At 75.1% G+C, this 57,671-nt stretch carries 7 protein-coding genes and 1 pseudogene (1 of these 8 running past the window's edge); all 8 read left to right on the plus strand.

The features are described from left to right. Window positions 1–729: pseudogene (locus ACFRQN_RS04755) on the plus strand (hypothetical protein); the annotation flags it as partial. Window positions 730–1,175: 446 nt separating this feature from the next. After that, window positions 1,176–1,715: a hypothetical protein gene (locus ACFRQN_RS04760; RefSeq protein WP_143204652.1), complete on the plus strand. Its 540-nt coding sequence runs from the start codon at window positions 1,176–1,178 to the stop codon at window positions 1,713–1,715. Between the two features lie 190 nt (window positions 1,716–1,905). Continuing rightward, window positions 1,906–2,181 (plus strand): hypothetical protein, encoded by a 276-nt coding sequence (locus ACFRQN_RS04765; RefSeq protein ID WP_198959456.1) that lies wholly within the window; start codon window positions 1,906–1,908, stop codon window positions 2,179–2,181. Window positions 2,182–2,500: 319 nt separating this feature from the next. After that, window positions 2,501–16,417 (plus strand): SDR family NAD(P)-dependent oxidoreductase, encoded by a 13,917-nt coding sequence (locus ACFRQN_RS04770; RefSeq protein WP_380738245.1) that lies wholly within the window; start codon window positions 2,501–2,503, stop codon window positions 16,415–16,417. Between the two features lie 82 nt (window positions 16,418–16,499). Continuing rightward, on the plus strand, window positions 16,500–25,907 hold the full coding sequence (locus ACFRQN_RS04775) for a type I polyketide synthase (RefSeq protein ID WP_380738247.1): 9,408 nt from the start codon (window positions 16,500–16,502) through the stop codon (window positions 25,905–25,907). After that, window positions 25,907–44,182, plus strand: a complete 18,276-nt coding sequence (locus ACFRQN_RS04780; protein WP_380738259.1) for a type I polyketide synthase — start codon at window positions 25,907–25,909, stop codon at window positions 44,180–44,182. The genes ACFRQN_RS04775 and ACFRQN_RS04780 overlap by 1 nt, the downstream gene beginning before the upstream one ends. A 28-nt stretch (window positions 44,183–44,210) precedes the next feature. Beyond that, a complete protein-coding gene (locus ACFRQN_RS04785; RefSeq protein WP_380738249.1) occupies window positions 44,211–53,492 on the plus strand; it encodes a type I polyketide synthase in 9,282 nt (3,093 codons plus the stop codon). A 159-nt stretch (window positions 53,493–53,651) separates the two neighbouring features. Next, window positions 53,652–57,671, plus strand: the 5' portion of a protein-coding gene (locus ACFRQN_RS04790; RefSeq protein WP_380738261.1) for a type I polyketide synthase. Its footprint extends 9,558 nt past the window's final position; only the first 4,020 of its 13,578 coding nucleotides appear in the window; the start codon lies at window positions 53,652–53,654; its stop codon lies beyond the right edge, outside the window.

A 57,671-nucleotide genomic window follows, 5' to 3' on the forward strand; every position in this document is an offset into this window, starting at 1 on the left:
GAGGACCTCTCCTACCGGGCGACCACCGAGTTGCTCTGTCACCTGCACCGGGGCCGGGGGCACCGGAACGCCGAGGCGGCGGCCGCACTCTGCACGGAGGTCCTGCGCCAGCGGCTCTACCTCTTCCGCGAGGGGCCCGACCAGGGCGGTGGCTCCCGCGCCGACGACGGCGAACTCTCCCGGCGCTCCGTCTGGGTGTTCGCCTGGGCCGTCTCGCCGTACGTCCGGGAGGAGCGCCACGCCGCGGCGCTCGACCGCTGGCTCACGGGACTCCTCGTCTCCAGCTCCGCCCTGGAGACCGAACTGCTCCGCGGCCTGATGCCCCCGCCGGGCGGGCCGTCCCCGGAGGGCCTCCCGCCCGACCTGCCGCCCGTGCTCTGGCAGCGGCTGCTCCACGGACTCCCACCGGTCGCGCCGGTGCGGGCGCACACGCCTCCGGCCCCGCCCCCGCCGAGCCCGCCGCCCCGGCCGGCCCCGCCGGAGGAGGCGGCCGTGGAAGGACCGGCCGAGGCCCCGGCCCTCCCGGTGCCGACCCGACCGGAGGACCCGCCCCCACCGCAACCCCCGCCGGCCCCGGCACCGGCGGGCCCACCGCTCCTCCCCGCGCGCGGCCGGCGGCACCCCGGAAAGCCCGACCAGGGCGACGACAGGGACCTGATCGCCATCGTCCTCTTCTTCCTGCTGGCCGCGCTCGTGGCCATCGGCACGATCTGGATCGTCCGGAGCTGACGCGCCGGCCGCCCGCCGGCACCGGGTGGCCGGGTCTGCCACGAAGCGGAATCCGACATGTCGGATTCCGCTTCTGTTACTTCTGTGACTTGCGTGACTCTTGTGATGGATGTGAGTGCAGGGAATGGCGTGAACTGGTGGGTCAGGAAAGTGTTGCGTTTCCGTGACAGCCGAGCCTATGATCAACGGAAAGCTTCGATATTGATCGAACCCCGGGGGGGTGTTTGGACAGCGGGGGCCAGTCGGGTGTTCAACTGATGTCGCGTCGCAGTTGAACACCGGTCGGCCGCGGAGGGGTGGGCGGGGGTAGGGGCGGAAGGATTGGGCTCTGAATCCCGCTTCCGGGTTCCGCGAATGAACTAATCAATTTGCCGGTGATTCCGCGGGTGGTGTTGTACCGGCGCGATGGGGACTTGGGTCGGCGTGTTCTGAAGGGGGAGTTCAGCATGGGGGAGCGCCTGCGCACCGCTCCGACTCCGGTCGGTGCGGATGGCGGCCGGGGCCCGGGAGGTCCGGTCGGAGCATCCGAAACGGCCTCCGGGGGCGGCCGGCCGGCGGAGCGGGCCGCGCGCGCCGAGGCGGCGTTGCGGATCCTCCAGGCCCATCCCTCGTTGTCCGACCGGGCGGTCGCGGAGTCGACCGGCCTTGGCGCGCGAACCGTTGCCGAGCTGCGGCGCCTGTCGGAATCCGTGGCGGAATCCGGATTCCGGATCGGCCGGGACGGCAAGTCCCGCCCGTTGAACGGCGCGGCCGGGCGGCTGCGCGTGGCGGAGCTCCTCGGGGAGAACCCGAAGGCCTCGCTGCGCCAGTTGGCCAGGACGGCCGGGGTGTCGCCCGCGACGGCGCTCGATGTGCGGCGGCGGCTGGAGCGCGGTGAGGAGCCCGTCCCGGTGAAGCGGGCCGCCATTGCGCCGGGGGTTTCCCCGAAGGGTGCCGCGCCGGCCGGGGGGAATGGCTTCGCGGGGGGTTTCGGCCGGACCGGCTGATTTCCCGTCGGCGTTAATCGATTTCTAATCCCCGCCGTAATTCCGGTCGGATCTTGTGCCTTTGTCGGACCGCCGATAAAGTCGAAGTCGGCCTGCAGTATTCCTGCGCCTTGCCTGAAATATAATCTCGCATCCACCAGAGGAGCGGCCAATCATGACGCACCGATTCTCGCTTGTCCTGAACCGAGAAGTGAACGATCAGGAGAAGGTCACCCTGAAGGAGGCGAGCCGCGCCGACATCGCGTTCGTCGACGACACCCTCCCGACGAACGCCGACGTCCCGGTCACCCGGATCGAATTCGAGGACGGGGTCACGGCCACGCTCGCCGAGGCCATCGAGGCCGGCTTCGAGGCCGTCAAGGCCGTCCCGGACCTGTCCGTCCCGGGCCTGAGCGTGCCCGCCCAGCCGGCCGCGGCCGAGGGCGGCGAGGAGGCCGTCAACGAGGCGGCCGAGGCCGTCTCCTGACGGCACGCACGTCCCCGCCCCGCGGGGACTGAGGCCGACTCCTGCGCGGGCGCCGAGCAGCAACCGCGCGGGAGCCGGGCGCCGTTCCCGCGGCAACCGCGCGGGATCCGCGCCGCAGCACCGCCGGGCACCGGGGGAGGAGCGCGGCCGCCGCGAGGAGCGGTCGGCCGCGGTCTTCCGCGTGCCCGCCCGCCCGGCGGGAGCGGTGCGGTGGCAGCACCGTGAAGAACACGTACTCCAGTGGCAGGGCCGCGCTCGTCGTGCACGCGCGCGGTCAGCACGTCGACTCGCAGTTCACTACGGGGGGAGCAGGGCCGCCATGGCCGACGAACAGCAGCTTCGCGACTACCTCAAGGTCGTGACGGCCAAACTGCGCAGCACCCGGACGGAACTGGACCGGCTCAGGCACGAGCCCATCGCCGTCGTCGGCATGGGCTGCCGCTACGCCGGCGGCGTCGACAGCCCCGAGGCGCTGTGGCGGCTGGTCGCGGACGGCGCCGATGCCGTCGCCGGCTTCCCCGCCGACCGGGGCTGGGACACCGCGGGGCTCTACGACTCGCCCGACCTGCCGGGCTCCACCACCCGTGAGGGCGCCTTCCTGTACGAGGCGGCCGAGTTCGACGCGGCCTTCTTCGGGATCAGCCCGCGCGAGGCGCTCGCCATGGACCCGCAGCAGCGGCTGCTGCTGGAGACCTCCTGGGAGGCCGTCGAGCGCGCCGGCATCGATCCGGCCACCCTGCACGGCTCCCGCACCGGCGTGTTCACGGGCGTCTACTCCTCCGCCGCGGCCTACGGGAGCGACGCCGGACTGGACTTCGCGGAGGCCACCGGCCACCTGCTGACCGGCACCGCCAACAGCGTGCTCTCCGGCCGGATCTCCTTCACCCTCGGCCTGGTCGGCCCCGCCGTGACGGTGGACACCGCCTGCTCCTCCTCCCTGGTCGCCCTGCACCTGGCGGTGCAGGCGCTGCGCGCCGAGGAGTGCGACCTGGCCCTGGCGGGCGGCGCGACCCTGATGTCCTCCCCGGTGCTGTTCCGCGAGTTCTCCCGCCAGCAGGGCCTGGCCGCCGACGGCCGCTGCAAGCCCTTCTCGGCGGACGCCGACGGCACGGGCTGGGGCGAGGGCGCCGGCATGGTCGTCCTGGAGCGGCTGTCGGACGCACGCCGCAACGGGCACCCCGTCCTGGCGGTGATCAGCGGCAGCGCGGTCAACCAGGACGGCGCCTCCAACGGGCTGACCGCGCCCAACGGCAGCTCGCAGCGCGTCGTCATCCGGGCCGCCCTGGACAACGCCCAGCTGACGGCGGCCGACGTGGACGCCGTGGAGGCGCACGGGACGGGCACCCGGCTCGGCGACCCGATCGAGGCCCAGGCCCTGCTGGAGACCTACGGGCAGGCGGCGGGCCGCGCCGACGACCGGCCGCTGTGGCTGGGCTCGGTGAAGTCCAACATCGGCCACACCCAGGCCGCGGCCGGTGTCGCCGGTGTGATCAAGATGGTGATGGCGCTGCGGCACGGCGTGCTGCCCCGCACCCTGCACTCCGAGCGGCCCTCGGAGTACGTCGACTGGACGGCCGGCCGGATGCGGCTGCTGCAGCGGCCGGTGGACTGGCCCCGGCCCGCGGACGACACCCCCCGGCGCGCGGCCGTCTCGGCGTTCGGCATCAGCGGCACCAACGCCCACCTGGTGCTGGAGGACGCGCCCGAGCCGCAGGCCCCGGCCGCGGAGCCGGCGCGGGCCGCCGCCCCGGCCGTCCTGCCCGGGTCGAGCGCCTGGGTGCTGTCCGGGCGCACCCCGCAGGCGCTGGCCGCGCAGGCCCGCAAGCTCTCCGCCCATCTCGCCACCCGCCCAGGGGCGCGGGCCGCCGAGGTGGCCTGGTCGCTCGCCACCACCCGGACCGCCTTCGAGCACCGCGCCGTGCTGCTGGACCCGGAGTCGGCCGGGGGCCTGGCCGCGCTCGCCGCCGGGGAGCCCGCCGCGGACGTCGTGACCGGGCAGACCCGCGCCGAGGGCACCGGCCGGACGGTCTTCGTCCTGCCGGGCCAGGGCAGCCAGTGGGTCGGGATGGGCCGCGAGCTGGCCGGGGCCTCGCCGGTGTTCGCGGCCCGGCTGGCCGAGTGCGCCGAGGCCCTCGCGCCGTACGTGGACTGGCAGTTGGACGATGTGCTGGCGGGCCTTCACGGCTTCGAGGCCGCCGACGTCGTGCAGCCCGCGCTGTGGGCCGTGATGGTCTCGCTGGCCGCGGTCTGGGAGGCGGCCGGCGTCGTCCCCGACGCGGTGGTGGGCCACTCCCAGGGCGAGATCGCCGCCGCCGTCGTCGCCGGGAGCCTGTCCCTGGCGGACGCCGCCAAGGTCGTCGCCCTGCGCAGCCGGACCCTGACCGCCCTCGCCGGGCGCGGCGGGATGATGGCCGTCGACGGCGCGGCCGACACCGTCCGCGGCTGGCTGGAGCCGTTCGGGGAGCGCCTGTCGGTCGCGGCCGTCAACGGCCCGTCCGCCACGGTGGTCGCCGGGGACCCGGACGCGCTGCACGAGCTGGCCGCGCTCCACCCCGACGTGCGCACCCGCGTCCTGCCGGTGGACTACGCCTCGCACAGCGCCCACGTCGAGGAGCTGCGCGAGGACGTCACCGCCGCCCTGGAGGGGATCGAGCCCCGCACGGCCCGGATCCCGATGGTCTCCGCGATGGACGGCCGCCGGCTCGCCGGGCCGGAGCTCGACCCCGCCTACTGGTACGCCAGCCTGCGCGAGACCGTCGAGTTCGCCCGTGCCGTGCGCACGCTCGGCGACGACGGCTACGACACCTTCGTCGAGGTGTCCCCGCACCCCGTGCTGGCCATGGCCGTCGGCGAGGAACTGGCGGACCGCGACCCCGTGGTCGTCGGCACGCTGCGCCGCGACGACGGCGGCGCCGCGCGGCTGCTCGCCTCCCTCGGCGAGGCGTACGCCCACGGCGCGCCCGTGGACTGGACCGCCGTCCTGCCCCGCGCCGAGCGGGCCGACCTGCCCACCTACGCCTTCCAGCGCGGCCGCTACTGGCCCCGCCGGGTCGAGGCCGCGCCGCAGGCGGCGGTCACCGCCGCCGAGGACGGCTGGCGCTACCGCACGGCCTGGGAGCCGCTCGGCCCCACCGCCCCCGCCCTGGCCGGGACCTGGCTGGTCGTCGCCCGCGAGGACGGCGACCCGGCCCGGCACGTCGAGGCCCTGACCGCGCACGGCGCCGAGGCCGTCGTGCTGCGCACCGACGCGGTGCTGCGCGAGGCGCTCGCCGCCGAGCTCACGGCCGCGCTCGCCGCCCTCCCCGGGGCGCCCGCGAAGCCGGCCGGCGTGCTGTCGCTGCTCGCGCTGGACCCCAGGCCGCTGCCCGGCGCACCCGCTGCCCCGCCCGCAACCGCCGCCGTCCCGCACGGCACCGCCGCCACCCTGGCCCTGGTGCAGGCCCTCGGCGACGCCGGGATCGACGCCCCGCTCTGGGCGCTCACCCGCGGCGCCGTCCGGGTCGCCGCCGACGACGCCCCGCCCGCCCCCGTCCAGGCCCAGGTCTGGGGGCTCGGCCGGGTCGCCGCGCTGGAGCACCCCGACCGCTGGGGCGGACTGGTCGACCTGCCCGAGCAGTGGGACGAGCGGGCCGCCGCCCGGCTGGCCGCCGTGCTCGCCGACGGCGCCGAGGACCAGCTGGCGCTGCGCCGCGCCGGGGCCTTCGCCCGGCGGCTCGTCCACGCACCCCGCACCGCCCCCGGCCCGGCCGGGCCGGACGGCGGCTGGTCCCCGCGCGGCACGGTGCTCGTCACCGGCGCCACCGGCTCCATCGGCCCGCACCTGACCGCCTGGCTGGCCGGCCGCGGCGCCGCGCGCCTCGTGCTGCCCACCCGCTCCGGGCCGGGCCCGCGGCTCGCGGCCCACGCCGCCGCCCTCGCCGAGGCCGGCACCGCCGTCGACGTGCTCGCCTGCGACCTCGCCGACCGCTCCGCGCTCGCCGCCCTGCTCGACCGCGTCGCCGCCACCGGCCCGCGGCTGTCCACCGTGCTGCACGCGGCCAACGCCTTCCACCTCACCCGCCTCGACGACACCGACCCCGAGGGCCTGGCCGCCTCCCTGGCCGGCAAGGCGGCCGGCGCCGACCACCTCGACGAACTGGTCACCGACGCCGACGAGTTCCTCCTCTTCTCGTCGATCGCCGCCGCCTGGGGCAGCGCCGAGCACGGCGCCTACGCCGCCGCCAACGCCCACCTCGACGCGCTCGCCGAGCGGCGCGCGGCACGCGGCGCCGGCGCGCTCTCGCTCGGCTGGGGCGTGTGGGACACCCGCGACTGGACCGCACCGGACGCCTTCGGCCCGCACGGGCCGGCCACCATCACCGGCGACGTGCTGCGCCGCCAGGGCACCCGGTTCCTGGACCCGGACCGCGCGCTGGACGTGCTCGGCCGCCTCCTCGCCGACGGAGCCGGCGCCACCGGCCCCTACCTCGCCCTCGCCGACATGGCCTGGGACGACTTCGCGCCGGTGTTCACCGCGGCCCGCCGCAGCGCCCTGCTGGACCGCATCCCCGCCGCCCGCCGGGCCCTCGACGGCGGCGCGGCCGCCACCGGGGCGCCCACGGCCGCCGCCGACGGCGCGGACACCACCGGGAACGACTTCGCCCGCGCCCTGGCCGGCGCCGCCGGCACCCCCGAGCAGGAGCGCCTGGCCACCGACCTGGTCCGCTCCCACGCGGCGGCCGTCCTCGGCCACCGCGACGCGGGCGACATCGCCGGCCAGCGCGCCTTCCGCGACCTGGGCTTCGACTCGCTGACCGCCGTCGAACTGCGCAAGCGGCTGGCCACGGCCACCGGCCTGCGGCTGCCGTCCACGATCGTCTTCGACCACCCCACCCCGGCCTCGCTCGGCGCCCACCTCGCCGCGACGGCCCTCGGCACCGGCGCCGGCACCGACGCCGCCGCGCCCGCCCGGGACGGCGCCGCCGCCGACCCCGACGAGCCGCTCGCCATCGTCGGCATCGGCTGCCGGTTCCCCGGCGGCGTCACCACCCCCGACCAGTACTGGGACCTGCTGGCCTCCGGCGCCGACGTGATCGGCGGCCTGCCCACCGACCGCGGCTGGGACCCGGACCTCTACGACCCCGACCCCGCCCGCCAGGGCAAGTCCGTCACCCACCGCGGCGGCTTCCTGCACGACGCCCCCGACTTCGACGCCGCCTTCTTCGGCATCAACCCGCGCGAGGCCCTCGCCATGGACCCCCAGCAGCGCCTGCTGCTGGAGACCTCCTGGGAAGCCCTCGAACGCGCCGGCATCGCCCCCGAATCGCTGCGCGGCACCCCCGTCGGCGTCTTCGCCGGCGCCACCCTGACCGGCTACGGCGACGGCCTGGCCGACGGCGACCCGGCCGCCGAGGGGTACCTCGTCACCGGCCACTCCAGCAGCATCATCTCCGGCCGCGTCGCCTACGCCCTCGGCCTGGAGGGCCCCGCCCTCACCATCGACACCGCCTGCTCCTCCGGCCTGGTCGCCCTGCACCTGGCCGGCCGGGCGCTGCGCGCGGGCGAGTGCGAACTCGCCCTGGTCGGCGGCGTGATGGTGATGTCCACCCCCAGCCAGCTGGTCGGCTTCTCCCGGCAGCGCGGCCTCGCCCCCGACGGCCGCTGCAAGCCCTTCGCCGCCGGAGCCGACGGCATGGGCCTGTCCGAGGGCGCCGCGACCATCGCCGTCGAACGGCTCTCCGACGCACGGCGCCTCGGCCACCCCGTGCTGGCCGTCGTACGGGGCACCGCCATCAACCAGGACGGCGCCTCCAACGGCCTCACCGCCCCCAGCGGACTCTCCCAGCAGCGCGTGATCCGCGCCGCCCTGGACGCCTCGGGCCTCACCCCCGACCAGATCGACGCGGTCGAGGCGCACGGCACCGGCACCCCCCTCGGCGACCCCGTCGAGGCCCACGCCCTGCTGGCCACCTACGGCCGGGACCGCCCCGCCGACCGGCCGCTGTGGCTCGGCTCCGCCAAGTCCAACATCGGCCACACCCAGACCGCCGCCGGCCTCGCGGGCCTCGTCAAGATGGTCCTCGGCATGCGGCACGGCACGCTGCCGCGCACCCTGCACGCGGACGAGCCGTCCCGGGAGATCGACTGGGAGTCCGGCGCCGTACGGCTGCTGACCGAGCAGCGGCCCTGGACGACCCCGCAGGACGCGCCGCGCCGCGCCGGCGTCTCCGCGTTCGGCATGAGCGGCACCAACGTGCACGTCCTCATCGAACAGGCCCCCGAACACCTCCCCGCCCCCGCCGACCCGCCGCAGGACGACCCGGCCGCCCCGGCCGGACCGCCGCTGCTCGCCGCCGGTACGGACGTCACCGCCTGGCCGGTCAGCGCCCGCGGCCGGGACGCCCTGGCCGCGCAGGCCGGCCGCCTGCACGCGTACGCCCTCGCCGCCGACACCCCGCCGCCCGCCGCCGTGGCCCGGGCGCTCGCCACCACCCGCAGCCCCTTCGAGCACCGTGCCGTCGTCGTCGGCGCCGACCCCGCCGGACTCGGCCGGGGCCTGGCCGCCCTGATGACCGGCCAGGACACCGAGCACGCCCTCACCGGCGAGAGCGCCGCCCGCGAGGACCGGAGGGTGTTCGTCTTCCCCGGCCAGGGCAGCCAGTGGGAGGGCATGGGCCGACGGCTGTCCGCGCAGTCGCCGGTGTTCGCCGCCCGGTTCGCCGAGTGCGCGCGGGCCCTGCGCCCGTACGTCGACTGGGACCCGCACGCCGTGCTCGCGGGCGAGCCCGACGCCCCCGCGCCCGACGGCGCCGCCGTCATGCAGCCGCTGCTCTGGGCCGTGATGGTCTCGCTCGCCGCCGTCTGGGAGGCGGCCGGCGTCGTCCCCGACGCGGTGGTGGGCCACTCCCAGGGCGAGATCGCCGCCGCCACCGTCGCCGGCGCGCTCACCCTGGAGGACGCCGCCCGGATCGTCGCCGTCCGCGCCGCCGCGCTGACCGGCCTCGGCGTCGAGGGCGGCATGCTCTCCGTGGTGCTGCCCGTCGAGCTGGTGCGCGAACTCCTGGAACCCTTCGGCGACCGGCTCGCCGTCGCGGCCGTCAACGCCCCCGCCACGACCGTCGTCTCCGGCGAACCCGACGCGCTCGTCGAGTTCGAACGCGTGCTGCGCAAGCGCAAGGCGATGCGCTGGCGCGTGCCCGTCACCGACTTCGTGGCGCACTCCCGGCTGTGCGAGCCGCTGGCGGAGACCCTGCCGCGGCTGCTGGCCGACATCCGGCCGCGCCCCGCCGCCGTCCCGCTGTTCTCCACCGTCCACGGACGGCTGGTGGACGGCGAGGAGCTGGGGCCGCGGTACTGGTACGCCAACGTCCGGCAGACCGTCCGCTTCGCCGAGGCCGTCGAAGCCCTCGCCGCCACCGGCCACCGCACCTTCGTCGAGGTCTCCGCCCACCCGGTGCTGCTGCCCGCCGTCCAGGAGACGCTGGCCGCCCGCACCGACCTGCCCGACCCGCTGGTGATCGACACGCTGCGCCGCGACGACGACGGCGCCGACCGGCTGCTGCGCTCGATCGGCACCGCCTACGTCCACGGCCTGCCCGTCGACTGGACCGCCGTGCTGCCCGCCCCCGCCGACGTCCGGGACGCCGCGCGGCGCGTCGAACTGCCGACCTACGCCTTCCAGCACCGCCGCTTCTGGCCGCCGGCCCGCCCGGCCGCGGCCGCCCCCGCCGCCCACGGCCCGGCCGCCGACCCCACCGACGACTGGCGCTTCCTCGCCGAGTGGGCCCACGCCCCCGAGCCCGCCCCCGCGCTGCTCACCGGCACCTGGCTGGTGCTCACCCCCGCCGGACACCCCGTCCACCCCTGCGCCGCGGCCCTCGCCGAGCGCGGCGCCCGGACCGTCACCGTCGAGCTGGACACCGCCGAGGCCGACCGCGCCGACTACGCGCGCCGGCTCACCGCCGCACTGGACGGCGCCCGGCCCGCCGGCGTGCTCTCCCTGCTCGCCCTCGACACCGCCCCGCTCGCCGCCCACCCCGCCGTGGCCCGCGGCCTCGCCGCCACCCTGGCCCTGGTCCAGGCCCTCGGCGACGCCGCCGTCCCCGCCCCGCTGTGGCTGCTGACCGCCGGCGCCGTCACCACCGACCCCGGCACCGGCGCCGCCGACCCGCAGCAGGCCCCCGTCTGGGCCCTGGGCCGCACCGTCGCCGCCGAACACCCCGACCGCTGGGGCGGGTTGGTCGACCTGCCCGGGCAGTGGGACGAGCGGGCCGCCGCCCGCCTGGCCGCCGTCCTCGCCGCCCGCGACGAGAACGAGGTCGCGCTGCGCGCCGACGGCCTGCGGCCCCGCCGCCTCGCCCACGCCCCCAGGCCGCCCCGCCCCGCCGACCGACGGCCGCTCGCCCCCCGCGGCACCGTCCTCGTCACCGGCGGCACCGGCCACATCGGCGGCCACGCCGCCCGCTGGCTCGCCCGCGAGTGCGGCGCCCGCCGCCTCGTCCTCACCAGCCGCTCCGGCCCCGCCGCCGCCGGCACCGCCGCGCTCGCCGCCGAACTCGCCGCCGCCGGCGCCGCCGTGGACGTCCTCGCCTGCGACACCGCCGAACGCCCCGCGCTCGCCGCCGTGCTCGACCGCGTCGCCGCCACCGGACCGGCCCTGTCCACCGTGCTGCACGCCGCCGGCGCCCTGGACGACGGCGTCCTGGACCGCCTGGACGCCGCCCGCCTGGCCCGCACCTTCGACGGCAAGGCCGGCGGAGCCGCCCACCTCGACGAGCTGACCGCCCACCTGGACCTCGACGCCTTCGTCCTCTGCTCCTCCATCTCCGCCACCTTCGGCAACGGCGGCCAGGGCAACTACGCCGCCGCCAACGCCTACCTGGACGCCCTCGCCGAGCAGCGCCGCGCCCGCGGCCTGCCCGCCACCTCGCTGGCCTGGGGCCCGTGGGCGGGCGGCGGCGTCGGCCAGGCCAGCGAAGGCGCCCGCCGGCGGCTCGCCCGCAACAAGTGGGAGGTCCTGATGGAGCCCGAGGACGCGGTCCGCGCCCTCGCCGCCGCCGTCGAGGACCCCGACCCCCGGCTGGCCGTACTGTCGCTGATGGCCGTCGACTTCGCCGCGATGGCCACCGCCCGCGGCCCCGAACAGCTGCGCCGCGCCCCGCTGATGCGCGACCTGCCCGAGATCCGGGCCGCCGACGCGGCCGACGCCGCGGACCCGGCGCCGCGCGCCGCCGAGCCGGAGCACCCGCTGGCCGTCCGGCTGTCGGCGCTGACCTCCGCCGAGGCGCAGGACCGGCTGCTCTGCGACCTGGTCCGGGACGAGGCCGCCACCGTGATGGGGTACGCCTCGGCCGCCGACGTCGAGCCCGGCCGCGCCTTCAGCGAACTCGGCCTGGACTCCCTCACCTCCGTCGAACTGCGCAACCGGCTCAGCACCGCCGCTGGCCTGCCGCTGCCCGCCACCCTGCTGTACGACTACCCGGACCCGCAGGTGCTCGCCGCGCACCTGCGCACCCGGCTGGTCGGCGACGGCGCGGACACCGCCGCCCCGGCCGCACCGCGCGCCACCGGCCCGGACCCGCTCGCCGACCCGGTCGCGATCGTCGCCATGGGCTGCCGCCTGCCCGGCGGCATCCACACCCCCGAGCAGCTGTGGCAGCTGCTCGATGCCGGACAGGACGCCGTCACCGGCCTGCCCACCGACCGGGGCTGGGACCTCGCCGCCCTCTACGACCCCACCGCCGAACGGCCCGGCACCTTCTACGCCCGCGAGGGCGGGTTCCTGCACGAGGCCGCCGAGTTCGACGCCGCCTTCTTCGGCGTCAGCCCGCGCGAGGCGGTCACCATGGACCCGCAGCAGCGCCTGCTGCTGGAGGTCGTCTGGGAGACCCTGGAACGCGGCGGCATCGACCCCACCGGCCTGCGTGGCAGCCGTACCGGTGTGTTCGTCGGCGGCTTCGGCTCCGGCTACGACCACCTCACCGCCCGCGCCGCCGGCCACGCCGACCACCGCCTGGAGGGCCAGGCCATGATCGGCACCGCCACCAGCGTGCTGTCCGGCCGGGTCTCCTACCTCCTCGGCCTGGAGGGCCCGGCGTTCACCGTCGACACGGCCTGCTCCTCCTCGCTGGTCGCCCTGCACTCCGCCGCCCAGGCGCTGCGGGCCGGCGAGTGCGACCTCGCCCTGGTCGGCGGCGTCACCGTGATGCCCACCCCGCGCGACCTGGTCGGCTTCTCCCAGCAGCGCGGCCTGGCCGCCGACGGCCGGTGCAAGGCCTTCGGCGAGGGCGCCGACGGCATGGGCATGGCCGAGGGCGTCGGCGTCCTCGCGGTCGAACGGCTCTCCGACGCCCACCGCAACGGCCACCAGGTGCTCGGCGTGGTCCGCGGCAGCGCCGTCAACCAGGACGGCGCCTCCAACGGGCTCACCGCCCCCAGCGGCCCCTCCCAGCAGCGGGTGATCCGCGCCGCGCTGGCCGGCGCCGGCCTCACCGCCGCCGACGTGGACGCCGTCGAGGCGCACGGCACCGGCACCGAACTCGGCGACCCGATCGAGGCCCAGGCCCTGCTCGCCACCTACGGCCAGGACCGGCCCGCCGACCGGCCGCTGTGGCTGGGCTCGGTGAAGTCCAACATCGGCCACACCCAGGCCGCCGCCGGCGTCGCCGGGATCATGAAGATCGTCCTGGCCCTGCGGCACGGACAGCTGCCGCGCACCCTGCACGCCGACACCCCGACCCCGCACGTCGACTGGACCGCCGGGCACGTCGCCCTGCTGCACCGGCCCGTCGCCTGGGCGCCGGACGGCGAGCGGCCCCGCCGGGCCGGCGTCTCCAGCTTCGGCGTCAGCGGCACCAACGCCCACGTCATCATCGAGGAGGCCCCCGCCCGGCCCGCGCCCGTGACGCCGGACGCCGGCCCCGCCCCGGTGCTGACCGGTGGACCGGTCGCCTGGCCGGTCGGCGCCCGCGACCCGCGCGCCCTCGCCGCCCAGGCGGGCCGGCTGCGCGAGTCCGCGCTGGCCCGCCCCGACCTGCCGGTCGGCGACGTGGCCTGGTCGCTCGCCACCACCCGCCCGCCGCACGACCACCGCGCCGTGCTGCTGGGCGCCGACCACGCCGAACTGCTGCCCGCCGCCGCGGCGGTGGCCACCGGACAGTCCTCGCCCGACGCCGTCACCGGCTCCGTCGCGCCCGGCGGCACCGGCCGCACCGTGTTCGTCTTCCCCGGCCACGGCAGCCAGTGGATCGGCATGGGCCGCGAACTCGCCGAGGTCTCACCGGTCTTCCGCGACCGGCTGGACGAGTGCGCGCGGGCCCTGAGCCCGTACGTCGACTGGGACCTCGCGGATGTCCTGGCCGGCGAGCACGACTTCCTCGCCGCCGACGTGCTCCAACCCGCCGTCTGGGCGGTCTCGGTGGCGCTGGCGGCCGTCTGGCAGGCCGCCGGGGTCTCCCCGGACGCGGTCGTCGGCCACTCCCTGGGCGAGATCGCCGCGGCGACCGTCGCCGGCGCCCTCACCCTGGAGGACGGCGCGAAGGTCGCCGCCCTGCGCAGCCGGGCCCTGCGCACCCTGGACGGACGCGGCGGCCTGCTCTCCGTCGCCGAGCCCGCCGACACGGTGCGCGAACGGCTCGCCGGCTTCGAGGGACGGCTCGCGCTCGCCACCGTCAACGGCCCCCGCTCCTGCGTGGTCTCCGGCGACCCCGACGCGCTCGACGAGTTCGCCGCCGCCTGCCCGCCCACCTGCCGCACCACCCGCGTCCCGATCGCCTACGCCTCGCACAGCCCCCAGGTGGAGGAGCTGCGCGAGGAGATCCTCGCCGCGCTCGCCGGCATCGAGCCCCGCGCGGCCGACGTCCCGCTGGTCTCCGCGTACACCGGGCAGTGGCAGGACGGCCGGGAGCTGGACGCCCACTACTGGTACGCGAGCCTGCGCGGCACCGTCGAGTTCGAACGGGCCGTACGGACCCTCGGCGACAGCGGGCACCGGGTGTTCGTCGAGGTGTCCGGGCACCCCGCGCTGACCGGCGCCGTCCGGGACACCCTCGGCGAGGCCGCGGTCGTCACCGGCACGCTGCGGCGCCAGGACGGCGGCGCCCGCCGCCTGCTCACCTCGCTCGCCACCGCCTACGTGGCCGGCGCACCCGTCGACTGGGCGGCCGTGCACGGCCCCGGCACCCTCGTCGACCTGCCCACCTACGCCTTCCAGCGCAGCCGCTACTGGCCCGAACCGGCCCGGCCCGCCGCCCCCGCGCCCGACGACGCGCTGACCGGCCTGCGCTACCGGATCACCTGGACCCGGACCGCCGAGCACCCCGCGCCCCCGCAACTGACCGGCAGCTGGCTGCTGGTCGGCGCGGCCGCCGACCCGGAGACCGCCCGGAAGGTCGCCCGCGCCCTGGCCGAGCACGGCGCCACCGACGTCCGCACCCTGCCGGACGCCGACCGCACCGCTCTCGCCGCCCACCCGGCGCCCGCCGGCGTGGTCTCCCTGCTCGCCCTGGACGAGTCCCCGGACCAGGGGCACCCGACCATGACCCGGGGCGTGGCCGCCACCCTCGACCTCATCCAGCAGCTCGGCGCCGGCGCCCCCGGCACCCCGCTGTGGGTGCTCACCTCCGGCGCCGTGGCCACCGGCCCCGGCGAGAGCGGCAGCCCCGCCCAGGCCCAGGTCTGGGGACTGGGCCGGGTCGCCGGCCTCGAACACCCCGGGCACTGGGGCGGACTGGTCGACCTGCCGCCCGCCGGCGCCTGGGACGACCGCACCGGCACCCGGCTCGCCGCCCTGCTGTCCGGCGCCGTCGCCGAGGACCAGACGGCCCTGCGCCCGCAGGGCATCCTGGCCCGCCGCCTGGTCCGCGCCGCCGCGGCCGCCGCCACCCCCCGGCCCGGGCGCGGCACCGTCCTGGTCACCGGCGGCACCGGCGCCATCGGCGCCGAGGTCGGCCGCTGGCTCGCCGGGCGCGGCGCCGAACGCGTCGTCCTCGCCGCCGGCGAACCGCTGACCGCCGACGTCGCCCGGCTCGCCGCCGACGTCGCCGCCTCCGGCGCCGCCCTGTCCATCGCCGCCTGCGACACCACCCGGCGCGCCGAACTCGGCGGCCTGCTAGGGCAGATCACCGCCGACGGCGGCCCCGCCCTGCGCGGCGTCGTGCACGCCGTCGGCGCCGGACAGGCCACCGCCGTCGCCGACACCACGGCACGGGAACTCGCCGACGTCGCCGGCGCCCGGTCGGCCGGCGCCCGCTGGCTCGACGAACTGACCGCCGACCTCGACCTGGACGACTTCGTCCTGTTCTCCTCCGTCGCCGCGACCTGGGGCAGCGCCCTGGTGCCCGGCTACGCCACGGGCAGCGCCTTCGTCGACGCCCTCGCCGAGCAGCGCCGGGCCCGCGGACAGGTCGCCACCTCGGTCGCCTGGGGCCCCTGGGCCGACGGCGGCGCCGGCGCCCGGTCCTCCGTCCGGCACGGCCTGGGCGTCCTGGACCCGGGCACCGCCGTCCGGGCGCTCGGCCAGGCCATGGACGGACGCGACGCGCTCGTCACCATCGCCGACGTGGACTGGCGGACCTTCGCGCCCGCCTTCACCCTGCACCGCCCGAGCCCGCTCCTCGCCGACCTGCCGGAAGCGGCCGCCCCGGCGGCCGAACCGGCCGGCCCGGCCGACGGCGGCACGGCACCCGAGTTCGCCCGCACCGTCCTCGCCCTGCCCGCCGCCCGCCGGCCGGCCGCGGTGACGGACCTGGTGCGCGCCCAGGCGGCCCTGGTGCTGTCGCACGGGAGCACCGCCGACATCGACGCCGAACGCGCCTTCCGGGACCTCGGCTTCGACTCCCTGACCGCCATCGAACTGCGCGACCGGCTCGCCGCCGCCACCGGCGTCACCCTGCCCTCCACCGTCGTCTTCGAGTACCCGACGTCCGCCGCCCTCGCCGCGCACCTGCTGCGCGAGCTCGGCGCCGGCCCGGACTCCGTACGCACCCAACTCGACCGGCTGGAGGCCTCGTTGTCGGGCCTGCTGGACCGGCTCGGCGAGGACGGCGACGGGACGGACGGGGACGAGGAGGCCGTCGCGGCGCAGCTCGCCGCACTGAGCGCCAAGTGGCAACGACTCCAGCGCCGCGCCGGCGGCCCCGCCACCGGCGGCGGCAACGGCGCCGGCACCGCCGCCGGCCAGGACGTCTCCGAGCGCCTCGCCGCCGCGGACGACGACGAGGTCTTCGACCTCCTGGGCAAGGAGTTCGGCATCGAATGACCGTACCGCCGACCCTCCCGCGGGCCGCCCGAGCGCTGCCCAGACCGAGTACCCACAGCCCGAGCACCCCGAGGTGGAACGCGTGAGCGAGGACAAGCTCCGGTACTTCCTGAAGCGCGTCACGGCCGAGCTGCACGAGAGCCGCGAGCGCGTCCGCGAGTTGGAGACCGTGACCGGCGAGCCCATCGCCGTCGTCGGCATGGGCTGCCGCTACCCGGGCGGCGTGCGCACGCCGGACGAGCTCTGGAACCTGGTCGCCACCGGCACCGACGCGGTCGGCGACTTCCCCGCCGACCGCGGCTGGGACCCGGGCGAGGCGGCCGCCCACGGCTACGAGACCCGCGGCGGCTTCCTCCCCGACGCGGCCGAGTTCGACCCCGGCTTCTTCGGCATCAGCCCGCGCGAGGCCCTCGCGATGGACCCCCAGCAGCGCCTCGTGATGGAGGTCGCCTGGGAGACCCTGGAGCACGCCGGACTCGACCCGCGCGCCCTGCGCGGCTCGCACACCGGCGTGTTCGTCGGCGCCAGCGCGTCCGGCTACGACTGGTACGCGCGCGAACACGGCCACGACGAGGGCCACCTGGTCACCGGCAGCGCGATCAGCGTGCTCTCCGGCCGGGTCTCCTACACCCTGGGCCTGAACGGGCCCGCCGTGACCGTCGACACGGCCTGCTCCTCCTCGCTGGCCGCCGTCCACCTGGCGGCCCGCTCGCTGCGCACGGGCGAATGCTCGCTCGCCCTCGCCGGCGGCGTGATGGTGATGTCCACCCCGGTGATGTTCGCCGACTTCGCCCGCCAGCAGGGCCTCGCCTCCGACGGGCGCTGCAAGCCGTTCTCGGAGGACGCCGACGGCACCGGCTGGGGCGAGGGCGCCGGACTCGTCCTGCTGGAGCGCCTGTCCGACGCCCGCCGCAACGGCCACCGCGTCCTGGCGGTCATCCGCGGCAGCGCGATGAACCAGGACGGCGCGTCGAACGGCCTGACGGCGCCCAGCGCGCCCGCACAGCGCCGGGTCATCCGGGCCGCCCTCGCCGACGCCCGCCTGACGGCCGCCGAGGTCGACGCGGTCGAGGCGCACGGGACGGGCACGGAGCTGGGCGACCCGATCGAGGCCGGCGCTCTGCTGGCCACCTACGGGCAGGGCCGCGACGAGGACCGGCCGCTGTGGCTCGGCTCGCTCAAGTCCAACATCGGCCACGCCCAGCAGGCCGCCGGGGTCGGCGGCGTGATGAAGATGGTGCTCGCCCTGCGGCACGGCACCCTGCCCAGGACCCTGCACGCCGGGGAGCCGACCTCGCACGTCGACTGGGCCTCGGGGAACGTCCGGCTGCTCCAGGAACCGGTGGAGTGGCCGGCGGGCGAGCGGGTGCGCCGAGTAGGTGTGTCGGCGTTCGGCGCGAGCGGGACGAACGTCCACGTGATCCTGGAGGAGGCGCCCGCGCCGACGGCCGGGGAGCCGGCGGTGAACGAGGAGCCGACGCCGGACGAGGAGCGCCCCGCGCCCGTCCTGCCGACGGCGGCGTCGGCCTGGGTGGTGTCGGGCCGCAACGCGACCGCGCTGGCCGGTCAGGCGGGCCGGCTGCGCGAGCACGTGCTGGCGCGGCCGGAGCTGCCGGTGGGCGACGTCGCGTGGTCGCTGGCCACGACGCGGTCGGCCTTCGAGCGGCGCGCGGTGGTGCTGGGCGGCGAGCGGGGTGAGCTCGCGGCGGGTCTCGCGGCGGTGGCCACGGGACAGCCCGCGGCGGGTGTGGTGACCGGGTCGGTGGCCTCCGGCGGCGCCGGGCGGACGGTCTTCGTCTTCCCGGGGCAGGGGAGCCAGTGGGTCGGGATGGGGCGTGAGCTGGCCGCTTCGTCGCCGGTGTTCGCGGCGCGGCTGGCCGAGTGTGCCGAGGCTCTGGCGCCGTATGTGGACTGGCAGTTGGACGATGTGCTGGCGGGCCTTCACGGTTTCGAGGCCGCCGATGTGGTGCAGCCGGCGCTGTGGGCCGTGATGGTCTCGCTCGCCGCTGTGTGGGAGGCGGCCGGTGTCGCACCGGACGCTGTGGTGGGTCACTCGCAGGGTGAGATTGCCGCTGCGGCCGTCGCGGGGATCCTGTCCCTCGATGACGCCGCCAAGGTGGTGGCTCTGCGGAGCAAGACCCTGAAGGTGCTGGCTGGTCGTGGCGGGATGCTGTCGATCGCGGAGCCGGTGGAGGGCGTCCGGGCGCGGATCGCTCCGTACGGCACCCGCCTTTCCGTCGCGGCCGTGAACGGCCCGTCGGCGACGGTCGTCTCCGGTGACGCCGACGCGCTGCGTGAACTCGCCGAGGCGTGCGGGGAGTCCCCGCGTGCCCGGATGATCCCGGTGGACTACGCCTCGCACAGCGCCCACGTGGACGAGCTGCGCGAGGAGATCCTCGCCGTGCTCCAGGGCATCGCCCCCCGCGAGGTGCAGGTCCCGATGATCTCCGCGCTGACCGGCGAGTGGCTGTCCGGCCCGGAGCTGGATCCGGCGTACTGGTACGCCTCCCTGCGCGAGACGGTCGAGTTCGACCGTGCCGTGCGGATCCTCGGCGAGGCCGGACACGGCGTGTTCCTGGAGGTCTCCCCGCACCCGGTGCTGACCCCGGCGATCGCCGACAGCCTGGAGGACCGCTCCCCGACCGTGGTGGGCACCCTGCGCCGCGACGAGGGCGGCGCCGAGCGCCTGCTGACCTCGCTCGCCGAGGCGTACACGGGCGGCGCGGCCGTCGACTGGGCGGCGGTGCTCGGCGGCGGGACGGCGGTCGAGCTGCCGACCTACGCCTTCCAGCGCCAGCGGTACTGGCCGGCGGCCCTGGCCCGGCCGGCGGGCGCGGCGGGCGTCGACGACTGGCGCTACCGGATCCGCTGGCAGCCCGCGGACGCGGACCCGGCCGCCGTACCGGCCCTGTCCGGCAGCTGGCTGCTCGTCGGCGAGGGGGACGTGGCCGACGCGTGCGCCCGCACCCTGGCCGACCACGGCGCGCAGGTCGTCCGGACCGGCGTCGAGACCCTCGACCAGGCCGTCACCGGCCCCGTGTCCGGCGTGGTGTCCCTGCTGGCGCTGGAGGAGGGCCACGACCCGGCGTACCCGTGGATCCCGCGCGGCACCGCCGCGACGGTCGACCTCGTCCAGGCGCTGCGCCGGACCGGCGTCGACGCCCCGCTGTGGCTGCTGACCCGGGGCGCGGTGCAGACCGGACCGGACGAGGTGACGACCGCTCCCGTGCAGACCCAGCTGTGGGGCATGGGCCGCGTCATCGGCATGGAACTCCCGGACAGCTGGGGCGGGTTGGTCGACCTCCCGCCGGAGTTCGACGCGCGGACCGGCGCCCGGCTGGTCGCGGTCCTCGCGGACCGCACGGAGGACCAGGTCGCCCTGCGCCCCTCCGGCACGCTCGCCCGCCGCCTGGTGCGGGCCGAGCCGCGGCCGGCCGGCCGCGCCCCCTGGCGGGCGCGCGGCACCGTGCTGCTGACCGGCGGCACCGGCTCGATCGGGGCCTGCGTCGCGCGCTGGCTCGCCGAGCGGGACACCCCGCGCGTCGTGCTGACGAGCCGTTCCGGCCCGTCCGCGGACGGGGCGGTGGAACTCGCGGCCGCGATGGCGACCGCCGGGACGGCCGTCGACATCGTCAGCTGCGACACCGGCGTCCGCCGGGACGTCACCGACCTCGTCGCCCGGATCGAGGCCACCGGACCGGGCCTGTCCACGGTCCTGCACTCGGCCAACACCGGCTACCTGGCCCGGGTCGAGGACACCACCAGGGAGGGCCTGGCGGCGGCGCTCAGCGCCAAGGCCGCCGGGGCCACCTACCTGGACGAGGCGACGGCCGCGCTGGACGTGGACGAGTTCGTGCTGTTCTCCTCGATCTCGGCGACCTGGGGGAGCAACGACCACGGCCCGTACGCGGCGGGGAACGCCTTCCTCGACGGCCTGGCCGAGGACCGCCGGGCCCGGGGCCTGCCGGGCACCTCGATCGCCTGGGGCGTCTGGGACTCCCGGGACTGGGACGCGGTCGACGACCTGATGGACCACAGCCCCGGCCGGGTGACGCCCCGACGGCTCCGCCGGCAGGGGATGAACTTCCTCGAGACCGAACGGGCGCTGACGGCGCTGGACCAGACCCTCGCGGACGACGAGACCTTCATCGCGCTCGCCGACGTGACGTGGGAGAAGTTCGCGCCGGTGTTCCGCGCGGCGCGCCCGCGCCCGCTGCTGGACGCCATCCCCGAGGCCCGGGAGCAGGAGGACCGGGGCCCGGACGCCGCCGGGTCGGACCGGTCGGCCGAGGCCACCGGCGAACTGTTCCGCGCCCTCGTCGGCCTGACCGCCGCCGAGCGCCGCCGCGCGGTGGTCGAGCTGGTCCGCGCGCACGCCGCCGCCGTCCTCGGCCACGGCTCCGCGGCCGAGGTCCCGACCACGCGCGCCTTCCGGGAGCTCGGCTTCGACTCGCTGACCGCCGTCGAACTGCGCAACCGGCTGGGCGGCGCCGCGGGCGTCCGGCTGCCCGCCACGGTCGTGTTCGACCACCCCAACCCGGCCGCCCTGGCCGAGGAGATCCTCTCCCGGCTCTTCGGGGCCGAGGCGGCGGCCGGCGCCGGGCCGGTGCCCGCCGTGGTCGCGGCCCCCGCCGAACCGGTCGCGATCGTCGGCATGGCCTGCCGCTACCCCGGCGGGATCCGGACCCCCGAGGAGCTCTGGGCCCTCCTGGCCGAGCACGGGGACGCGATCGGCGGCTTCCCGACCGACCGCGGCTGGAACACCGAGGGCCTCTTCGACCCCGACCCGGACGCCGAGGGCAAGACCTACGTCGCCGAGGGCGGCTTCCTGACCGGGGCCGCCGAGTTCGACGCCGCCTTCTTCGGGATCAGCCCGCGCGAGGCCCTGTCGATGGACCCCCAGCAGCGGCTGCTGCTGGAGACCTCCTGGGAGGCCGTCGAGCGCGCGGGCATCGACCCGAAGTCGCTGCACGGCTCCGCGACCGGCGTGTTCGTCGGCGCGGCCCGGTCGACCTACCTCGGCGTGGTGGAGGAGACCGCCGGGTCCGAAGGACACCGCATGACCGGCACGGCGATGAGCGTGCTGTCCGGCCGGATCGCCTACGCGCTGGGCCTGGTGGGCCCGGCGATGACGGTGGACACCGCCTGCTCCTCCTCGCTGGTCGCGCTGCACCAGGCCGTGCAGTCGCTGCGGTCGGGCGAGTGCTCGGTCGCCCTGGCGGGCGGCGTGACGGTGATGGCCGACCCGGGCGAGTTCGTCGGCTTCTCGCGGCTGCGGGCCCTGTCGCCGAACGGCCGCTGCCAGGCCTTCGGCGAGGGCGCCGACGGCATGGGCATGGGCGAGGGCGTCGGCATCGTGGTGCTCGAACGCCTCTCCGACGCCCGCCGCAACGGGCACCGGGTGCTCGGCGTGGTGCGCGGCTGCGCCATCAACCAGGACGGCGCCTCCAACGGCCTCACCGCCCCCAACGGCCCCTCGCAGCAGCGCGTCATCCGCGCGGCGCTGGCCAACGCCCGGATCTCGGCGGCGGACGTGGACGCGGTCGAGGCGCACGGGACGGGCACGGAGCTGGGCGACCCGATCGAGGCCGGTGCGCTGCTGGCGACGTACGGCCAGGAGCGGTTCGAGGACCGGCCGTTGTGGCTGGGGTCGGTGAAGTCCAACATCGGGCATGCCCAGCAGGCCGCGGGTGTGGCCGGTGTGATCAAGATGGTGCTGGCCCTGCAAGCCGGTGTGCTGCCGAAGACCCTGCACGCCGATGAGCCGTCCTCGCACGTCGATTGGGAGACGGGCAACGTCCGTCTGCTGCAGGACGAGGTGGCGTGGCTGGCGGGCGAGCGGCCGCGTCGGGCGGGTGTCTCGGCGTTCGGGATCAGCGGCACCAACGCGCACGTGATCATCGAAGAGGCGCCGGTCGAGGCGGAGACCGTCCCCGAGGATGCCGCCGAGGACCTCGCGCCGGTCCTGTCGCGCCCCCTCCCGGCGTGGGTGCTGTCCGGCCGTGACGGGCAGACGCTCGCCGGTCAGGCGGGCCGGCTGCGCGAGCACGTCACGGAGCGGCCGGAGCTGCCGGTCGGCGACGTCGCGTGGTCGCTGGCCACGACGCGGTCGGCCTTCGAGCAGCGCGCGGTGGTGCTGGGAGCGGACCGGGACGAACTGGAGGCGGGGCTCTCGGCCGTCGCCACCGGACAGCCCGCGCCCGGCGTGGTCACCGGCGAGGTCGCCCCGGACGGGGTCGGGCGGACGGTGTTCGTCTTCCCCGGCCAGGGCAGCCAGTGGGTCGGCATGGGGCGTGAGCTGGCCGCTTCGTCGCCGGTGTTCGCGGCGCGGCTGGCCGAGTGTGCCGAGGCTCTCGCTCCGTACGTGGACTGGCAGTTGGACGACGTCCTGGCGGGCCTTCACGGTTTCGAGGCCGCCGATGTGGTGCAGCCGGCGCTGTGGGCCGTGATGGTCTCGCTCGCCGCGGTCTGGGAGGCGGCGGGTGTCGCTCCCGATGCCGTGGTCGGTCACTCGCAGGGCGAGATTGCCGCTGCCGCTGTGGCCGGGATTCTCTCCCTGGACGACGCTGCCAAGGTCGTGGCTCTGCGGAGCAAGACCCTTAAGGCGCTGGCGGGTCGTGGCGGGATGCTGTCGATCGCGGAGCCGGTGGACGGTGTCCGCGCCCGGATCGCCCCGTACGGTTCCCGGCTGTCGGTCGCGGCCGTGAACGGTCCGTCGGCGACGGTCGTCTCCGGTGACGCCGACGCGCTGCGCGAACTCGCCGACTCTTGCGGGGAGTTCCCGCGCACCCGGATGATCCCGGTGGACTACGCCTCGCACAGCGCGCACGTGGACGAGCTGCGCGAGGAGATCCTCTCGGTTCTCCAGGGCATCACGCCGACCGACGCCCGCATCCCCATGGTCTCCGCCATGACCGGCGCGTGGCTGTCCGGCCCGGAGCTGGACCCGGCCTACTGGTACGCGTCCCTGCGCGAGACCGTCGAGTTCGACCGCGCCGTGCGGATCCTCGCCGACGCGGGCCACGGGGCGTACGTCGAGGTGTCCCCGCACCCGGTGCTCACCCCGGCGATCAGCGACGCCTTCGCGGACCGGACCCCGGCCGTGGTCGGCACGCTGCGCCGCGAGGATGGCGGCGCCGGGCGTCTCCTGGCCTCGCTCGCCGAGGCGTACGTCCGGGGCCTGCCCGTCGCCTGGACCGCGCTCCTGGGCGGCGGCACGGTTGTGGACCTGCCCACCTACGCCTTCCGGCGGGACCGGTTCTGGCCGGAGCCCACCGAGGCCCCGACCGTACCGGTCACCGCGGGCACGCCCGCCGAGGCGGGCTTCTGGAACGCCGTCGAGCGCGGTGACGCCGCTGCTCTCGCCGACCTGCTCGGCGTCGACCCGGCCGACCCGGCCCTCGGCGCGCTCACCGGCTGGCGCCACCGCGAACGCGCCGAGTCGGCCGTCGCCGGCTGGCGCTACCGCATCGCCTGGTCGGCCCTGCCCGAGCACGGCACCGCGCTCGCCGGCACCTGGCTGCTCGTCGGCTCGGCGCCGGACGTCGCCGACGCCCTGACGGCCGCCGGCGCCCGCGTCCTCACGGTGCCCGGGGACGGTATCGACACCACCGACCGCGAGGCGCTCGCCGCCGCGCTGCCCACCGGTGTCGCCGACCTCTCCGGCATCGTCTCCGCCCTCGCCCTCGACGAGGAGGCGGCCGCGCCGCTCGACGCCCACCCCGGCGTCCCGCGCGCCCTGGCCGCCACCCTGGCCCTGGCCCAGGCCGTCGCCGACCGGCGCGGGGACGGGGAGGACACGCCCGCCGCCCCGCTGTGGGTGCTGACCCGGGGCGCGGCCGCCGCCACCGACGGCGAGCCGGCCGGCCCGCCCGTCCACGCCCAGATCTGGGCCCTCGGCCGGACGGCCGCCCTCGCCCACCCCGACCTGTGGGGCGGCCTGATCGACCTGCCGCAGCGTCCCGAGGACACCGGCCCCGCCCTGCGGCGCCTGGCCGCCGTCCTCACGGGCGGCGACGGCGAGGACCAGGTGGCGCTGCGCCCGTCCGGCGCGTACGGACGACGGCTGGTGCGCGCCGCGCAGCCGCAGGCCCCGGCGAACGGCACCGCGTGGACCCCGCGCGGCACCGTCCTGGTCACCGGCGGGACCGGCGCCATCGGCGAGCACGTCGCGCGCTGGCTCTCCGACCGCGGCACGCGGCGCGTCGTGCTGACCGGCCGTCGCGGCCCGGCCACCGAGGGCGTCGCCGCCCGCGCCGCCGAACTCGCCGCCCGCGGCACCGGCGTCGACGTCGTCGCCTGCGACGTCGCCGAGCGCGCCGAGGTCGCCGCCCTGCTGGCCCGGATCGACGCCACCGGCGGCCCGGCCCTGTCCACGGTGCTGCACACCGCGGGCGTCGGCCAGGGCGGCACCGTCGGCGAGACCACCGCGGCCGGGCTGGCCGAGGTGTGCGCCCCCAAGGCGGGCGGCGCCCGCTGGCTCGACGAGCTGACCGCCGACCGCGGCCTCGACGACTTCGTGCTGTTCTCCTCCGGCGCCGCCGTCTGGGGCGGCAGCGACCAGGCCGGCTACGCCGCCGCCAACGGCTACCTCGACGGCCTCGCCGCCGAACGCCGCGCCGCCGGCCGCCCCGCCACCACGCTCTCCTGGGGCCTGTGGGACGGCGGCGGCATGGGCGGCGGCAGCGTGACCACCCGGCTGACCCGCTACGGCGTCCGGGCCATGGCGCCCGAACTCGCCGTCCGCGCCCTCGGCCAGGCCCTGGACGCCGGAGAGGACGCCGTCACCGTCGCGGACATCGACTGGTCGGTGTTCGGCCCGACGTTCACCCTGCGCCGTCCCAGCCGCCTCCTCGCCGACCTGCCCGACGCCGGGACCCGACCGGAACCCGCGGACTCCGGCCCCGGCGCTGGGAGCGGCGCACCGGACGGCACCGGCCTGGCCGACCGACTCGCCGGCCTGCCCCACGCGGAGCAGCTGCGCCGACTCGTGGAGATCGTCTGCGACCAGGCCGCCGCCGTCCTCGGCCACACCGCCGGAGCACTGCCCAAGGGCCGGCCGTTCCGCCACCTCGGCTTCGACTCCGTGATGGCCGTCGACCTGCGCAACCGGATCACCGACACCACCGGGCGGCGGCTGCCCGCCACCCTCGTCTTCGACCACCCGACCCCCGCCGAACTCGCCGAGTACCTGCACGGCGAACTCGGCCTGCGAGCCGCGCCCGCCGACGACACCCGGGCCGCCCCCGGCACCGACCCGGTGCTCGACGGGCTCGACCGCCTGGAGGCCGCGCTCGCGGCGGTGCCCGGCGGCAGCGGCGCCCGGCGCGACGTGACCCTGCGGCTGAGGAACGTGCTCTCCCGCTGGCTGGGCGACACCGAGCAACCACGGCAGGACGAGCAGGAGCAGCAGACGCTGGCCGGGCGACTGGACGACGCCGACGCCGGCGAGGTCCTGGACTTCATCAACAAGGAATTGGGGCTTTCGTGATGACCGGTGGTGCGCAGGCGGCGGGCGGCGACAAGCAGCTGCTCGACACTCTGAAGAAGCTCGCCGCCGACCTGTATCGGACCCGCGAGCGCGTCAAGGAACTGGAAGCCGGCGAGCGCGAGCCGATCGCCGTCGTCGGCCTCGGCTGCCGCTACGCCGGGGGCATCACCGGCCCCGACCGGTTCTGGGACCTGCTCTCCGCCGGGACGGACGCCATGGGCGGCTTCCCCACCGACCGCGGCTGGGCGGAGTGGGAGCGCGCCTACGGCAACCCGGACGCGCGCGCCGGCGAGGAGTACGCCCGGGTCGGCGGATTCCTCTACGACGTGGCCGACTTCGACCCCGGGTTCTTCGGGATCAGCCCGCGCGAGGCCCTGGCGATGGACCCGCAGCAGCGGATCCTGCTGGAGACCGCCTGGGAGGCGGTCGAGCGGGCCGGCATCGACCCGATGTCCCTGAAGGGCTCCGACACCGGCGTGTTCGTCGGCGCCAGCGGCACCGCGTACGGATCGGGCGTGGGCGGCAACGGCAGCGGCGCCGAGGGCTACAAGATGACCGGCGGCCTGACCGCCGTCGTCTCCGGACGCATCTCCTACACGCTGGGCCTGACCGGCCCCGCCGTGACGATCGACACCGCCTGCTCGTCCTCGCTCGTGGCACTCCACCTCGCGGTGCGCTCGCTGCGCTCGGGCGAGTGCTCCCTCGCCCTGGCGGGCGGCGTCGAGGTGCTGGTCATGCCCGACGCGTACATCGAGTTCTCCCAGCAGGGCGGCATGGCCGCCGACGGCCGGTGCAAGTCCTTCGCCGCCGAGGCCGACGGCATCGGCTGGGGCGAGGGCGCCGGCATCATCGCGCTGGAGCGCCTCTCCGACGCCCGCCGCAACGGCCACCAGGTGCTCGGCGTGATCCGCGGCAGCGCCGTCAACCAGGACGGCGCCTCCAACGGCATCACCGCCCCCAACGGGCCCTCGCAGTACCGCGTCATCCACTCGGCGCTGGCCGACGCCGGCTTGACCGCGGCCGACGTGGACGTGGTCGAGGCACACGGGACGGGCACCACGCTGGGCGACCCGATCGAGGCGCAGGCGCTGCTCGCCACCTACGGGCAGGCCGAGGACCGCGCCGCCGACCGGCCGCTCTGGCTGGGCTCGGTGAAGTCCAACATCGGCCACTCCGGCTGCGCGAGCGGCGTCGCCGGTGTGATCAAGATGGTGCTGGCGCTGCAGCACGGCGTGCTGCCGAAGACCCTCTTCGCCGGGAACCCGTCGCCGCACGTGGACTGGGCCTCGGGCAACGTCCGGCTGCTGAGCGAAGCGGTGGCGTGGCCGACGGGCGAGCAGCCGCGCCGCGCGGGCGTGTCCGCGTTCGGCGTCAGCGGCACCAACGCGCACCTGATCCTGGAGGAGGCGCCGGCGGGCTCGGGCCGCCCGGAGGTCGTGGCGGGCGCCGCGCCGCGCGTCCTGTCCGGCGAGGGCCTTCCCGCGTGGGTGGTGTCGGGGCAGAGCGCCGCGGCGCTGGCCGGTCAGGCGGGTCGACTGCGTGAACACGTGGCGGAGCGGCCGGAGTTGTCGGTCGGCGACGTCGCGTGGTCGCTGGCCACGACGCGGTCGGCGCTGGAGCACCGGGCCGTCGTGCTCGGCCCGGACCGGGACGGACTCGCCGCGGGGCTGACGGCCGTCGCCGCGGGGCAGCCCGCGCCCGGCGTGGTCACGGGCTCGGTGGACGCCGCCGGTGTGGGGCGGACGGTGTTCGTCTTCCCGGGGCAGGGGAGCCAGTGGGTCGGGATGGGGCGTGAGTTGGCCGCTTCGTCGCCGGTGTTCGCGGCGAAGCTGGCGGAGTGCGCTGCGGCTCTCGCTCCGTACGTGGACTGGCAGTTGGACGACGTTCTGGCCGGGCTTCACGGCTTCGAGGCCGCTGATGTGGTGCAGCCGGCGCTGTGGGCCGTGATGGTCTCGCTGGCTGCGGTCTGGGAGGCGGCTGGTGTCGCTCCCGATGCCGTGGTCGGTCACTCGCAGGGCGAGATTGCCGCCGCCGCTGTGGCCGGGATTCTCTCCCTCGATGACGCTGCCAAGGTCGTTGCTCTGCGGAGCAAGACCCTGAAGGCGCTGGCCGGTCGCGGTGGGATGCTGTCGATCGCCGAGCCGGTGGCGGGTGTCCGCGCCCGGATCGCTTCGTACGGTTCCCGGCTGTCGGTCGCGGCGGTGAACGGTCCGTCGGCGACGGTCGTCTCCGGTGACGCTGACGCGCTGCGCGAACTCGCCGACTCCTGCGGGGATTCGCCGCGTGCCCGGATGATTCCGGTGGACTACGCGTCCCACAGCGCCCACGTGGACGAGCTGCGCGAGGAGATCCTCTCGGTTCTCCAGGGCATCGCTCCGACCGAGGCCCGGATCCCCATGGTCTCCGCGCTGACCGGCGCCTGGCTCTCGGGCCCGGAGCTGGACCCCGACTACTGGTACGCCTCGCTCCGCGAGACCGTCGAGTTCGAGCGGGCGGTCCGCATCCTCGCCGAGTCCGGGCACGGGGCGTTCGTGGAGGTCTCCCCGCACGCGGTGCTGACCGGCGCGGTGGGCGACGTCGTCGAGGACGTCGAGGGCTCGGCCGTGGTCGGCACCCTGCGGCGCGAGGAGGGCGGCGCCGAGCGCCTGCTGGCCTCGCTCGCCGAGGCCTACGTGCGGGGCCTCCCCGTCGACTGGGCCGCGCTCCTGGGCGGCGGCACGGTCGTGGACCTGCCCACCTACGCCTTCCAGCGCCGGCGCTACTGGCTCGGCGCCGTGGCCTCCGTCCAGGCCGCCGGCCCGGACACCTCGGTGGACGACTGGCGCTACCGGATCGTCTGGCAGGCGGCCGACGCGAACCGGGCCGCCACGCCGTCGGGCACCTGGCTGCTGGTCGGCGACGGCCCCGACCGGGAGGCGGTCGCGAACGCGCTGACGGCCCGCGGTGCGAGCGTCGTCGCCGTCGCGGGACCGGAGGACGTCGACGCGGCACTGGCCGAGGGCGTGGCCGGTGTGGTGTCGCTGCTGGCCCTGGACGAGACGCCGCTGGCGGAGCACCCGTCGGTTCCGGGCGGTCTGGCCGGGACGGTCGACCTGGTCCGGGTGCTGGTCGAGACCGGGGTCACGGCCCCGCTGTGGGTGCTGACCCGTGGCGCGGTGGCGGTCGGCGCCGACGAGGTGACGACCAGTCCGGTGCAGGCCCAGGTCTGGGGTCTGGGCCGGGCCGTGGGCCTGGAGCACGCGGACTGGTGGGGCGGTCTGGTCGACCTGCCGCCGGTGCTGGACGCCGATGCCGCGGCTCGTCTGGTCGGCGTGTTCGCGGACGGCAGCGAGGACCAGGTCGCGGTGCGGCCGTCGGGTGTGTTCCTGCGCCGTCTGGTGCGGGCCGAGGCCCGCCGTGTGGAGTCGGCGGGCTGGTCACCGCGTGGCACCGTCCTGCTGACCGGTGGCACCGGCTCGATCGGCGTCTCCATCGGCCCCTGGCTTGCCGAGCACCGCGCGCCGAGGGTGGTTCTGACCTCCCGCTCCGGCCCGTCGGCGCCCGGTGTGGCGGCGCTCGCCGCCGCCGTGGCGAACGGCGGATCGGCCGTCGAGGTCGTCAGCTGCGACCTGGCGGACCGGGGCCAGGCGACCGGCCTGGTGGCCTGGATCGAGGCCTCCGGCCCCGGCCTGTCCACCGTCCTGCACTCCGCCAACGCGCCCTACCTGGCCAGGGTGGAGGACACCAGCCGCGAAGGCCTGGTCGCCGCGCTCGGCGCGAAGGCGGCCGGCGCCGTCCACCTGGACGAGGCCACGGCCGGCCTGGGCATCGACGAGTTCGTCCTCTTCTCGTCGATCTCGGCGACCTGGGGCAGCAACGACCACGGCGCCTACGCCGCCGGCAACGCCTTCCTCGACGCGCTGGCGGAGGACCGCCGTGCCCGCGGCCTGCCCGGCACCTCGATCGCCTGGGGTGTCTGGAACACCCGCGACTGGGACGCCGTCGACGCGGTGATGGACCAGGCACCCGGCCGGGTGACGCCCCAGCGCCTGCTGCGGCAGGGCATGAACTTCCTCGACACCCAGCGGGCGTTGACGGCGCTCGGCGAGGTGCTCGCCGACGACGAGACCTTCATCGCCCTCGCGGACGTCGAGTGGCAGAAGTTCGCGCCGGTCTTCACGGCCGCGCGCCCGCGCCCGCTGCTGGACACCATCCCCGAGGCCCGGGCCGAGACGGCCGCCACGACGGCCGCCGACGAGCGCGGCGAGTTCGCCTCGCGGCTGGCCGGCCTGTCGGCGGCCGAGCGGCGCCGGAGCGTCGTGGAGCTGGTGCGCTCCCACGCCGCCGCGGTCCTCGGCCACGACTCGGCGGACGAGATCGTCGCGACGCGGGCCTTCCGCGAGCTGGGCTTCGACTCGCTGACCGCCGTCGAGCTGCGCAACCGCCTGAACACCGCCTGCGGCCTGCGTCTGCCGTCCACCGTCGTCTTCGACCACCCGAGCGCCTCCGTACTGGCCGAGGAGATCCTGAGCGCGCTGTTCGGGGCGGAGGGCCCCGGCCAGGTGGTCGCGGTGGCCGCCGCGCCCTCGGAGCCGATCGCGATCGTCGGCATGGCCTGCCGCTACCCGGGCGGCGTGCGCTCGCCCGAGGAGCTGTGGGACCTGATCGCCGCCGGCGGGGACGCGATCAGCGGCTTCCCGGCCGACCGCGGCTGGGACGCCGAGGCGCTGTTCGACGCGGACGCCGACGCCGAGGGCTCGACCTACGTCGTGGAGGGCGGATTCCTCAGCGGCGCCGGGGAGTTCGACGCCGGGTTCTTCGGCATCAGCCCGCGCGAGGCCCTCGCCATGGACCCGCAGCAGCGCCTGCTGCTGGAGACCTCCTGGGAGGCCGTCGAGCGCGCGGGCATCGACCCGCAGACGCTGCACGGCTCGGCGACCGGCGTCTTCATCGGCGCAGCCCCGTCCGGCTACTTCGGCGCGGTCGGGGACGAGGTCGGCGTACAGGCCCACCTGATCACCGGGAACGCGCTGAGCGTGCTCTCCGGCCGGATCGCCTACTCCCTGGGCCTGGTCGGCCCGGCGATGACCGTGGACACCGCGTGCTCCTCCTCGCTGGTCGCGCTGCACCAGGCGACCCAGGCGCTCCGGTCGGGCGAGTGCACGGTGGCGCTGGCCGGCGGTGTGACCGTGATGGCCGACCCCGGCGAGTTCGTCGGCTTCTCGCGGCTGCGCGCGCTGTCCTCCGACGGCCGCTGCAAGGCCTTCGGCGAGGGCGCGGACGGCATGGGCATCGGCGAAGGCGTCGGCATGCTGGTGCTGGAACGGCTGTCGGACGCCCGCCGCAACGGGCACCAGGTGCTCGGCGTGCTCCGCGGGAGCGCCGTCAACCAGGACGGCGCCTCCAACGGCCTGTCCGCGCCCAACGGCCCCTCGCAGCAGCGCGTGATCCTCTCCGCGTTGGCCAACGCCCAGCTGTCGGCGTCCGACGTCGACGCGGTCGAGGCACACGGCACCGGCACCACGCTCGGCGACCCGATCGAGGCCGGCGCGCTGCTGGCCACCTACGGCCAGGGACGCGCCGGGGACCGGCCGCTGTGGCTGGGGTCGGTGAAGTCCAACATCGGGCACGCCCAGCAGGCCGCCGGTGTGGCCGGGGTGATCAAGATGGTGATGGCGCTGCGGCACGGCGTGCTGCCGAAGACCCTGCACGCCGAGCAGCCGTCCTCGCACGTGGACTGGGACCTGGGCAACGTCCGGCTGCTCCAGGAGCAGGTGGCGTGGCCGGCGGGCGAGCGGCCGCGCCGGGCGGGCGTGTCGGCCTTCGGGATCAGCGGCACCAACGTCCACGTGATCGTGGAGGAGGCCCCGGCGGCCGTCGAGGCGGCGCCCGAGCCTGGGCCGGAGCTCCCGGCGCTTCCGGTGCTGACCGGCGGGACGTCGGTGTGGCGGGTCTCCGGTCGTAGTGCGGTGGCGCTGGCCGGTCAGGCCGGTCGGCTGCGTGAACACGTGCTGGCGCGGCCGGAGTTGTCGGTCGGCGATGTGGCGTGGTCGCTCGCGACGACGCGATCGGTGTTCGAGCAGCGTGCGGTGGTGCTGGGCGGCGAGCGGAGTGAGCTCGCGGCGGGTCTCGCGGCGGTGGCCACGGGGCAGCCCGCGCCCGGTGTCGTGACCGGCGGACTCGCTCCCGGTGGGGTGGGGCGGACGGTGTTCGTCTTCCCGGGTCAGGGGAGCCAGTGGGTCGGGATGGGGCGTGAGCTGGCCGCTTCGTCGCCGGTGTTCGCGGCGCGGCTGGCGGAGTGCGCCGAGGCTCTGGCGCCTTATGTGGACTGGCAGTTGGACGATGTGCTGGCCGGGCTTCATGGGTTCGAGGCCGCCGATGTGGTGCAGCCGGCGCTGTGGGCCGTGATGGTCTCGCTCGCGGCGGTCTGGGAGGCGGCCGGTGTCGCTCCGGACGCCGTGGTCGGTCACTCGCAGGGTGAGATCGCGGCGGCTGCTGTCGCGGGGATTCTTTCGCTGGAGGATGCGGCGAAGGTTGTTGCTCTTCGCAGCCGGACTCTGAAGGCGCTGGCGGGTCGTGGCGGGATGCTGTCGATCGCGGAGCCGGTGGCGGGTGTGCGGGCGCGGATCGCCGCGTACGGTTCCCGGTTGTCGGTGGCGGCGGTGAACGGCCCGTCGGCGACGGTCGTCTCCGGTGACGCCGACGCGCTGCGCGAACTCGCCGAGGCATGCGGGGATTCGCCGCGCGCTCGGATGATCCCGGTGGACTACGCCTCGCACAGCGCGCACGTGGACGAGCTGCGCGAGGAGATCCTCTCCGTCCTTGAGGGGATCCGGCCTCGTGAGGCGCAGGTCCCGATGATCTCCGCGCTGACGGGCGAGTGGCTGGCCGGCTCCGAGCTGGACCCGGCGTACTGGTACGCGTCGCTGCGGGAGACCGTCGAGTTCGAGCGGGCGGTTCGTCTGCTGGGTGAGTCCGGGCACGGTGTGTTCCTGGAGGTGTCGCCGCACCCGGTGCTGACCCCGGCGATCGGCGACGCCCTGGAGACGCTGTCCCCGGTTGTCGCGGGCACCTTGCGGCGCGACGAGGGCGGTGCGGACCGCCTGCTGACGTCGTTCGCCGAGGCCTACGTCCAGGGCGCCACGGTGGACTGGGTGTCGGTCCTCGCCGGTGGTTCGACGGTGGATCTGCCGACGTACGCGTTCCAGCATCGTCACTACTGGCCCGAGGCGGTGGCCGAGGTTGCCGAGGGCTCCGTCATCGATGCCGAGTTCTGGGCGGCGGTCGAGGGCGGCGACGCCGACGGCCTGGCGGCGGCGTTGAACATCGACGGCGACCGGCTGGGCGAGGTGTTGCCGGCGCTGGCCGACTACCGGCGCCGTGGCCAGGCCGATGCGGCGGTCGCGGACTGGCGGTACCGGGTGTCGTGGGCGCCGGTGGGCGAGTCCGGCGGGGTGTTGACCGGGACGTGGCTGCTGGTCGGGGAGTCCCCGGATGCCGCTGCGGTCGCGGCGGCGCTGGAGTCCCACGGGGCAACCGTGGTCCGTACTGCGGTGGATGCCGTGGGTGAGGCGGCGGCCGCGTGCTCCGACCTGAGCGGAGTGCTGTCGCTGCTGGCGCTGGACGAGTCGCCGCAGGAGGCGTTCCCGTGGGTGTCGCGTGGTGGTGCTGACACGCTCGCGCTGATCCGGACGCTCGATCGTGCCGGGGTTGTGGCCCCGCTGTGGGTGGTCACGCGGGGTGCGGTGGGTGCGGTCGCGGGTGATGTGGTGCGGCCGGTCCAGGCGCAGGTCTGGGGTCTGGGTGCCGTGGCGGGGCTGGAGTTGGCGGGCCGCTGGGGCGGGCTGATCGACTTGCCGGCTGCCGTGGATGCGCGTACGGGTACGCGGCTGGCGTCCGTCCTGGTCGGCGATGAGGACCAGGTGGCGGTGCGTGCGGGCGGTGTGGTGGCGCGGCGGTTGGTGCGTGCCGGCCGTCCGAACGTGCGCGAGGCGTGGTCGCCGCGTGGTTCGGTCCTGGTGACGGGTGGCACGAGCGGCGTGGGTGCGATCACCGCCCAGTGGGTGACGGATCGTGGTGCTTCGCGGGTCGTGCTGACGTCCCGTTCGGGTCCGGGTGCCGCCGGTGTGGCGGAGCTGGCGGCGTCGATCGCGGCTCGCGGTGCGGCAGTGGAGGTGGTGGCGTGCGACGTCGCCGACCGCGCCTCCGTCAAGGGCCTGCTCGACTCGATCGACGCGACCGGTCCGGCGCTGTCGTCGGTGGTCCACTCGGCGGGTGTCGGTGACCGTAGGCCGGTCGAGGAGATCGAGCCTTCGGACCTGTCCTGGCTGCTGTCGGCGAAGGTCGGCGGTGCCATGGTGCTGGACGAGTTGACGGCGGGCCGGGATCTCGACGCGTTCGTGCTTTTCTCGTCGGGCGCGGGTGTGTGGGGCAGCGGTGGCCTGGGCGGCTACGCGGCGGCGAACGCGCACCTGGACGCGCTGGTGGAGGATCGCAGGGCCCGGGGCCTGGTGGCTTCTTCGGTCGCGTGGGGCCTGTGGGCCGGCATCGGGATGGCCGCGAGCTCCGGCGGTGAGCGGTTGCGCGAGTTCGGCATGGAGGGCATCGACGGGCGTCGGGGCATGCTGGCGCTGGGCCAGGTCCTGGACGCGGGCGAGGGTGCGATGGTGGTGGCCGGCTTCGACTGGCCGCAGTTCGTGCCGACCTACACCCTGCACCGGCCGAGCCGCCTGCTGGCGGACCTGCCCGAGGTCCGCGCGGTCCTGGCCGCCGAGGCCGCCGTCGAGTCCACCACCGAGGAAGTCGGCGAGTGGGCGGGCCGGTTGGCCGGAATGCCGGCCGCTGAGCAGCGCCAGGTCCTGACCGACCTGGTGCGCGGTCACGCGGCGGCCGTCCTCGGCCACGAGTCGGCGGACGACGTGCTGCCGCAACGGGCCTTCAAGGAGCTGGGCTTCGACTCCGTCGGAGCGGTCGAGCTGCGGAACCGCCTGTCGAAGGTGCTCGGCGTCCGGCTCGTCTCCACGATGGTCTTCGACCACCCGAACGCCGCCGCCGTCGCGGACTACGTACGCGGCGAACTCGTCGGCGCGGACGAGCAGACGGTCCAGCGGGACGGCACGGTCCAGGTCGTGGCCGCGGCGATCGGCGAGCCGATCGCGATCGTCGGCATGGGATGCCGGTACCCGGGCGGGGCGGTCGGCCCCGAGCAGTTCTGGAGCATGGTGGCCTCCGGCACCGACACCATCGGCGGCTTCCCGACCGACCGCGGGTGGGACGCCTACGAGGAGGAGTTCGGCAAGGGCCAGGAGTACCGGCGACAGGGTGGATTCGTCCATGACGCGGCCGAGTTCGACGCCGGGTTCTTCGGGATCAGCCCGCGCGAGGCCCTGTCGATGGACCCGCAGCAGCGGCTGCTGCTGGAGACCTCCTGGGAGGCCATCGAGCACGGCGGGATCGACCCCAAGTCGCTGCACGGCTCGGCGACCGGCGTCTTCGTCGGCGCCAACTTCTCGGGGTACAGCTCGGTCCTGCCCGTCGAGGACACCAGCCTGGACGGCTACCGGCTGATCGGGAACGTGACCGCTGTCCACTCCGGCCGGATCTCGTACTGCCTGGGCCTGACCGGTCCTGCTCTGACGGTGGACACGGCCTGCTCGTCCTCGCTGGTGGCGATGCACCAGGCGGTGCAGGCGCTGCGGGCCGGCGAGTGCTCGATGGCGCTGGCCGGCGGCGTGGCGGTGATGGTCTCCCCGGCCGCCTTCATGGAGTTCGCCCAGCAGGGCGGCATGGCCTCCAGCGGCCGGTCGAAGGCGTTCTCGGACGAGGCCGACGGCATCGGCTGGGGCGAGGGCGCGGGCATGGTGCTGCTGGAGCGCCTGTCCGATGCCCGGCGGAACGGGCACCAGGTGCTGGCGGTGATCCGTGGCAGTGCGGCGAACCAGGACGGTGCGTCGAACGGTCTGGCGGCGCCGAACGGTCCGTCGCAGCGGCGGGTGATCCGTGCGGCGCTGGCGAACGCGCAGCTGTCGGCTGCGGATGTGGACGTGGTCGAGGCGCACGGCACCGGCACGACGCTCGGTGACCCGATCGAGGCGCAGGCGCTGCTGGCCACCTACGGGCAGGCCGAGGACCGCGCCGCCGACCGGCCGCTCTGGCTGGGGTCGGTGAAGTCCAACATCGGACACTCGCAGTGCGCCGCCGGCGTGGCCGGGGTGATCAAGATGGTGATGGCGCTGCGGCACGAGGTGCTGCCGAAGACGCTGCACGCGGACGAGCCGTCCTCGCACGTGGACTGGGAGACGGGCAACGTCCGTCTGCTCCAGGAGGCGGTGGAGTGGCCGGCGGGTGGGCGCCCGCGCCGGGCGGGTGTGTCGGCGTTCGGCGTGAGCGGCACCAACGTCCACCTGATCGTCGAGGAAGCGCCGGTCGCGGCGGTCGAGGCCGAGCGCCCGGCGGAGCAGCCGGCGCCGGAGGTCCTCGGGACCGCGCCTTCGGTGTGGACGGTGTCGGGCCAGAGCGTCGCGGCACTGGCCGGTCAGGCGGGTCGGCTGCGTGAACACGTGCTGGCGCGGCCGGAGTTGTCGGTCGGCGATGTGGCGTGGTCGCTGGCGACGGCGCGTGCGGCGCTGGAGCACCGGGCGGTCGTGCTCGGTGGCGAGCGGAGTGAGCTCGCGGCGGGTCTCGTGGCGGTGGCCACGGGGCAGCCGGCGTCCGGTGTGGTGACCGGTTCGGTGGCTCCTGGCGGTGTGGGGCGGACGGTGTTCGTCTTCCCCGGCCAGGGCAGCCAGTGGGTCGGCATGGGGCGCGAGTTGGCGGAGGCCTCGCCGGTCTTCGCCGCGAAGTTGGCGGAGTGCGCCGAGGCTCTGGCGCCTTACGTGGACTGGCAGTTGGACGATGTGCTAGCGGGCCTTCACGGTTTCGAGGCCGCTGATGTGGTGCAGCCGGCGCTGTGGGCGGTGATGGTCTCGCTCGCCGCCGTCTGGGAGGCGGCGGGTGTCGCTCCTGACGCCGTGGTCGGCCACTCGCAGGGTGAGATTGCCGCTGCGGCCGTCGCGGGGATTCTCTCCTTGGACGACGCCGCCAAGGTCGTCGCTCTGCGGAGCAAGACCCTGAAGGCCCTTGCCGGTCGTGGTGGGATGCTGTCGATCGCGGAGCCGGTGGCGGGTGTCCGCGCGCGGATCGCTTCGTACGGTTCCCGGTTGTCGGTGGCGGCGGTGAACGGTCCGTCGGCGACGGTGGTTTCCGGTGACGCCGACGCGCTGCGCGAACTCGCCGAGGCGTGCGGGGATTCGCCGCGTGCCCGGATGATCCCGGTGGACTACGCGTCCCACAGCGCCCACGTGGACGAACTGCGCGAGGAGATCCTCGCCGTTCTCCAGGGCATCGTGCCGACCGAGGCCCGGATCCCCATGGTGTCCGCGCTGACGGGCGCATGGCTGTCGGGCCCGGAGATGGACCCCGACTACTGGTACGCGTCGCTCCGCGAGACCGTCGAGTTCGAGCGGGCGGTCCGGATCCTGGGCGCCTCCGGGCACGGGGTGTTCGTGGAGGTGTCCCCGCACGCGGTGCTGACCGGCGCGGTGGGCGACGTGGTCGAGGACGTCGACGGTTCGGTGGTGGTCGGCACCCTGCGCCGCGAGGACGGCGGGGCCGAGCGCCTGCTGTCGTCCTTCGCCGAGGCCTACGTCCAGGGCGCTCTGGTGGACTGGGCGACGGTGCTCGGTAGTGGTGAGAGCGTCGGCCTGCCGACGTACGCCTTCCAGCGCCAGCGGTTCTGGCCGGAGCCGCGTACCCCGCAGCGGGCCAGGGCGTCGGTGGACGACTGGCGCTACCGGATCACCTGGCAGCCGGCGACCGGGAGCGGCCCGGCGGTCCTGTCCGGTACCTGGCTGCTGGTCGGGGACGCGGCGGACGCCGGTGTGATGGCCGAGGCGCTGGCGAGTTGTGGCGCCGAGGTGGTGCGGACGACGTTGGCGGGCCTCGACGAGGCTGTCGCCGGTGCGGATGTCCAGGGTGTGGTGTCGCTGCTGGCGCTGGACGAGTCGCTGGACGCCGAGTTCGGGTGGGTCCCGCGCGGCAGCGCCGACACCCTCGACCTGGTGCAGGCGCTGGGCCGGGCCGGGGTCACCGCTCCGCTGTGGGTGCTGACCCGCGGCGCGGTGCAGGCCGCGGCCGGCGAGGTGACGACCAGCCCCACCCAGACGCAGGTCTGGGGTCTGGGCCGGGCCGTGGGCCTGGAGCACGCGGACCGCTGGGGCGGTCTGGTCGACCTGCCGCCGGTGGTGGACGCCGATGCCGCGGCCCGGCTGGTCGGCGTGTTCGCCGATGGCAGCGAGGACCAGGTCGCGGTGCGGCCGTCGGGTGTCCTCCTGCGCCGTCTGGTGCGGGCGGAGGCCCGTCGCGTCGAGTCGGCGGGCTGGTCGCCGCGTGGCACCGTCCTGCTGACCGGTGGCACCGGCTCGATCGGCGTCTGCATCGGCCCCTGGCTTGCCGAGCACGGCGCGCCGAGGGTGGTTCTGACCTCCCGGTCCGGCCCGTCGGCGCACGGTGTGGCGGCGCTGGCCGCCGCCGTGGCGAACGGCGGCTCGGCCGTCGAGGTCGTCAGCTGCGACCTGACGGAGCGTGCGCAGGTTGCGGCGATGGTGGCGTGGATCGAGAACACCGGTCCCGGCCTGTCGACCGTCCTGCATTCGGCGAACACCCCGTACCTCTCGCGGGTCGAGCACACGGATCACGAAGGCCTGGCGGCGGCACTGGGCGCGAAGGCGGCTGGCGCCACCTACCTGGACGAGGCGACGGCGGACCTGGGCATCGACGAGTTCGTGATGTTCTCGTCGATCTCGGCGACCTGGGGCAGCAACGACCACGCCGCGTACGCCGCCGGGAACTCCTTCCTGGACGGGCTCGCGGAGGACCGGCGCGGCCGGGGCCTGCCGGGTACCTCGATCGCCTGGGGTGTGTGGAACACCCGCGACTGGGACGCCGTGGACGCGGTGATGGACCAGGCGCCGGGCCGGGTGACCCCGCACCGGCTGCTGCGGCAGGGCATGAACTTCCTGGACACCCAGCGGGCGTTGACCGCGCTGGGTGAGGTCCTCGCCGACGACGAGACGTTCATCGCGGTCGCGGACGTCGAGTGGGAGAAGTTCGCGCCGGTCTTCACGGCCGCGCGTCCCCGTCCGCTGCTGGACACCATTCCGGAGGCGCAGGAGGACACCGCCCCCGGCCGTCCGGTCGACGACCAGCGCAGCGAGTTCGCCGCCCGGTTGGCGGGCCTGTCGGCCGCCGAGCGGCGCCGGACCGTCGTGGAGCTGGTGCGGACGCAGGCGGCCGCGGTGCTGGGCCACGAGTCGGCGGACGAGATCGTCGCCAGCCGGGCGTTCCGTGAGCTGGGCTTCGACTCGCTGACCGCCGTGGACCTGCGCAACCGCCTGAACGCGGCCGTGGGCGTCCGGCTGCCGTCCACGGTGATCTTCGACCACCCGAGCGCGTCCGCGCTGGCGGACGAGATCCTGGCCGCGCTGTTCGGGAGCGTCTCGGAGGAGACCGCCCCGGTGGTGGTGCAACCGGCCTCGACCGATCCGATCGCGATCGTCGGCATGGCCTGCCGCTACCCCGGAGGCGTCCGGACGCCCGAGGAGCTGTGGGACCTCCTGGCCGCGGGCGGCGACGCGATCAGCGGCTTCCCGGCCGATCGCGGCTGGGACGTCGACGGCCTGTTCGACCCGGACCCGGACGCCGAGGGCTCGACCTATGTGATCGAGGGCGGATTCCTCTGCGGCGCCGGGGAGTTCGACGCGGGGTTCTTCGGGATCAGCCCGCGTGAGGCGCTGGCGATGGACCCGCAGCAGCGCCTGCTGCTGGAGACCTCCTGGGAGGCCGTCGAGCGGGCCGGCATCGACCCGAAGTCGCTGCACGGCTCCGCGACCGGCGTGTTCATCGGCGCGGCCGCCTCCGGGTACATCGGGGTGCTGGGCGACGAAGCGGAGGCCCAGGCGCACCTGATCACCGGGAACGCGCTCAGCGTCCTGTCCGGCCGGGTGTCGTACACGCTGGGCCTGAACGGGCCCGCGGTGACCGTCGACACGGCGTGCTCCTCCTCGCTGGTGGCGATGCACCAGGCGGTGCAGGCGCTGCGGTCGGGCGAGTGCACGGTGGCGCTGGCCGGCGGTGTGACGGTGATGGCCGACCCGGGCGAGTTCGTGAGCTTCTCGCGGCTGCGCGCGCTGTCGGCCGACGGCCGCTGCAAGGCCTTCGGCGAGGGCGCGGACGGCATGGGCATGGGCGAGGGCGTCGGAATGCTGGTGCTGGAGCGGCTGTCGGACGCCCGCCGCAACGGGCACCGGGTGCTCGGTGTGGTGCGCGGCAGCGCGATCAACCAGGACGGTGCGTCGAACGGTCTCACGGCGCCGAACGGCCCGGCCCAACGGCGGGTCATCCGGGCGGCGTTGGCGAGTGCGCAGCTGTCGGCCGCGGACGTGGACGTGGTCGAGGCGCACGGGACGGGTACGGAGCTGGGTGACCCGATTGAGGCGGGCGCGCTGCTGGCGACCTATGGCCAGGAGCGGTTCGAGGAACGGCCGTTGTGGCTGGGCTCGGTGAAGTCCAACATCGGGCATGCCCAGCAGGCCGCGGGTGTGGCCGGTGTGATCAAGATGGTGCTGGCACTGCGGGCCGGGGTGCTGCCGAAGACGCTGCACGCCGATGAGCCGTCCTCGCACGTCGATTGGGAGACGGGCAACGTCCGGCTGCTCCAGGACGCGGTGGCGTGGCCGGCGGGCGAGCGGCCGCGCCGGGCGGGTGTCTCGGCGTTCGGCATCAGCGGCACCAACGCGCACGTGATCATCGAAGAGGCGCCGGCCGAGGTGGAGACGCCCGTCGACAGTGACGGCGGGAGCGTGGAGCCGGTGCTGTCGGGCGGTGTCCCGGCGTGGGTGCTGTCCGGACGGGACACCGAGGCGCTCGCCGGTCAGGCCGGCCGACTGCGTGAACACGTGCTGGCGCGGCCGGAGTTGTCGGTCGGCGATGTGGCGTGGTCGCTGGCGACGACGCGTGCGGCGCTGGAGCACCGGGCCGTCGTGCTCGGCGGCGAGCGGAGCGAGTTCGCGGAGCGTCTGGCGGCGGTGGCCACGGGGCAGCCGGCGGCGGGCGTGGTGACCGGGTCGGTGGCTGCTGCCGGGGTGGGGCGGACGGTGTTCGTCTTCCCCGGCCAGGGGAGCCAGTGGGTCGGGATGGGGCGTGAGCTGGCGGAGGCCTCGCCGGTGTTCGCGGCGAAGCTGGCGGAGTGTGCTGCGGCTCTTGCGCCGTACGTGGACTGGCAGTTGGACGATGTGCTGGCCGGGCTTCACGGTTTCGAGGCTGCTGATGTGGTGCAGCCGGCGCTGTGGGCGGTGATGGTCTCGCTCGCGGCGGTGTGGGAGGCGGCGGGTGTTGCTCCGGACGCGGTGGTGGGTCACTCGCAGGGTGAGATCGCTGCCGCCGCGGTGGCCGGGATTCTCTCCCTCGACGATGCCGCGAAGGTCGTGGCTCTGCGGAGCAAGACTCTGAAGGCGCTGGCGGGTCGTGGTGGGATGCTGTCGATCGCGGAGCCGGTGGAGGGTGTTCGGGCGAGGATCGCGTCGTACGGCACCCGCCTTTCCATCGCGGCGGTGAATGGTCCGTCGGCGACGGTGGTTTCCGGTGACGCGGACGCGCTGCGTGAACTGGCGGACTCCTGTGGGGATTCGCCGCGCGCGCGGATGATTCCGGTGGACTACGCGTCCCACAGCGCGCACGTGAACGAGCTGCGGGAGGAGATCCTCGCTGTTCTCCAGGGCATCGCTCCGAGTGAGGCCCGGATCCCCATGGTCTCCGCGCTGACGGGCGAGTGGCTGGCGGGTTCCGAGCTGGACCCGGCGTACTGGTACGCGTCGCTGCGGGAGACCGTCGAGTTCGAGCGGGCGGTTCGTCTGCTGGGTGAGTCCGGGCACGGTGTGTTCCTGGAGGTGTCGCCGCATCCGGTGCTGACGCCGGCGATCGGTGACGCCCTGGAGGCGCTGTCCCCGGTCGTCGTGGGCACGCTGCGACGGGAGGAAGGCGGCGCCCAGCGTCTGCTGACCTCGTTCGCCGAGGTGTACGCGCAGGGTCTCCCGGTCGACTGGGCCGCCGTACTCGGCCGCGGTTCGACGGTGGACCTGCCCACCTACGCCTTCCGGCACCGCCACTACTGGCCGGAGGCGGACCGCAAGCGCGCGGACGTCACGGTGGCCACCGGTGCGGAGGCGGGCTTCTGGAGCGCCGTGGAGAGCGGTGATGTCACCGCGCTCGCCGGTCTGCTCGGGGTGGACCCGGCGGATGCCGCGCTGGGTGCGCTGACCGACTGGCGGCGCCGCGAGCGGGCCGGCTCGGCGGTCGCGGACTGGCGGTACCGGGTGTCGTGGGCGCCGGTGGGCGAGTCCGGCGCGGTGCTGACCGGGACCTGGCTGCTGGTCGGGGACAGCACCGACGCGGCTGCGGTCGCGGAGGCGCTGGACCTTCCGGGTGCGCGGGTCGTCCGCTCGACTCCGGACGGTGTCGCCGCTGCGGTGGCCGCGCACTCCGACCTGCGGGGTGTGGTCTCGCTGCTGGCCCTGGAGGAGACGCCGGAGGAAGCGTTCCCGCTGGTTCCGGGCGGTCTGGCCGCGACGGTCGCACTGGTTCAGGAGCTTGGCCGGCTCGGTGTGTCCGCCCCGCTGTGGGTGGTCACGCGGGGTGCGGTGGGTGCGGTCGCGGGTGATGCGGTGCGGCCGGTGCAGGCGCAGGTCTGGGGTCTGGGAGCCGTGGCGGCGCTGGAGTTGGCGGGCCGCTGGGGCGGGCTGATCGACTTGCCGGCCGCCGTGGACGCCCGCGTCGGTGCGCGGCTGGCGTCCGTCCTGGTCGGCGATGAGGACCAGGTGGCGGTGCGTGCGGGCGGTGTGCTGGCGCGGCGGTTGGTGCGCGCAGGCCGTCCGGTCGTCCGCGAGGCGTGGTCGCCGCGTGGGTCGGTCCTGGTGACGGGTGGCACGAGCGGCGTCGGTGCGATCACCGCCCAGTGGGTGGCGGATCGTGGTGCCTCGCGGGTCGTCCTGACGTCCCGCTCGGGCCCGGGTGCCGCCGGTGTGGCGGAGTTGGCGGCCTCGATCGCGGCTCGCGGTGCGGCAGTTGAGGTGGTGGCGTGTGACATCGCCGACCGTGCCTCCGTGGCGGAGGTCCTGGACCGTATCGATGCGGCGGGCCCGGTGTTGTCGTCGGTGGTCCACTCGGCGGGTGTCGGTGACCGTAGGCCGGTCGAGGAGATCGAGCCCTCGGACCTGTCCTGGCTGCTGTCGGCGAAGGTCGGCGGCGCCATGGTGCTGGACGAGTTGACGGCGGGTCGGGATCTGGACGCGTTCGTGCTGTTCTCGTCGGGCGCGGGTGTGTGGGGCAGCGGTGGCCTGGGTGGCTACGCGGCGGCGAACGCGCACCTGGACGCGTTGGTCGAGGATCGCAGGGCCCGGGGCCTGGTGGCTTCTTCGGTCGCCTGGGGCCTGTGGGCCGGTGTCGGGATGGCCGCGAGCTCCGGTGGTGAGCGGTTGCGTGAGTTCGGCATGGAGGGCATCGACGGACGCCGGGGCATGCTGGCCTTGGGCCAGGTCCTGGACGCGGGCGAGGGCGCGATGGTGGTGGCCGGCTTCGACTGGCCGCAGTTCGTGCCGACTTATACCCTTCACCGGGCCAGCCGTCTGCTGGCGGACCTCCCCGAGGTTCGGGAGGCCCTGGCCGCCGAGGCCGGTACCACCACGACCGAGGAAGTCAGCGAGTGGGCGGGCCGGTTGGCCGGAATGCCGGCCGCTGAACAGCGCCAGGTCCTGACCGACCTGGTGCGCGGTCACGCGGCCGCCGTCCTCGGCTACGACTCGGCGGACGACGTGCTGCCGCAACGCGCCTTCAAGGAGCTGGGCTTCGACTCCGTCGGAGCGGTCGAGCTGCGGAACCGCCTCTCGAAGGCGCTCGGTATCCGACTGCCCTCCACGATGGTCTTCGACCACCCGAACGCCACCGCCCTCGCGGAGCAGATCCTGCGCGAGTTCATGCCGGAGCAGGCCGCTCCGGAGGGTGACGCCGACGAGCCGGCCCTCAGGGAGGCCATCTCGGCGATCCCGCTGGCCCGCATCCGGCAGGCTGGCCTGCTGGACCTGCTGCTGCAACTCGCCGACCCGGCCCAGGACAACGGCGCGGACAGTCGGACGGACACGGAGTCCATCGACGGCATGGACGCCGAAGACCTCATTCGCATAGCCCTCGATGGCAAAGACTCCTGACGCCCTCGTTGATTCGGAGCACATGATCATGGAAACGACCAACGACAGGCTCGTCGAAGCACTTCGCACCTCCCTCAAGGAAGCCGAGCGGCTCCGGCAGCAGAACAGCGCGCTCCTTGCGGCGTCGAGCGAGCCGATCGCGATCGTGGGTGCGGGCTGCCGGTTCCCGGGCGGTGTGACGGGTCCCGAGGAGTTCTGGGACCTGGTGGCCGGCGGTGTCGACGCGGTGGGCGCCTTCCCCGCCGATCGCGGCTGGGAGGCCTTCGAGGAGGCGTTCGGCCGAGGGCAGACGTACCGGCGACAGGGCGGATTCGTCTACGACGCGACCGAGTTCGACGCGGGGTTCTTCGGAATCAGCCCGCGCGAGGCGCTGGCCATGGATCCGCAGCAGCGGCTGCTGCTGGAGACCTCCTGGGAGGCGATCGAGCACGGCGGGATCGACCCGAAGTCGCTGCACGGGTCGATGACCGGTGTGTTCATCGGAGCGAACACGTCGGGGTACAGCTCGGTGCTGCCCGTCGAGGACGAGAGCCTGGACGGCTACCGGCTGATCGGCGCGGTGTCGGCGGTCGCCTCGGGCCGGATCTCGTACTGCCTGGGTCTGACCGGTCCGGCGGTGACGGTGGACACGGCGTGCTCGTCGTCGCTGGTGGCGATGCACCAGGCGATCCTGGCGCTGCGGGCCGGCGAGTGCTCGATGGCGCTGGCCGGTGGCGTGGCGGTGATGGTGTCGCCGGGTGCGTTCATGGAGTTCGGGCGTCAGGGCGGTATGGCGTCCAGTGGCCGGTCGAAGGCGTTCTCGGAGGAGGCCGACGGGATCGGCTGGGGTGAGGGTGCGGGCATGGTGCTGCTGGAGCGCCTGTCGGACGCCCGGCGCAACGGGCACCAGGTGCTGGCGGTGATCCGTGGGAGCGCGGCCAACCAGGACGGCGCGTCGAACGGTCTGGCGGCGCCGAACGGGCCTTCGCAGCGGCGGGTGATCCGTGCGGCGCTGGCGAACGCGCAGCTGTCGGCGGCGGACGTGGACGTGGTCGAGGCGCACGGGACGGGCACGACGCTGGGCGACCCGATCGAGGCGCAGGCGCTGCTGGCCACCTACGGGCAGGCCGAGGACCGCGCCGCCGACCGGCCGCTCTGGCTGGGGTCGGTGAAGTCCAACATCGGGCACTCGCAGTGCGCGGCCGGTGTGGCCGGTGTGATCAAGATGGTGATGGCGCTGCGGCACGAGGTGCTGCCGAGGACGCTGTTCGCCGAGGAGCCGTCCTCGCACGTGGACTGGACGTCCGGGAACGTGCGGCTGCTCCAGGAACCGGTGGCGTGGCCGGCGGGCGAGCGGCCGCGTCGGGCGGGTGTGTCGGCGTTCGGTGTGAGCGGGACGAACGTCCACCTGATCGTGGAGGAGGCCCCGGCGGCCGTCGAACCCGAGGCGCGGGAGGCCCGGGTGCTTCCGGTGTTCGCCGGTGGGGCGTCGGCCTGGCCGGTCTCCGGTCAGAGCGCTGCGGCGCTCGCCGGTCAGGCGGGCCGACTGCGTGAACACGTCGCGGAGCGGCCGGAGTTGTCGGTTGGCGATGTCGCGTGGTCGCTCGCGATGACGCGTGCGGCGCTGGAGCGCCGGGCCGTCGTGCTCGGCGCGGACCGGGATGAACTGGCGGCGGGGCTGACGGCCGTCGCCACCGGGCAGCCGGCGGCGGGTGTGGTCACGGGGTCGGTGGCGGCCGCCGGTGTGGGGCGGACGGTGTTCGTCTTCCCGGGGCAGGGGAGCCAGTGGGTCGGGATGGGGCGCGAGTTGGCCGAGTCGTCCCCGGTGTTCGCGGCCAAGCTGGCGGAGTGCGCCGAGGCTCTCGCGCCGTACGTGGACTGGCAGTTGGACGACGTTCTGGCGGGCCGGCACGGCTTCGAGGCCGCCGATGTGGTGCAGCCGGCGCTGTGGGCCGTGATGGTCTCGCTCGCCGCCGTCTGGGAGGCGGCGGGCGTCGCACCGGACGCTGTGGTCGGTCACTCGCAGGGTGAGATCGCGGCGGCCGCTGTCGCCGGGATTCTCTCCCTGGACGACGCTGCCAAGGTTGTCGCTCTGCGGAGCAAGACCCTGAAGGCGCTGGCTGGTCGTGGCGGGATGCTGTCGATCGCCGAGCCGGTGGAGGGCGTCCGGGCGAGGATCGCTCCGTACGGTTCCCGCCTGTCGGTTGCGGCGGTGAATGGTCCGTCGGCGACGGTGGTTTCCGGTGACGCGGACGCGCTGCGTGAACTGGCGGACGCCTGTGGGGATTCGCCACGTGCCCGGATGATTCCGGTCGATTACGCCTCGCACAGCGCCCATGTGGACGAGCTGCGCGAGGAGATCCTCGCCGTCCTCCAGGGCATCACGCCGACCGAGGCTCGTATCCCCATGGTGTCGGCGCTGACCGGTGCGTGGCTGTCCGGCCCGGAGCTGGACCCCGCCTACTGGTACGCGTCCCTCCGCGAGACCGTGGAGTTCGACCGCGCCGTGCGGATCCTCGGCGACGCGGGCCACGGAGTGTTCCTGGAGGTGTCCCCGCACCCGGTGCTGACCCCGGCGATCGCCGACAGCCTGGAGGAGCGCTCCCCGGTGGTCGCAGGCACCCTGCGGCGCGACGAGGGCGGCGCGCAGCGCCTGCTGACCTCGCTCGCCGAGGCCTACGTCCAGGGCGCCCCCGTCGACTGGGCGGCGGTGCTCGGCGACGGGACGACCGTCGCACTGCCGACCTACGCCTTCCAGCGGCGCCGCTACTGGCCCGAGGCCCCGGCGGTGGAGCGCGCCAAGCTGTCGGTGGACGACTGGCGCTACCGCATCACCTGGCAGCCGTCCGCCGCGAGCGGCCCGGCGGACCTGTCCGGCACCTGGCTGGTCGTCGGCGACGCCCCCGACGCGGCGACGGTCGCCGAGGCGCTGGCCGGTCAGGGTGCCGAGGTCGTGACGGCCGCCGGCCCGGAGCAGCTTGGCGCGGTGCCGGCCGAGGGCGTGGCCGGTGTGGTGTCGCTGCTGGCCCTGGACGAGACGCCGCTCGCCGAGCACCCGTTGGTTCAGCGCGGGCTGGCGGAGACCGTCGAGCTGGTGCAGGCGTTGGGCCGGGCCGGGGTCACGGCTCCGCTGTGGGTGCTGACCCGCGGCGCGGTGGCCGTCGGCCCGGACGAGGTGACGACGAGCCCGGTACAGACCCAGGTCTGGGGTCTCGGCCGCACGGTCGGCCTGGAGCACGCGGACCGCTGGGGCGGTCTGGTCGACCTGCCGCCGGTGGTGGACGCCGATGCGGCCGCTCGTCTGGTCGGCGTGTTCGCCGACGGCAGCGAGGACCAGGTTGCGGTGCGGCCGTCGGGTGTCTTCCTGCGCCGGCTGGTACGCGCTGAGGCCCGGCGCGTGGAGTCGGAGGACTGGTCGCCGCGCGGCACCGTCCTGCTGACCGGCGGCTCGGGTGCGATCGGCGTCGTCCTCGGTCCGTGGCTTGCGGAACACGGTGCGCCGAGGGTCGTTCTGACCTCCCGCTCCGGCCCGTCGGCGCACGGCGTGGCGGCGCTCGCGGCCACGCTGGCGCAGGCTGGTTCGGCCGTCGAGGTCGTGTCGTGCGACCTGTCGGTGCGCGAGCAGGTGACCGGCATGGTGACGTGGATCGAGGCCTCCGGCCCCGGCTTGTCTACCGTCCTGCACTCGGCGAACACCCCGTTCCTCGCACGGCTGGAGGACACCGACCGCGACGGGCTCGCCCTGGCGGTCGGCGCGAAGGCGGCCGGCGCCGTCCACCTGGACGAGGCGACGGCGGACCTGGGCATCGACGAGTTCGTGATGTTCTCGTCGATCTCGGCGACCTGGGGCAGCAACGACCACGCCGCGTACGCGGCGGGCAACTCCTTCCTGGACGGGCTCGCCGAGGACCGTCGGGCCCGTGGCCTGCCCGGGACCTCGATCGCGTGGGGTGTCTGGAACACCCGCGACTGGGACGCCGTGGACGCGGCGATGGACCAGGCGCCCGGTCGCGTCACCCCGCACCGGCTGCTGCGGCAGGGCATGAACTTCCTCGACACCCAGCGGGCGCTGACCGCGCTCGCCGAGGTCCTCGCGGACGACGAGACCTTCATCGCGGTCGCGGACGTCGAGTGGGAGAAGTTCGCACCGGTCTTCACGGCCGCCCGCCCGCGCCCGCTGCTGGACACCATCCCCGAGGCCCAGGAGGACACCGCCCCTCGTACGGTCGACGAGCAGCGCGGCGAGTTCGCCGCGCGCCTGGCGGGCCTGTCGGTGGCCGAGCGGCGCCGGACCGTCGTGGAACTGGTCCGGGCCCAGGCCGCCGCGGTGCTGGGCCACGACTCCGTGGACGAGATCGTCGCCAGCCGGGCGTTCCGGGAGCTGGGCTTCGACTCGCTGACCGCCGTCGAGCTCCGCAACCGTCTCAACGCGGCCGTGGGCGTCCGGCTGCCGTCCACGGTGATCTTCGACCACCCGAGCGCGTCGGCGCTGGCGGACGAGATCCTGGCCGCACTGTTCGGCACGGACGCGGACGAGGGCCAGACCGTGACGGCGGCGGTGGCGGTGTCGACCGATCCGATCGCGATCGTCGGTATGGCCTGCCGTTACCCGGGCGGTGTCCGGACGCCCGAGGAGCTGTGGGACCTCCTGGCGGCGGGCGGGGACGCGATCGGCGCCTTCCCGGCCGACCGCGGCTGGGACGTCGACGCGCTCTTCGACCCGGACCCGGACGCCGAGGGCTCGACCTACGTGGTCGAGGGCGGATTCCTCAGCGGGGCCGCGGAGTTCGACGCCGGGTTCTTCGGCATCAGCCCGCGCGAGGCCCTCGCCATGGACCCGCAGCAGCGGCTCCTGCTGGAGACCTCCTGGGAGGCCGTCGAGCGGGCCGGCATCGACCCGAAGTCGCTGCACGGCTCCGCGACCGGCGTCTTCGTCGGCGCGGCTTCCTCCGGCTACATCGGCGCCGCGAGCGGCGAGGCGGGAGCCCAGGCCCACCTGATCACCGGCAACGCGCTGAGCGTGCTCTCCGGCCGGATCTCGTACTCCCTGGGCCTGGTGGGCCCGGCGGTGACGGTCGACACGGCGTGCTCCTCGTCCCTGGTCGCGCTGCACCAGGCGGTGCAGGCGCTGCGGTCGGGCGAGTGCGACGTCGCCCTCGCCGGCGGTGTGACGGTGATGGCCGACCCCGGCGAGTTCGTCGGCTTCTCGCGCCTGCGGGCGCTCGCCTCCGACGGCCGCTGCAAGGCCTTCGGCGAGGGCGCGGACGGCATGGGCATCGGCGAGGGCGCCGGCATGCTCGTGCTGGAGCGGCTCTCCGAGGCGCAGCGCAAGGGCCGTCGGGTCCTGGGCCTGGTGCGCGGCTGCGCGATCAACCAGGACGGCGCGTCGAACGGTCTCACGGCGCCGAACGGTCCTGCTCAACGGCGGGTCATCCGGGCGGCGTTGGCCAACGCCCGGATCTCGGCGGCGGATGTGGACGTGGTCGAGGCGCACGGGACGGGTACGGAGCTGGGTGACCCGATCGAGGCCGGTGCGCTGCTGGCGACGTACGGCCAGGAGCGGTTCGAGGACCGGCCGTTGTGGCTGGGGTCGGTGAAGTCCAACATCGGGCACGCCCAGCAGGCCGCGGGTGTGGCCGGTGTGATCAAGATGGTGCTGGCACTGCGGGCCGGTGTACTGCCGAAGACCCTGCACGCGGACGAGCCTTCTTCGCACGTCGATTGGGAGACGGGCAACGTCCGGCTGCTCCAGGACGCGGTGCAGTGGCCGGCGGGCGAGCGGCCGCGCCGGGCGGGTGTGTCGGCCTTCGGCATCAGCGGCACCAACGCGCACGTGATCATCGAAGAGGCCCCGGCCGCGATCGACGCGAGCGACCCGGCTCCCGCCCCGGCGGTGGAGAGCGGGGTCCAGGCGTGGGTGGTGTCCGGTCGCAGCGCGACCGCGCTGTCCGGTCAGGCCGGTCGGCTGCGTGAACACGTGCTGGCGCGGCGGGAGTTGTCGGTCGGCGATGTGGCGTGGTCGCTCGCGACGACGCGTGCGGCGCTGGAGCACCGGGCCGTCGTGCTCGGCGGCGAGCGGGTCGAGCTCGCGGCGGGTCTCGCGGCGGTGGCCACGGGGCAGCCGACGGCGGGTGTGGTGACCGGGTCGGTGGCTGCCACGGGGGTGGACCGGACGGTGTTCGTCTTCCCCGGCCAGGGGAGCCAGTGGGTCGGCATGGGTCGCGAGCTGGCCGAGTCGTCCCCTGTCTTCGCCGCGAGGTTGGCGGAGTGTGCCGAGGCTCTCGCGCCTTACGTGGATTGGCAGTTGGACGATGTGCTGGCTGGTCGGCACGGTTTCGAGGCCGCTGACGTCGTGCAGCCGGCGCTGTGGGCTGTGATGGTCTCGCTCGCGGCCGTGTGGCAGGCGGCGGGCGTCGCTCCAGACGCTGTGCTGGGTCACTCGCAGGGTGAGATCGCCGCTGCCGCCGTCGCGGGGATTCTCTCCCTGGAGGACGCCGCCAAGGTGGTGGCTCTGCGGAGCAAGACCCTGAAGGTGCTGGCCGGTCGTGGCGGGATGCTGTCGATCGCGGAGCCGGTGGACGGTGTCCGCGCGCGGATCGCGTCGTACGGCTCTCGCCTGTCGGTCGCGGCGGTGAACGGTCCGTCGGCGACGGTGGTTTCCGGTGACGCCGATGCGCTGCGTGAACTGGCGGACGCCTGTGGGGATTCGCCGCGCGCCCGGATGATCCCGGTGGACTACGCGTCCCACAGCGCCCACGTGGACGAGCTGCGCGAGGAGATCCTCTCGGTTCTCCAGGGCATCGCTCCGAGTGAGGCCCGGATCCCCATGGTTTCCGCGCTGACGGGCGAGTGGCTGTCGGGCTCCGAGCTGGACCCGGCGTACTGGTACGCGTCGCTCCGCGAGACCGTGGAGTTCGACCGCGCCGTGCGGATTCTCGGCGACGCGGGCCACGGCGTGTTCCTGGAGGTCTCGCCGCATCCGGTGCTGACCCCGGCGATCGGCGACGCCCTGGAGGATCGCTCCCCGGTCGTCGTGGGCACCCTGCGGCGCGACGAGGGCGGCGCGCAGCGGTTGCTGACCTCGCTCGCCGAGGCCTATGTGCGGGGGCTCCCCGTCGACTGGGCCGGGCTCCTGGGCGGTGGTTCGACGGTGGATCTGCCGACGTACGCGTTCCAGCACCGTCACTACTGGCCCGAGGCGGTGGCCGAGGTTGCCGAGGGCTCCGTCGTCGACGCCGAGTTCTGGGCGGCGGTCGAGGGCGGGGACGCCGACGGCCTTGCGGCGGCGTTGAACATCGACGGTGACCGGCTGGGTGAGGTGTTGCCGGCGCTGGCCGATTATCGGCGCCGTGGCCTGGCCGGGTCGGCGGTCGCGGACTGGCGGTACCGGGTGTCGTGGGCGCCGGTGGGCGAGTCCGGCGGGGTGTTGACCGGGACGTGGCTGCTGGTCGGGGACGGCAACGATGCGGGCGTCGTGGCGCAGGCGTTGGCGGATCACGGTGCCGATGTCGTCACTGCGGATCGTCCTGACCGGATCGGTCAGACCGTGTCCGCGCTCGGTGATCTGCGGGGTGTGGTGTCGCTGCTGGCGCTGGACGAGTCGCCGGAGGAGGCGGGTCCGTGGGTGTCGCGTGGTGGTGCTGACACGCTCGCGCTGGTCCAGGAGCTTGGGCGGCTCGGTGTGTCCGCTCCGCTGTGGGTGGTCACGCAGGGTGCGGTGCGGGCCGTCGCGGGTGATGCGGTGCGGCCGGTCCAGGCGCAGGTCTGGGGTCTGGGCGCTGTCGCGGCGCTGGAGTTGGCGGGCCGCTGGGGCGGGCTGATCGACTTGCCGGCTGTCGTGGATGCGCGTACGGGTGCGCGGCTGGCGTCCGTCCTGGTCGGGGATGAGGACCAGGTGGCGGTGCGTGCGGGCGGGGTGGTGGCGCGGCGGTTGGTGCGTGCCGGCCGTCCGGTCGTGCGTGAGGCGTGGTCGCCGCGTGGCTCCGTGCTGGTGACGGGCGGTACGAGTGGCGTGGGTGCGATCACCGCCCAGTGGGTGGCGGATCGTGGCGCGGCGCGGGTCGTGCTGACGTCCCGTTCGGGTCCGGGTGCCGCCGGTGTGGCGGAGCTGGCGGCCTCGATCGCGGCTAGCGGGACGGCAGTCGACGTGGTGGCGTGCGACGTCGCCGACCGCGCCTCCGTGGCGGAGGTCCTGGACCGTATCGATGCGACGGGTCCGGCGCTGTCGTCGGTGGTCCACTCGGCCGGGACGGGCGGGCGGACACCGGTGGAGCAGCTGTCGGTGGCCGAGCTGTCGCGACTGCTGTCGGCGAAGGTCGGCGGCGCCATGGTGCTGGACGAGTTGACGGCGGGTCGGGATCTCGACGCGTTCGTGCTGTTCTCGTCGGGCGCGGGTGTGTGGGGCAGCGGCGCTCTGGCTGGCTATGCGGCGGCGAACGCGCACCTGGACGCGTTGGTGGAGGACCGCCGCTCTCGTGGTCTGGTGGCTTCTTCGGTCGCGTGGGGCCTGTGGGCCGGCGTCGGCATGGCGGCCGGCTCGGGTGGCGAGCGGTTGCGTGAGTTCGGTATGGAGGGCATCGACGGGCGTCGGGGCATGCTGGCGCTGGGCCAGGTCCTGGACGCCGGTGAGGGTGCGATGGTGGTGGCCGGCTTCGACTGGCCGCAGTTCGTGCCGACCTATACCCTCTACCGGCCGAGCCGTCTGCTGGCGGACCTGCCCGAGGTCCGTGCGGTCCTGGCCGCCGAGGCCGCCGTCGCCACGACGACCGAGGAAGTCGGCGCGTGGGCAAGCCGGTTGGCCGGGATGCCGGTCGCTGAGCAGCGCCAGGTCCTGACCGACCTGGTCCGGGGCCACGCGGCCGCGGTCCTCGGCCATGACTCGGCGGACGACGTGCTGCCGCAACGCGCGTTCAAGGAGCTGGGCTTCGACTCCGTCGGAGCCGTCGAGCTGCGGAACCGCCTCTCCAAGGAGGTCGGTGTCAAGCTGGCCTCCACGATGGTCTTCGACCACCCGAACGCCACCGCCCTCGCGGACTACGTACGAGGTGAGCTGGTCGGCACCGGCGGAGCGGACGACGGCGATCCGGTGCTGGAGACCCTGGAGCGGCTGGCCGCCGAACTGGACTCCGTCGACGGGGGAGCCGACGCGCGCCAGGACATCACCGAGCGCATGCAGACCCTGCTGTCCCGGTGGATGCGGCGCGGCGCCCCCGGCGCTGGCGCGGAGGACGGTGGCGCCGCCGCCACCCGGCAGACCGTGGCCGGACAGCTCAACGAAGCCTCGGCCGACGAGGTTCTGGACTTCATCAACAAGGAACTGGGGGCGTCGTGATGATCTCCGGTGCTCAGATCAAGACGACGTCGAGGAGGACCCACGATGGCCGATGAGAAGCAGCTGCTCGACGCTTTGAGGAAGCTGGCCGCCGAGCACTTCGAAACCCGTGAGCGGGTCAAGGAGCTGGAGTCCGGCGCCCGCGAGCCGATCGCGATCGTGGGCATGGGGTGCCGGTACCCGGGCGGGGCGGTCGGTCCCGAGGAGTTCTGGAACCTGGTGGCCGACGGTGTCGACGCGGTGGGCGGGTTCCCGTCCGACCGCGGCTGGGAGGCGTTCGACAACCAGGGCGGATACCGCCGGCAGGGCGGATTCGTCTACGACGTGGCCGACTTCGACGCGGGGTTCTTCGGGATCAGTCCGCGTGAGGCGCTGGCGATGGACCCGCAGCAGCGGCTGCTGCTGGAGACCTCGTGGGAGGCGATCGAGCGCGCGGGGATCGACCCGCGGTCGCTGCACGGCTCGGCGACCGGCGTCTTCGTCGGTGCGAGCCACGCCGGTTACGAGGCCAGCCTGCCCGTCGAGGACGCCAGCCTGGACGGCTACCGGCTGATCGGTACGGTGTCGTCCGTGGCGTCGGGCCGGATCTCGTACTGCCTGGGTCTGACCGGTCCGGCGGTGACGGTGGACACGGCCTGCTCGTCCTCGCTGGTGGCGATGCACCAGGCGATCCTGGCGCTGCGGGCCGGTGAGTGCTCGATGGCGCTGGCCGGCGGTGTCGCGGTGATGGTGTCGCCGGGTGCGTTCATGGAGTTCGGGCGTCAGGGCGGTATGGCGTCCAGCGGCCGGTCGAAGGCGTTCTCGGAGGAGGCCGACGGGATCGGCTGGGGCGAGGGCGCGGGCATGGTGCTGTTGGAGCGCCTGTCCGACGCCCGGCGCAACGGGCACCAGGTACTGGCGGTGATCCGTGGCAGTGCGGCCAACCAGGACGGTGCGTCGAACGGCCTGTCCGCGCCGAACGGTCCCTCGCAGCGGCGGGTGATCCGCGCGGCGCTGGCCAACGCGCAGCTGTCGCCCTCCGACGTGGACGCGGTGGAGGCCCACGGCACGGGTACGACGCTGGGCGACCCGATCGAGGCGGGCGCGCTGCTGGCGACGTACGGCCAGGAGCGTTACGAGGAGCGGCCGTTGTGGCTGGGGTCGGTGAAGTCCAACATCGGGCACTCGCAGTGCGCGGCCGGTGTGGCGGGTGTGATCAAGATGGTGATGGCGCTGCGGCACGAGGTGCTGCCGAGGACGCTGTTCGCCGAGGAGCCGTCCTCGCACGTGGACTGGACGTCCGGGAACGTGCGGCTGCTCCAGGAACCGGTGGCGTGGCCGGCGGGCGAGCGGCCGCGTCGGGCGGGTGTGTCGGCGTTCGGTGTGAGCGGGACGAACGTCCACCTGATCGTGGAGGAGGCCCCGGCGGCCGTCGAGGCGGCGGCTGAGCCGGCGGGCCAGGAGAGCCCGGTGCTCACCGGGGCGGCGGGTGTAGCCTGGCCGGTCTCCGGTCGCAGCGTGGCGGCGCTGGCCGGTCAGGCGGGTCGGCTGCGTGAACACGTCGCGGAGCGGCCGGAGTTGTCGGTCCGCGATGTGGCGTGGTCGCTCGCGACGACGCGTGCGGCACTGGAGCACCGGGCGGTCGTGCTCGGCGCGGACCGGGATGAGCTGGCGGCGGGGCTGACGGCTGTCGCCACCGGGCAGCCGGCGGCGGGTGTGGTCACGGGGTCGGTGGCGGCCGCCGGGGTGGGGCGGACGGTGTTCGTCTTCCCCGGCCAGGGCAGTCAGTGGGTCGGCATGGGGCGTGAGCTGGCGGAGTCTTCGCCGGTGTTCGCGGCTCGGCTGGCGGAGTGCGCTGCGGCTCTGGCGCCTTATGTGGACTGGCAGTTGGACGATGTTCTGGCTGGTCGGCACGGTTTCGAAGCCGCTGACGTCGTGCAGCCGGCGCTGTGGGCGGTGATGGTCTCGCTCGCGGCGGTGTGGGAGGCGGCCGGTGTCGCTCCCGATGCCGTGGTCGGTCACTCGCAGGGTGAGATTGCCGCTGCGGCCGTCGCGGGGATTCTCTCCTTGGACGACGCCGCCAAGGTCGTCGCTCTGCGGAGCAAGACCCTGAAGGCCCTTGCTGGTCGTGGTGGGATGCTGTCGATTGCCGAGCCGGTGGCGGGTGTGCGCGCGCGGATCGCTTCGTACGGTTCCAGGTTGTCCGTCGCGGCCGTGAACGGTCCGTCGGCGACGGTGGTTTCCGGTGACGCCGACGCGCTGCGTGAACTCGCCGAGGTATGCGGGGATTCGCCGCGTGCCCGGATGATCCCGGTGGACTACGCGTCCCACAGCGCGCACGTGGACGAGCTGCGCGAGGAGATCCTGACCGTCCTCGACGGGATCCGGCCTCGTGAGGCGCAGGTCCCGATGATCTCCGCGCTGACCGGTGCATGGCTCGCGGGCCCCGAGCTGGACCCGGCCTACTGGTACGCGTCGCTTCGCGAGACCGTGGAGTTCGACCGTGCCGTGCGGATCCTCGGCGACGCGGGCCACGGCGTGTTCCTGGAGGTGTCGCCGCACCCGGTGCTGACCCCGGCGATCGGTGACAGCCTGGAGGACCGTTCCCCGGTGGTCGCAGGCACCTTGCGGCGCGAGGAGGGCGGCGCGCAGCGCCTGCTGACCTCGCTCGCCGAGGCGTACGTCCAGGGCGCCCCCGTCGACTGGGCGTCGGTGCTCGGCGGCGGTACGACCGTCGCGCTGCCGACCTACGCCTTCCAGCGGCGCCGCTACTGGCCCGAGGCCCCGGCGGTGGAGCGCGCGAAGCTGTCGGTGGACGACTGGCGCTACCGCATCACCTGGCAGCCCTCTGCCGCGAGCGGCCCGGCGGACCTGTCCGGCGCCTGGCTGCTGGTCGGCGACACCCCCGACGCGGCCACGATCGCCGAGGCGCTGACGGCGCGTGGCGCCGAGGCGGTGCGGACGACGCTCGCGGGCCTCGACGAGGCCATCGCAGGAGCGGGCGGGGACGTGCGCGGTGTGGTGTCGCTCCTGGCGCTCGACGAGTCGCCGGACGCCGAGTTCGCGTGGCTGTCCCGGGGCAGCGCCGACACCCTCGACCTGGTCCAGAGGTTGGGCCGGGCCGGGACCACCGCTCCCCTCTGGGTGCTGACCCGTGGCGCGGTGCAGGTCGCCGCCGACGAGGTGACGACCAGCCCGGTGCAGACCCAGGTCTGGGGTCTCGGTCGTACGGTCGGCCTGGAGCACGCGGACCGTTGGGGCGGTCTGGTCGACCTGCCGCCGGTGCTGGACGCCGATGCGGCCGCTCGTCTGGTCGGCGTCCTCGCGGACGGCAGTGAGGACCAGGTCGCCGTACGGCCGTCGGGTGTGTTCCTGCGCCGCCTGGTGCGGGCCGAGGCCCGTCGCGTCGAGTCGGAGGACTGGTCCCCGCGCGGCACCGTCCTGCTGACCGGCGGCACCGGCTCGATCGGCGTCTGCATCGGCCCCTGGCTTGCCGAGCACCGCGCGCCGAGGGTGGTTCTGACCTCCCGCTCCGGCCCGTCGGCGCACGGCGTGGCGGCGCTGGCCGCCGCCGTGGCGAACGGCGGCTCGGCCGTCGAGGTCGTGTCGTGCGACCTGACGGAGCGTGCGCAGGTCACGGCGATGGTGGCGTGGATCGAGAACACCGGTCCCGGCCTCTCCACCGTCCTGCACTCCGCCAACGCGCCGATCCTGGCCCGGGTGGAGGACACCAGCCGGGAGGAGCTGGCCGTCGCGGTCGGCGCGAAGGCGGCCGGCGCCGTCCACCTGGACGAGGCGACGGCCGACCTGGGCATCGACGAGTTCGTCCTCTTCTCGTCGATCTCGGCGACCTGGGGCAGCAACGACCACGCCGCCTACGCCGCCGGCAACTCCTTCCTGGACGGGCTTGCCGAGGACCGTCGGGCCCGCGGCCTGCCCGGGACCTCGATCGCGTGGGGCGTCTGGAACACCCGCGACTGGGACGCCGTCGACGCGGCGATGGACCAGGCGCCCGGCCGCGTCACCCCGCACCGCCTGCTGCGGCAGGGCATGAACTTCCTGGACACCCAGCGGGCGCTGACCGCGCTCGGCGAGATCCTGGCCGACGACGAGACCTTCATCGCCCTCGCGGACGTCGAGTGGGAGAAGTTCGCGCCGGTCTTCACGGCCGCGCGGCCTCGCCCGCTGCTGGACACCATT

Source organism: Kitasatospora sp. NPDC056800, from assembly GCF_042789775.1.
Taxonomy (GTDB): Bacteria; Actinomycetota; Actinomycetes; order Streptomycetales; family Streptomycetaceae; genus Kitasatospora.

Coding starts and splice junctions, on each gene's coding strand:
- ACFRQN_RS04785 (WP_380738249.1), top strand. CDS start 44,211: ATGGAAACGACCAACGACAGGCTCGTCGAAGCACTTCGCACCTCCCTC.
- ACFRQN_RS04780 (WP_380738259.1), top strand. CDS start 25,907: ATGACCGGTGGTGCGCAGGCGGCGGGCGGCGACAAGCAGCTGCTCGAC.
- ACFRQN_RS04770 (WP_380738245.1), top strand. CDS start 2,501: ATGGCCGACGAACAGCAGCTTCGCGACTACCTCAAGGTCGTGACGGCC.
- ACFRQN_RS04760 (WP_143204652.1), top strand. CDS start 1,176: ATGGGGGAGCGCCTGCGCACCGCTCCGACTCCGGTCGGTGCGGATGGC.